This window comes from Brucella sp. IR068 (assembly GCF_049065885.1).
Taxonomy (GTDB): Bacteria; Pseudomonadota; Alphaproteobacteria; order Rhizobiales; family Rhizobiaceae; genus Brucella; species Brucella intermedia.
This window is the reverse complement of the sequence record NZ_JBAKHE010000022.1, coordinates 1-40847: the sequence shown is the minus strand read 5'-3', so window position 1 is coordinate 40847 and position 40847 is coordinate 1. Positions and strand designations below refer to the sequence as shown.

Here is a 40847-nt window from a genome sequence, read left to right as displayed (position 1 = left end):
AAGTTCCGGACGATCAACCAAATGTTGCAATTGCGCTTGAGGTGCTAGTTGCAACATAGCCGCCAACCCAGATGATGGCATAGGGACTTCCACGCTCAGACGACGCTGCTCGGCCGCGTGCTCCTGTGCAATGCGCGATTGCTGGTAATCCACCGCGCTTCCGTAAGCCTCTACTGAAGTGGCCAGCCCTGGCAAACTTGCCTCTGCATTCTGGCGCTCTTGCGATGCGCCTCTGATCCATCCGCCCGTCCCCCAGACAGATCGCCGAATTGACCGGGCTCAGTTCGCAACTCTCGCGAAAGGTCCAAAGCAAGCTGCGGATTGCTGTCTACCCGGAAGGGGCGATGACCATCGAAAGACCGCTTGCCACCAAAACCGGAAGCCGTGGGGTAGGTCCGTGCGGTGATTAGGATGCTATGGCGGACAAAAAGGGTGGTTCGTTCGCCAGCCGAGCCTTGGAGGCAAATGCGCGCGCGTGGATATCAAAATCAGACGCTCGGAAAATGAATAAATCCGCAATTGAGCCGACGTTTCAATGAGGTTCTGGTAATGTAGTTGAGGAAAAGAGCAGCTCCGTCGTAGGTCCGAGGGAACGTTAATGTGACGGAGCTGCAAGCGCTGCGATAATTAGGCAAGAGATCGCCGCGCTGTTTCGATTAAAGCAACCCCGCCGCTGATTCGGTGGGGACAGCGGGGTTGCAAGCGCAGATGGCGTCTCGATTAAAGAACATCTGCACTTTCTCTGAACTGGAGGGTTCAGATTAATGCCATATGCGACCCCGCTGATCGGTTTGGAAGAACCAATATCGGAGTTGCTGGCGCTTCTCCCAAACTACGGCGAAAGAGAGAAGCGCCACCTCTGAGGATGGAGATCAGGAGCGAAACTTGGATGAGTGGACCTCGATCTGCCTCCCCAAAAAGGCCCGCCCCGGCAAACGAGGTTCCATCGCTTTCTCCGTCAGAGGCCGGAAACATGGCAGGCTGTGGTGTGCCTTGCAACTTCTATCGTTCTCAAAATGAATGCTTTTTAGGGGCGTTGCGATCGCAGTTACATTACCGAATTTAGACAGGTGAGCAGTAAGACCAAATGCATTCGAAGAACGAAGAAGCCTTCGCCAACCGAGCACGGAATGACGAGGCTAGCAGGGTTTAAGCGGCTGTCGAACAGTCAAACGGGCGCGCCTACCCTGCTGTCAATCGTAGAACGATCGACGGTGACCTCGCTCACTCATCATCTGTTCAAGATCGCGGTAGCTGATCCCATAGCGCCAGCACCACCGCGCCGCCCATAAAATCACGTCACCCTGAAAACGGCGCCACTTGTAAACGCACGTCGAAAGTTTCGCTGAAGAACTGCCAGCAACTCTTTCGGACATCGACTAAATATTTGCAATAGAGTCCGAAAACGCGCTGTTGCAAACCACGTAGGGGAGAAAAGCAACCCCGCCACTGGTTGGGGAACGTGGGAGACGGGGTTGCAGGCGCTTCCCTCCAACTATGGCAGAAGAGAGAAGCGCCATCTGAACGGTGAGAATCAGGAGCGAACTTGGATGAGTGGAGCCTTGCCCAGGCGACCTGAACCGGACGAGGTCCCATCGCTCTTCTCCGTCAGAGGAGCCACAAATGCCAAGGTATTAGTTCCTTGGCAACTCTTATCGCTTCCAATTTGGAAGCGTGGGCGCAAGCAAATTATCTGCTGGCGGATAAGTCACCGTTCTATTCAAAAAAATTCCCGCCAATCGAAAATGGGAACGATTGGCGGGATATAAGCGCATCTCTTAAAACAGCCAGGTGAGTGCGCCTATCTCCAGAATCAGGAGAAAAGTTGGGTAGGGTTTGAAGAACACTGCCCACCTTGATAGAGGAAACCCTGCCAAGGTGATGTTCACTTCTCACACGCTTGCGAGAATGTCAGGTCGCAAAGTGCCTTGCAATTTCTATCGCTTCCAAATTGAATGATCGGAGTGGTGAAAACAAGAGAGCGCAAACGAGGCTGAGCAGTGAGCGGAGAGGCATCAGGGAGCCGCTCAAAAGCCTCTCAAGCTCATTTTTTAGTCGCTGCCGCGAGAAGGCTCGTGACGTTCGCACGTGATCCTCACCAGCGGCGGTTCATGGAGCCATCAAGGTCAATTTGGGAACAGTTGTCCAGGCTAAGTACCTTGCAAGTCAGCGATAAATTCAAGGATATCAAGCTTGCGGGATATTCCGGAGACGGAAGACTTTTCGACTGAAATAGCGAAATTTCTGGAGTGTTAGACTTCCAACAGGTTCGGTTCGCGCCTAACCTGGGTTAAACGGATTCGTTCATGTAATCGGGACCCGGAGGAGGGATACAATTTCCTTTTTCATCCTTGTGAACAACCTCAATGCACTGCGGATGTCACTAAATACTTTTGTATCGTGACATTTGCTTTTTCATGGCCGCCATCGGCGAACAGCTTAGAACAGTAATTTTGAGAATATTTGATATGTCAAACAGACCGCTTATTCAGAAGGGCATAGTAGAGCTTGAAGCTCTATTCGATCGAGGATCCAGTGACTCAAGCCTTTTGGACGAACTGGTTGCAGAACTTTGCCGGCGAAAGACCGATCGCGCGCAAGAACTGCGACATCGGGTAATGGAAGCCCGCCAAACGATTCCTCATCCATCTGCTTTAAGCATCGGCAGTAGCGAATCCGCCGCGGAAAGGCCGATTATTGCAGCCGCGAAGCCAGGCGAGCGGGCGGATTCAGGCGGCTCGGCTTCATCCACGGCATTCGGAATACATACTACATTGGAGTGGCCTTCGATCAGCAACGATCCGCAAAGCATCCTTTCGGCGTGGACCGCAATGGAGGTGTTGTCCCCTCCGTCGTTTCGCAAGCCCGAGGATTTGGTGGGGGGTGATCGATACCGTATCGCCCAAATCGACAAGGAGACGTTGCCCTGGGAGAACGGCGGCGAGAAAAGCCGCCCCAACCAGAAGCTATACTACCAAATCATTCTTGGCAGTATCAAAATGGAAAACGCCGTTTCCGCGTTGCTGGCCATATACACGGACAGCCGCGCGGAGCGTCCGCAAGTGCGTGGAGAGGCTGTTCTGGCCACGATCATGGTTGACCGGGAGGGCCGGCCTGTAGAGGGAGATTCCGTCTCCATTTCCAGCTTCGGTTGGGGAATTCCCGTTGCACTGGGCGGCAGGCTGTCAGATCTCGGACAATGGTCGGAGGCTGAAAAGTCACTTCTGGCGGGTTTAGCGGCAAAGATCATTGTTGCCGACGAGGATGGAAATCCGCAGCCGCTCACCCGCAAGATGATTCAAAACGCGTATGACTGGCTGGTTCAGGCAATAGGCCTTCCTGCGACCCTCGTCATGCCGCCCTCGTTTGCCATTCGAACGTATCAGTATTTCAAACTGCAAGATCCGCCTGAAGCAGTTTTGCTTAATTCGTTCTTCCTTGATGATCTGGCCGCGGCTCGTGCCCTCGTGGCCGCCGGTAAGATGACGCCCAATCTCAAGCGCTATCTGGGCGTTCTTAAACCTTGCGATCGCCGTAACCTCATGAAAGATAAAGAAGCGCTTTCGGAAGCGCTCGAACCCCTGAAATTTCCCTTGGGATCATGGCCAGGCGACGGCCGTCATCCGCTTGCACTCTTTCAGCAATGTGCCGTCAATCTTGCGCTTAACGACCTGCAAACCGATGGCATTCTTGCGGTGAACGGACCACCGGGTACCGGAAAAACAACCCTTCTTCGCGACGTCATCGCCGCGCTTGTCACCCAGCGGGCGGAAATTCTTAGCACCTATGACGAGCCGGAATGCGCCTTCATCCATTCCGGCCAGAAGCTCAAGAAGGGGAATTCCTTCGTTCATCTTTATCGCCTCGACGATAAGATCACGGGGTATGAGATGATCGTTGCCTCCTCCAACAACAAAGCCGTCGAAAATGTTAGCGCCGAGCTGCCAGCCACTCAGGCGATCGCAGGAGACGCAGGCGGCCTCAGATATTTCAAGACCGTATCTGACACTTTGTTGCAACGAGACACCTGGGGTGCGGTAGCCGCAGTGCTCGGCAACGGGAAGAACAGAAGTGATTTCCGACAGACCTTCTGGTGGGACGACGATGTCGGTCTCCAGAGATATTTGCAACAGGCCAGCGGTAATCCTCAACTGATCACTGAGAAAACGGAGACAGGAACGAAGCAAAGACCACCACATATCATCGTCAGGGAAAACGCACCTGAGGATCATGACCACGCTCTGCGGCGCTGGAGAAAAGCCCGTCAGCATTTTCGCAATGTAACGGCCTCTTCGAAATCCGCATTGGCAGAACTACAAAAAGCCCATGAACTTTTGCGCTCGATCAGGCAAAGACAGAAGAGGGCTGACGAACTCGTCGTCGAAATCGAGGCAATGCAGCCGGTGCTGGCGCAATTAGCGGACAATGCGGAAAAAGCCGGAGCAGCCTTCGACGCCCAAAAGCGCGAGATCGAAGCCTTGGACCTGCGATTGGCCAGCTCATGGAGTGCCCGGCCCGGTTTTCTTAACCGGCTTTTCGGCACCCAAGCGTTTCGCTCATGGCGGGAAGCACATCAAGCCTACTCTGAAAGCCTTTCCGCGGAAAAAACAACGCTTTCGCGCCTGTCGGCAGACGCCGAGACGAAAAAGTCGGAGCTTGTTCGAGCAAATGGTGAGGTTCAGCAGATGCAAGCCTCGCTCGCGGGGCTGATCGAGACAATCAGCTGCGAACGGAATGCTTGCGAAGACCTTGCCCGCCGGCACCCCGGCAAGTTCATTTCGGAAGAGTTTTTCGAACAGCCTCATCAGGATAAACAGAAAAGCGCTCCCTGGCTGGATGCGGCTACCACGCGTTTGCGCAATGATGTTTTCGAGGCAGCGATGGCCTTGCACAAGGCGTTTGTTGACTGCGCGGCGAAGCCGGTCCGTCATAACCTTAATGTTTTGATGGACGGCTTTGGCACGCGCTCGCTGGGAAGTCCGGAAAAAGACGCGCTGATCCCTGATCTCTGGTCGACCCTGTTTCTGCTGGTGCCGGTGATTTCAACCACGTTTGCTTCTGTCTCACGTATGTTTGGTAAAATCGGACCTGAATCGTTTGGCTGGCTGCTGGTGGACGAAGCAGGCCAGGCATTGCCGCAGGCAGCCGTTGGTGCATTAATGCGGACTAAACGAGCAATGGTCGTTGGCGATCCGATCCAGATCGAGCCGGTGGTGGTTCTGCCCGACCAGTTGACGGAAGCGATGTGCCGACAGTTCGGGATCGATCCGCAGATTTACAACGCACCCGCAGCTTCGGTGCAAACACTGGCCGACAGTGCTACGGAATACCACGGAACGTTCGAAACGAAATTGGGGACGCGTGAAGTTGGCGTGCCTCTTCTCGTGCATAGACGCTGTGCCGAGCCGATGTTCAGCATTTCGAATTCCATCGCCTACGAAAACCTCATGGTGCAAGCAAAGGGAGCCAAATCCTCCGCAATCCGTGACGTGCTTGGCCCTTCCCGATGGATCGACGTCGAGGGGCGAGGGCAGGAAAAGTGGTGCCCGCAGGAGGGTGACGCACTGCTCACTCAACTGCGTCATCTGCGAGAGCAAGGATGCGCTCCCGACTTTTATGTCGTAACTCCGTTTGTCGTGGTTCAGGATCGCATGCGCGAGCTGCTGCGTACCAGCGGCTTGCTCGAGGGATGGATCGAAAATCCTTATCAGTGGACGAAGGATCGCGTCGGGACGGTTCATACCGTGCAAGGCCGTGAGGCGGAAGCCGTCTTCTTCATTCTGGGAGCCCCGGACGCACAGCAGCGAGGCGCGCGCGGTTGGGCCGGGGCTCGCCCCAATTTGCTCAATGTCGCAGCGACGAGAGCGAAGGAGGTCCTTTACGTTGTGGGCAACCGGGGCCTTTGGAAAACAGCGGGCGTCTTTCAGTCGCTGGATGACTTCCTCGAATGATCGTGGGAACATGGAAGCGTCTGCTGCCCCTGGATCAAAATGACCTTTATTGGCGCGGCATGACGTATTAAGCAAAGCATGGGCATTAGCCCTTGCTTTGCTTAATACTCACCCGAGCCTGAGACGGGTACGATGATCGCAAGTTAAAGATGAATGCGCTTGCCAGAATTGGACCGCCCGTTGCCGTTTGTGGACGTTCGAGGGCGAAGGGCCTAACCCGCATCGCGTTGTGGTTGCGGCCATGATTGGCCACCTCTTCGGTAATGAGGACGAGGTGGTGCTCGCGGGGGTGACGATGACTGGAGCGAAAGCCGCTTCCAGGCTTATCCCCGCGATCCCGTTGACAAAACAGTTACAAGGAGTTTTTCAACGACAGCTGGAAAATAAGCAGCAGTTCATTTGAGCCTTTAATCCGGCTATTGCATCTCGAAGGTCTGAGCCATATCGCCCGTGTGCATGTCTCGAGATCCGAAGATTGACCGGCAGGTTGCTGTTACCGGACCTGTCGACTTGGCACTTGCAGTAAACTTATATCCAGACACGGTGATCTGGGGTATCGAAGTCCAAGCGAACGTGCATTCCTTGCCTGTAGTAGTACGGTATCGCACCACGCCACCTGCTCCGGCGAGGCACCTGGATTCCAAACGTTGAGCATTAGCCGGTCCAAATGTGGCGTCGGGTGCAGGCTTCGTCACAACGCAAATATTCTCGTAAGTTTTATTGAAGGTGTTTGCGGCAGTGGCCGGGCCGGTGTTGGTATTACGCAGTGTGATGCTGGCTGTACTCGCGAGGGCTGGCGCATTGGCCATCAGGACACCCTGCTGCCATGAATACGCTCATGATTTTCATTGAATAAGACACAGAATACTCCTCCTGAAGGCGGTAACAATTGAATTTGGTAGTGAATGAGCGGTGCCAGAACTTCAGTCCAGACGAGCCACAAAATGAACAAGCATAAGCGGCGCCGGAAGCTATATTGGCAGGCTGCACATTGTCGCCGTGAAGCCGCTCAACCTCCTTCAGCAAACATCCCAGCCGTTCAATAAATCCAGAAATAAAGCAGTCAGGTCGTTGGCGACTGTCGGCCTTTGATGGCTTGTGTAAACTCATTCCTCCTTGGTAATTGCCAACGACCTGCAACGCCCCTTAAAAGGCATCTCACGCCGGCTCGATTATAATAAAGATAAGTTTTCCGTCGCTGTTACGAATTGTATTTTGTGCAAGATTCGCTTAAACTTCAATAAAATATGCCTTCATAATGAATATAGTTATCAATATCACCTTCATTCTGGAAGAATCTTGCTTAAACTGGAAAATGTTTCAAAGTATTATGGGAGTCCGGGCAGGCCGGTTTTGGCTCTCGATTCTGTGTCGCTTGAAATTGCGAAAGGAACCCTTTGTGCCCTGACCGGCGCCTCCGGTTCAGGAAAGACAACGTTGATGAACCTGATCGGTTTGCTGGATCGACCTGCCTCAGGAGATATATTTGTCGCCGGAAAGAGGGTTGGCGAGCTTTCAGAAGATGAGGTTGCAAGACTGCGCAATCGGGAGATCGGTTTCGTCTTTCAGTATTTCCATCTCTTGCCCCGCTACTCCGCACTCGACAACGTTGCTCTTCCGCTGCTCTATCGGGGCATATCAAAAGCAAGGCGGCGCGAAATTGCACAAAAAGCGCTCCAGCTTGTAGGACTAGGGAAACGGGTGATGCGCCGTCCGGATGAACTTTCCGGCGGGCAGCGTCAGCGTGTTGCCATTGCTCGCGCCCTCGTCGGCAATCCAGCGATATTGCTGGCTGATGAACCCACCGGAAACCTCGACAGCCAGTCTGCCGCGGAAACGATGTCGCTATTTGCCAGACTGAACGCGGAATTCGGGCTGACTGTAATAATAGTAACCCACGATCATGCCATTGCATCGCGCTGCCCGCATCGTATCGTCATGCGGGATGGTCAGATTGTGGATGATCAGCAGAGCCGCTCCCTGGGGCTTTGAATACCATGCTACCAACGTGGAACAATCCCGCCCGAGTTATCATTCAGGAAACCCTGATGGATTTTCGGATAGCCAGTACTCGCACTATGCTTGCATTGGCAGGAATAGCAATAGGGACCGCCGCCGTCATTGCAATGCTGCATATCGGGCATAATGCTCGTCTTGCCGCGCTTCGTAGCTTTGAGGGGTTGGGTAGTGATCTCATATCAATACAGCCGCAAATCGCCAGAGCGACGAGACGCCCGCTTTCGATTGCGGATGTGATAGGGATATCAAAAGCGAACGTCGGGCTTATTTCAACGGCAGCAATCATCCAGACCGGAGGACATGTCCGCCACGGGCGCGCTAGGGAACTTGCAATCGTCCTGGCAGCAAGTGACCGGATTTACGACCTGTCAAAAGCTCGTCTGTCTCAGGGGCGCTTTACTTCCGACCTTGATGGTCACGCACCATTTGCGGTGGTCGGCGCCGAAATTGCATCGAAGATACAGGCTGCGACAGGTCTCATGCTTTCAACGGGTGACCAGATTTCATTTGGTAATCAGGTACTGACAGTCGTCGGCTTGTTATGTCCGACACGTCCCAACTATCTTCTTAATATCGATCTTGATAATTCAATCGTGCTTCCTTTCATGACCGCCCGGCGTGTCTCGCAGGATTTGAATATCAGCCGGATAGCCGGACGGCTCAAGCCGGGAAAGGACGATCAAGAGGCCGCCGTGGCGATAGGTAATTATTTTAAGCAACATGTTGCAGGTACACAGGTGCAGGTGACGACTGCGCGGCAAATGATCGCCAGCATTGAGGAACAAATGCACATCTACACCCTGCTTATCGCCGGCATTGGTGGTGTTTCCCTCGTCGTCGGCGGCGTCGGCATCATGAATGTTATGCTGATGAATATCATGGAGCGCAGACAGGAAATCGGCCTCCGGCTGGCTCTGGGCGCGCGGCGAAAAGATATCTGGATGATGTTTCTCACCGAAACGCTGCTTGTCTCATTTGCTGGTTGCACTGCTGGTATCGCAACCGGGTATGTTGCCGGACGTCTATTCGCCAGCAGTTCCGACTGGCAATTTGAGCCTGCTCCCTTCGCGCTTCCTTCGGGAGCAGCAATGGCTGTTATCGTCGGCTTTGTCTTCGGCATTTATCCGGCCATCAAGGCCTCCCGGCTTGATCCAGTTGCAGCTTTGAGGAGTGAATAATGCGTCGGATAATCCGCAATCTGGCGCTATTGTCAGCCCTTGGAGCCACCACCGCTTCGGCAACATCTCATATTCCAGTCCCTCAATCTCGCCCCACTCAGGAACTGGCCGGAAAAGCCGCGGGGCAGCACGCTTCTGCCGGGAATCGCAGCGCTTCTTCCAAAAGGACTATTCTCAAAGGCACCCAAATAACGGTGGCCGATGCGATATTTCTGGGATTGCGTAATAACAGAAACATCAAAAGCGCCTATATTGACCGAATTCAGCAAAAATTCGACCTGTCTGTTACCGAAGGAATACTGGATCCGAAACTTGCCATTGAGGGCGAGATTGCGCGCCAGCGTATCGGCAATGTCAATAGTACAATCCTCAACGTCGTTCCTGCGGTCACGCTCTTGACGCCAGCGGGTGCGACTTTCAGCTTCAGCTGGAACAACCACACCCACTGGTCTGAGGCAGGGCAAGGCCGCCAGACCGCCGCGGAGCTGAACGTCGAACAGCCACTGTTGCGCGGGGCAGGTTCGGAGATAAATCTTGCTCCTATCAGGCAAGCCAGGCTTGGTGAAAAAATCAATAGATTGCGTTTGAAAGCGACCCTATCGGAAACCATCGGTGCTATCATTTTCGCCCATCGCGACCTGCTGCTGGCACAAGAGGAATTGAAACTGGCCGACGATGGCGTTTCGAGAACAGAGAACCTCCTTTCAATCAACAGGTCACTGATCAGCTCCGGCAGAATGGCACAAATGGATGCGGTAGTGACCGAAGCCGATTTGTCAACGCAGCGACTTCGGGTCTTTCAGGCAAAACAAAAGATAGAAGCTGCCCGGCTCGCCCTGTTGAACCTGCTCGATCTTGATCTATCAACACCCGTTATCGCTCGTGAGTCCATTGCTCTGAAAAAGCCGGATATAAAACTGGATAACCTGCTTCGCACAGCAATTGCGCAACGGCCCGACTATCAAGCCCAGTTGTATGTGCTTGAGCAGGAAAAGCTCGGGATTACGGTCGCCAGAAATCAGCAACTGTGGGACGTCTCCCTGTTCGCCAGGGGACGAATTGGACATGAAACGGCAGATGGCGGTCCTTCGCATGACTTTGCCGATATCGGGGGAGGTCTGCGCTTCAAGTTCCCGGTTAACGACCTCTCCCGCAAACAACAGTTGGTGCAGGCAAACACGAGTTACCGCAGTTCCCTGCTACAATTGAGCGATATCCGGGCCGGAATAGAAATTCAAATCCGGCGCAGTGCATCGGAGGTGGACCTTCTGTGGCAGCAATTGGCTGTGGCGGAGCGTGCTCACAACCTTGCCGCCCGGGCTATAGAGATTGAACGAATCAAACTCAATGCGGGCCGTTCAACGAACTTTCAGGTGCGTTCCCTGCAGGACAATCTTCGCTCAAGCGAAAACCAGCTTCTGGCTGCGCGCATCGGCTATCTTAATTCGCTGACCCGTCTTGATATTGAACTGGGAACAGCACTGGACACCTGGAAGATCAATTTGGAAGATTGACATGGGCATCAGTGACCTTACGAAATTCGTGCAAGATGGAGCGTCCAACGCTACTCGGGGCCGGTGCAGGGTAGTGGCCATGGCGGCAGCATCAGCAATTTTCCTGTTGTGCGGATACCTATGGTATTGGAAAGCGAACGCGATCACACCAGCCAATATTGAAGAGAAAACTGGCAGGTTGCAGCGCCTGCGGGAAATCATAGCTACTCCCCAGCCAGTGTCTGCTGAACTGCATATCTCCGGAACCATCGCGGCAGGAAATGTCGTGGCGGTAGGCGCGCCCTTTGATGGGACGATCCGCGAAAAGCGCGTTCAACTCGGCGATTATGTCGAAGCAGGTTCTGTGCTGGCAGTGATGGATACAGCCGACGTTGCGAGCCGTTATCGGGAGGCGAAATCTGTTTATCTCAAAGCGAAGCTGGCATTAGACGGCTTGGAAAACTGGGATAGCGGCCCCGAAATGCAACGTGCAAGGCGTGCACTGGGCGCGGCACAATCGACCTTGGCCCATCTGGAGCAGCAGGTCACCGAACTCAAACGCTTGCTGGATCAAGGGATTATAGCACGAAATGAATATGAGGGTCTGGTTCAGCAGCGAGATGCGCAACGAGTTTTCGTCGCGAGCGCCCAGGATGAACTGGAGGCAACCGCGCAACGTGGAAACACTGCGAACCGAGAGCTTTTGCTACTTGATCTGGAGAATGCGCGTTGGCGTCTTTTCGATCTGGAAAGGCAAATGGCCGGTTCTAACATTGTAGCAGGCGTTAGTGGGATTTTGACACGACCGCCGTCCAGAGCCGGAGATGGCCGAGGGGACGCCTCAACAGAACCGGGTGCCAGTCTCACAAGGGGAACAGCTTTGTTTTCCATAGCAGATGTGACGAGCTTTAAAGCCATCGGCATTGTCGATGAGGTTGATGTCAACGAAATCAGGATCGGCCAATCTGTCGCTATTATCAGCGAAGCATTTCCCGAAAGCACGATATATGGAAAAGTCGTCAGTGTCAGCGCTGAGGCTAGCCGCGAACGCAGCAGTCCCAACGCAGCCGCTTTCGAGGTGCGTGTCTCGTTTACCAGCGAGGACGAGGCTCTGCGCAAGGCTATCCGGATAGGTATGACCGTGCGCATGACCATAAAATCATATTCCAGCCCTGCAGCGATAGTCGTTCCTCCATCCGCGATATTCACGGACGAACGCGGCCCATACATAAATGTCCGTCGGACAGGACAAATCATCCCCGTCCCTGTCGTCTTGGGAGGCACGTTTCCAGCAGGTGTAGAAATAATTTCTGGCCTTGTCCCTGACGACCGCGTCCAGATTCCTGCCAGCCATAGTTAGAAAGTGACGGTTTCTCAGACGTGCTTTTTCGACACCGTCCGTTCGCGGATCCGCATCCTTGTGCCAGTGGAAGCGGAGCTGTTCCGCGACGTCTATTACATGTTCACGCAATTATTGATGATATCGGTTCGAGTGGAAAAGCCTCGACAACCGAGAGAGCGAACAAGCGCAATCGGCGTTCGTTGAGTTTGAACCGCCTTCTTGAGGGCTGCACCGACGTACTCCCGTTCGCTGCGTTCAGCTCAATCGTGTCTGTCTAGTCCCGCGCATCCAGCTTGCCCTTGCAGCTCGCGTCGCCAGAGCCTCGCGCGGCGGTGTGAGCCTTAGCCTTTAACACAAATCACAAAGGCCAGACGCCCAGGCCAGAGATCTATAAGCAGCCCAGCCGGCAAGGCCATAGGATGGCCGATGCCGGCATCGAATCGTCGGAGAAATAAGTTTAAAATTTAGCGCGCAGCTAAGTTTGGTTGTATAAAAAAATAATCTAACCCAAAAGTAGTGAAATAATAATATTATCGTACGCTTCCGTACATAGCTTTCTATTTTTAGTAATTTAAAATTAGAAGCGCAACCAGCAGTTATCCGAAATACAGTATTTATTAGAAAATACTGTATTGAGTTGTAGAAGATTCGATTCTAGTCTCGCCACGTTTGGTGGGGGCAGTAGCATGAATTTTGGGCAGCAATATTTCTGGATCGAATGTGGGCGGTTTAATCGACTTTCCACGTCCCCACCGGAGGCTTTGCGCTTTTGAAAGCTTTGTTCCCCCCATTCTCACCACCGACGCTGGCTTAGCTTGGGCGAGCCAGTCTGCTCGGTCGTGGTCTAACGAAAGCATCAGGCAAAATGAATCGAATCAAAGTGACCAAAGGTTTGCTCGCTTCAACAGCGATTGCATTGACCATGGCAATGGCGGTTTCACCGGCCGTGGCACAACAGATCATCGCCGGAGGAGACCTCAATCCCGCTTATCCGGGCGGTAGCCCGTGGAACGTCGGGGGCGACCTCGCTATTGGCAACACAAGCTACGGATCGCTTACTATCCAGAGCGGAGGGGCGGTTACCTCTCCCGGATATGTGTGGGTTGGTTATCAAGCTGCAGGTGATCTCGTTATCGATAGCGGCACTTTGACGAGTGAAAGGTTGCTCGTCAGCAATCAATCCGGGACCAACAGCTCCGTCGCTGTCACCAACGGTACAATTACCACGACTGGCAATGTCGGAAATGCGGCTGGCATCGCACAGGTGGCTGGCTCTACCGGCAGCGTGACCCTGCGTGATAATTCGGTGTGGAACTCCGTTGGTTCGATCGGCGTAGGGATGGCCGAGGGCACGGAAGGTACGCTAAGTGTTCTTAGCGGCAGCAAAGTGAACATTACAGGCCCTCTAGGTATAGGTGGCTTGTTTGTCGGCAACATCGGGGCGACTTCACAAGGCTCCGTCGTTGTGGACGGTGCCGGATCTGAAATCTACTCGAACGCTGCCGTGTTGATTGGGGCCACTGCGGGTACCGGTACACTCACTATCCAAAACGGTGGCGCGTTGCGCAGTGACAGCTGGATTAATGCAGGCGGCGACACCTGGACGAGCCCAACGGCCAACGGTGCAATCACAGTGACCGGCAGTGATTCAACTATGACCGCGGCACAAGGCATAAATATTGGTGCCATGGGGCAGGGCGTTCTCAACGTTCAGGATGGTGCCGATGTTACTGCTGGCAGTGCTCTGAGCGTCGGAAGCCTCATCACCGGCAACGGCTGGGTTAGTATCGGGGGTAACGGCACCTCCGTTACAGCTGCCACGGTTGCTGTTGGCGATGCGGGATCAGGCGAGCTCACGATCGGCAATGGCGGCGTTCTTAACGCGTCGGGAGGGGTCAACATTGCAGCCCAGACCGGCTCTACGGGCACTTTGAATATTGGCGCCGCTGCTGGAGCGACCTCGAGTGCCCCGGGCATCATCAATGCTCCGTCAGTGAACTTTGGTGACGGAACTGGCAAGCTGGTCTTTAATCACAGCGACGCGACCGGCGGTTACGCGTTTTCTGCTGCGATTACGGGTACGGGCGCGGTCGAAGTGCATGACGGGTTTACCTCGATGACTGGCGCAAGCACATATTCGGGGCCGACGAATGTATTTGGCGGAACTCTTGCCTCCGGTGGTCTGAACACGTTCAGCAGTGCTTCAGACTACAATATTGCCGCTACCGGCACGATGGACCTGGCCGGAAACAGCAACACGGTCGGCTCTTTGGTCAACAGTGGAAATGTCAAGCTTTCCTCAGCCGCCAACACGACGCTGACAACCGTTGGTGACTATGTTGGCAATGGCGGGTTGCTCGAAATTTCCACGGTTCTTGGAGATGATTCCTCTGCGACAGACCGACTGGTTGTCAACGGAAACACAAGCGGCAGCACCAATGTCTCCGTCTACAACGTGAACGGCGCGGGCGCCCCGACCGTTGAAGGCATCAAAGTTATCGACATTGTTGGCGTGTCAGATGGTGTATTTTCGCTCCAGGGCAATTACCAGATGGACGGCAACCAGTACGTAATCGCTGGCGCTTATGCATACGGTCTCTTTAAGAACGGTGTGAGTAATCCAACCGATGGCGATTGGTATCTGCGGTCGCAGCGGATTCAAGATGAGCCAACACCTCCGGGTACCGGTACGCCGCCTGACAATGGCACTCCTCCGGACACTGGCACGCCGCCTGTTGTAAATGTTCCTGAGCCGTCGCCGCTGTACCAGCCAGCCGTTCCGGTTTACGAAGCGTATCCGCAGGTCCTGCTCGGCTTGAATGGATTACCGACTCTGCAACAGCGCGTCGGTAATCGTTACTGGAATGGTGCAGGCAATCGCGTTGTGTCGGAAGGAGCTGATGCCATTGCTCCGATCGCTCCCGCAGAGGAGGCCGGTGCCTTTATCGAAAAGAATGGCGTCTGGGGCCGTGTCGAAGGAGCGCATACAAAAATCGATCCTCGCTTTTCTACTTCGAGCGCGCAGTACGAGCTCGACAGTTTAAAGCTACAGGCAGGCATCGATGGCATGCTTCATGAAGGCGAGAACGGCAGGCTTATCGGCGGTGTCACTGTGCACTATGTCCGAGGTTCGGCCGATGTTTCCTCGCCCTATGACGCCGATAACGGCGGCGGTCGCATTCGAACCGACGGTTATGGCCTTGGCGGCACACTTACCTGGTACGGCGATAACGGGTTCTATCTCGACGCTCAAGGACAAGTCACCTGGTATGACAGCGATCTGAGCTTTGGCGGCGGCGATATCCCACTTGTCGAAGGAAATGACGGGTTCGGATACGCGCTGTCGCTTGAGGGCGGCAAGCGGATCATGCTCAACGATGGCTGGTCCGTCACGCCACAAGCCCAGTTGGTTTACTCGAGCATCGATTTCGATGACTTCAATGATGTCTTTGGCACCGGCGTCTCGCTGGGACAGGGCGACAGCCTACAGGGCCGCCTCGGCGTAACACTCGATCATGAAAGCTCATGGTATAACAGCCGGGGCATGATTGACCGGACGCACGTCTACGGTATCGCCAATCTCTACAACGAGTTCCTTGACGGTACGAAAGTCAACGTTTCCGGAACCAACTTCACTAGCCGTCAGGAACGCCTGTGGGGCGGCATCGGTGTAGGGGGCTCGTATAACTGGAACAACGACAAGTACTCGGTCTACGGCGAAGGCTCGATAAATACGAGCCTGTCCAGCTTCGGTGACAGCTATTCCTACAAGGGAACGCTCGGGTTTCGGGTTTCGTTTTAAGTCAGAAAGCGGCGGGGCAATGCAGGATTGTCCCGCCACCTGAAACCTGGGGTGAGACGGAACGGCCGATTAAACCCCACGCCTGATATTGTTCGCAACTCGTGCTTCAAACATGGACTCAGGAGGAGCGGCGACGATAGAGTGGAGGCGAACAAGAGGACTGCCATCGTCTGTGCTCCAGTGAACTTTAAGAGGGTGGCGTCTATTCCCCGCGGCCCGTCGAATACAATGCTGAACAGCGTGGCATAACAACCGATAACTGCGGGCGCTGTGCAGCAGATTGTCATATCCCCGGTCTCCTTCGGGATGGCATTGCGGGGAGGAGAAAGAGCCACCTTTTTCTTATTTGCGCACCGGCAGACAAACGGACTAAAAAATGCGCTTTTCTTTGTCCCGAGTTGGTATAACGCTGACTGAATAGGGCCAATGCACCGGTACGGATTATTAGACAAGTCTCGGATAGGAGTCTTCTGCAGGCCATCACAAACTCTCCGAAATTGAAATCGTCCTTGCGATGAAATTTGCGAACGGCTTCTCGGGGCCCGTTGCATTTGTTGGGTTTTAAGGAATTACTCGCGGTGGATCCATTGGACCGGGAAGCGCTCCAAGGGTAACAACGTTTAGCCGCCACGAGAAGCAGTTGGCTGAACTGGCCTGGCGCCGCCTCGATCCCGAAGCGCGAGAAAGTTCGCAACAACCACCCGACAGAAACTGAAGTTGTCGACAGGTCTGTTTTGAGTACTCCTTACCGAACGCCTATCGCGCCGATTCCCGATTTTTGCCTGTTGCATGTATGCAAAATATACTTTCAATTTTTTTATAGTCTCTAAATCAATGAATTTAAGAATAAATTTCCAGTGACAAGGAATTAAAATTTTTGTTGCTGACCTCCTAAGTTTGATACAATATATACATACAAAAAATGGAGCCTTTGCTGAGAACTGGAAAGGGTGTATTATGTCTCAACTTCTGCATATTCTAGTTAACCTGCCTGTTTTAGGTGAGCTTTTACAGATGCTTTTGGGATAGGAAATATATCTATCGCGCCAGATTCCCTGAAGACTCCCCGGGGAATCTGGCGCCATTCTCCTTGACAGGGTCGATCGACCTGCGATTTTACAGCCCACATACCAAACCTGGAGTATTCTCCGCAGAGCTGAAGGATGGTTGGCGGTAGCAATGTGAATTGCGATAGAAGCAATCGTTTCTGTCGCAAGATTATTGTGCCTATCCTGCTTTTGCTTGTCGTTCAGTATTGAAGGCGAATTCAAGGAGCTGCCTCCGGCTTTGCATCTCTCAAAGGCCCGATTGGGCGTGTTCGATCCGCAAGGGAGTGGAGCAACGGCATCTGGCACCTTCATTATCGCCGTGATGGCCGGGCAGGCGAGGGAGCGTATCTGACGGCGTGGAGGAACTATGGCCGGAAAGCAGGCAGCAAGACTGAGGCAGCTTGACGCAAAGCGTCAACGATATCGGGCAATTTTGTCGATACTGAAGGGCAGGGCCGTCAGACGGTACTACAACAAGCTGATGGAAAAAAATACCGAAGAGATAATCGCACTTGGCGGAAACCCTCGCGATTTCGACGAGGCGAGAGGAACGGAGGCCACAGCCTGGGTAAAATGGATGGGCAAAACTACGCGGATGCCAGTCCTTGGGCTCAAGGGGTATCCAGCCAAAGGCGATTTGAAAGACGGTGCTCGCAAACGGCAATCGAAGGTTCATGATGCTGATCAAGCCCAGCCGGATAAGGCACGCATCGAGCATGAGGCGTCCACCGGCTTGACGGATGAACCCGGCAAAGGCGGATGAAGCTCAAACGCCCCGCTCAGAGCGGGGCGAAAGGTTGGCATTCGAGCCCTATGGCTATCGCTGGCCCGCGCGTTACTTGCTTATAATCCGAACGGTTGACGGATCACGCTACCGAAAATCGAAGATTTATGTGGGCAATACAATAATACGTCTCGCTAATGTTCCGATTAATTCGAGTTTATGCCGTTGTTATGTATCATCGATTCCTTTTGGTGTGTAATTATTGACAAGAACTTGAAAAATATAAACTTATTGCTATAATAATCATGTAATATCATAAATGTGTAAACTGGAATTCATCGTGAGAGGAGAAGGACATGGGACTAGAGGTTCTTGAAAATATTTTTGCTCTTCTGGAAAACTTATTTGAAACAATTTTCTTGTGATGACTCGTTAACTGAGTCTAAGCATGAAAACACCGGATATCATAAAGACTCCCTATGATATCCGGTGTAATTTTCTTTGCCTTGGATTTCCTTACCAAGACCGAAAAGCTCATTCACCGCCTGGGCAGGGCGTACCGGATTCTATATGCTAACGATGAGATATCTCGACGACTGTGAAGCCCTTCGTAATAGCGTCGCCGATCAGCGTGTTGATGTCTCGCCTGTTTTCTGCATCAAGGTTCGCATCCCATTCGTCAAGCAACAACAGGCTTGGGGGCAAATCGCGCAAGGCAGCCTGAATTTCATCCTTCTTAGCTTGACCGGTCGAACCGCCTCCGGTTTTGCCAGGCAGATCCAGTGCTGACGCAGCCGGAAGATAGAACGCGCCATCCTGTAAGGCATCTTTGACAGTCAACAACATGGAAGTTTTACCCACACCGTTCTCTCCGCGAATTTTTATTCGGGTGGAATTCTGGCAAAGCTCGAAAAACTCATCAAGGTCGGAAACCGATATCAAATCACCATCTGCTTCCACCAAAATAGACGAGAGCTTGACCGAGCCCACCTCTGGCACGTCCCCGAACAGCTCTTCAACAATGCGTAGCTGCCCATACACCGAACTGAATTCGAACACCATAGCCAGAAGCAAACTGGCAAGTGCAAGGATGCTGAACATTCGCGGCATCGTCACAAACAAGGACGCCAGATAATCGTGATCGTTCATGTTCACGTAAATGAGCAAAATGGATATAAAGGCGACAGGCACGACAGAAGCGAGCGACAAAACCAGATTGGATATGTTTCGAATTCCAGCTTCACGTTGGACCGCTTGCACTCTGTGCTCGTGTTGCCGCATCAGGCGATTTGTCCAGGTACGAACGGACAAGCTGTTTCTGAGGATCAGATTAGGCCAAATGCGACGAGATATTGTCGCCAGTTCCACCCGTTCCCTCTCGGCAGTTTCAGATGCTGCCGCCGAAATTGAGTAATATCGGTAAATATATAAGGCGCATATCGCAAGCGTGAAAAAATAGGCGATACCCAAACGCGCATCCACGAAAGCGGCAATTGCCAAAGAACCGCACATCGAATTGAAAACACACTGAGAAAAGTCGTACGCATAATCTGCCAGCTGCTCAAGTCCGCTTGGCACTCCATTCGAGAATATCGAGGTTGTCCTATCTGAGGCTTCGTTGCAAGCGTAGCTTTTTGGGCCACCACTAATATGGTCTATGGCGAATCGATGAAAATCCCGGACGAGCGTTGCCTTCCAAAGGTGCCAGCAATATTGCGCCGCCACGCCGGGTAAATATGGCAACGCCATCGTCAGCAGAAAAAATGAGAACAAACGAACTGCCCTTTCAGCGTCGCCCGATGTCAACGAAGCTGCGGCGTTCGCCAGAAAGAAAACCGATGAGGCAACAATCAATTGCTGGACAAATCCACAAAACAGCATGCCAAAGAAATATCGACCACTCAAGAGCGCCCGATAGATCTGATATCATGTTGGTCGTTCTCTCATCATCAGCTTGCCCGCTAATCCGTAATCCTTGGTGATAGCAATGGGGACTACTCAGGAAGCCATTGAGCTACGCCTCGCCAAAAAGCTCCAATACGCATAGCCGCAGGAAATCAGCCCATCGCAGGAGCTTTCACCAGTTGGCGTGATGGTGGATGAGCGGCGAATTCAGACGGCTCTTTCGTGACGAGACGTCTACTTCAGGCGGATAACGCTGCCAAGAGCACAGCTTCCTTCGCCCTCAGCTCCCCGCCATTCGGCTTAATGACTTTCGCCTGTTGCAGTTCGTCCCATATTTCCAAAAATTGAAATCAGGTCCGCCCTCGTACGTACCTCGCATACCGGTCATCTACTGGCGAGTGCAGATGCTCCCTCAATCGGGAGCAGTGCGGCTGCATAGTTTCTTGTGCTGAGGAACTGGCAAACCATTTGATTGACGAGCTTGTGGGATATTATGACCTTTACGGTTCAAGTGCGCCATTTTGGAATTATACAAGTTTAGCTGGAACAAGGCCCCGGAAAGGTTCCCGGCATTGGCGAGTTGTACAAAATTCCAGAGATGCCGGAGTCCTGAGCCATCCAACGAGAGCTGACCTTCGAGCACACACCAGGTTGTCGAAATGACATTCATGTTCATGCGAAATTGGCGCTCCACATGCGGAATGAATATCCGGGATGCGGCTTGGATAATCTGCTTGAAAAACATGTACGGGTCGACGGCATCAATGCTTTCACTAAAGCTGTTTCTCTCAAGCGGGACTATAGTCGGCCCGCTTTCGGATAGATAATATTCAGCCAGGTGCCTTAACGCATCATGTGCAAATCGCACTTCGTCTGCGTGGATTTGGCGGACCATGAAGCCTTTGTTTCGCTCTCTTACCAGTAAGCCGGTTTCGGACAAACAGAGCAATGCTTCCCGTATTGGAACTATGCTCGTGCCATAGGCTTCTGCCTTCTCCCTTACGTCGATGAATGAACCGGGCGAAATTTCCTTCAACAGCAACTCTCGATGCAGCTCGTCATAAACATCGACAGAACTGACACGTCGTTTGAGACCGGTATCCTTCATTGAACTTCCTCCCAATTTAGATAAAGATGATCTGGCTTCGTCTCTCCGTTAAATAATCACCAGAATATACAAAAGAATATTTCGTTGTCATCGTGAGATATTTTCAATTTGATATTATATAATTGCAATAAAAGATGAACTGGAAACTGATTTCGCGGAATGATCGCTCACCTCACGCGTACTGTGATTTAACACGCTGATGTCCAGTCATGCTTTTAGTGAGCAACACGTGGGCAAGGCAATGGCTGCCTCTGATCCGTTTGCCCCGAAGCGCTGTCCAAGGCACCCTTTACAACGCGGCGGCAACAAGCCGCTATGGCCCAATCGGCGTCCGTCGCGCAACTATGCACCCAAGCGAGAAAGCAAGTTCGCGCAATTGTTCAACCGGAACCGAAACTGCCGGCGCGTCTGTTTGGTCGGTCTTTTGCGATTGCAATTGTTCAGACCCAAGAGAGATGGCTACGCGGCGTTGCTGCAGCCATATAAATTCCGGCTATCCGTGATGAGCATGAGCATTTTGATTATTCTTTGCGTTTCCATTCACGCCGGGAGGAGGGCGATCTGACGGCACGGAGGAACTATGGCCCGAAAGCAGGCAGCAAGACTGAGGCAGCTTGGCGCGAAGCGCCAACTATCATTTGAAGTATACATCGTAGACGTAATCGCATTTCTCGTGATTTCTTACTGACTTTTGGACCACACAGGACGAAAGAGGTATGTATCCGTCCGTGATTTGCACAGAAACATCGGCGCTACCCTTTTGACAGCTCGGCCCATCCGATTCACGGAGCGGGCCAGCTGCTGATGCCCATACCCGGCATGCCCTGCGACCCTCAGTCTCGTGGGAGTAACTGTACCCCAAAGCCATCGAGCGGGAATACGTATCGGGGCTGACGGTCTGCACAATCGTGTGTGTCTGGAAGGGGGGTATACCAATCATGGGACGTTCACACGTTCCCATAGGTTGGCAATAATACAGTGTCCCGTACATTATTTGATTCGTTTCATTATGCCAGTTGATTGTTATTGTATTGTTGGCGAATGCCGAAGTCGAGAACAAGAATGTGGCAACTGCAAAAGTCAAACCGATCATTAATTGCATTCCTGGTAGGTGATTGAGGTCGCGATTAAAGACTGGCCTTTTCCAATGCCAGTTAGCTTTTTTGGGGCCATGTCACATAGTAATCGATCCCGAATACCGATCCCGTAGCAGTAGCCAATCCCGCTTCCTTTTGGGCAGTGAGAAACTCTTTATTATACGGCATGTTAGCGCAGATTCTACCAAAGGCACGGCCTTGAGCATCATAAAGGTCAAAATCTGCCGCCGCCCCGCCCAGCTCGGGGATGTCGCTGGCTCTTTGCACTTTCAACGTTCCATTAGCGAGGGCGGCACGAAAGCTTTCGTCCTGCATGTAGCAGTCTTTCAACCACGCGATGACACCGTTACGAAACACTTCATCGTTCACCTTCGGCGATACATGTGCCAGGACACGATCCGCCGCTCCCACGATGGGGTGATTTTTGATGAATTCAGCGGGCAAGTCCGAAACCTTAGTCCCTTCTCCTTCCGATAGCCTGTCCTTGTTACTCCATGGGACGCTTCCAAAGTCCACAACGGTACCGTCCTTTGTTGTAAAACGGCAGTGAATATAACTTGTCTCCTCGACTGAGCTTTCTGCACGGGCTGAATAGGTTCCATTCTTGCCGCTAACGAGCTCGCTGATCTTTATCAGGGCATCGGAAACGCCTGCGCCTGTGCGGACCCTGGTCAATGGATCAAGAATTGATGAAGATGCCTGCTTAGGTGCGCTTGCTTCTTCAGGCTTGGGCTTCAAAGTCTGGAGCGTTGCCAAGGCTACCCCCGCAGTCGGATTGACAGATACCATGATATTCCTCCTCACAATGGACAGTTAACGCTGAAATAGGAGAACAAACAAAAAGGACTCGCCAGAGCTGCCAGCCCGGGCGTGACAGAGATGGCGTTCTCATGAATACAGGCTACAAATCGCTGACCTGCAAACAATCCTAGCTTACTGTTTCTGTAGCCGAAAACAGATGGTTTCCTTGCCAGGAAACAATAACAATTGCCACAATGAATGTATATCCGGCGAGTATATCTACTTAACCTCGGAAACTGCCAACGCGCGCTTTATTATTCCTTCATTTTGCGTCTAATAGTTCTTTTCTTTATTTTTCTATTGCTTCAATTGGCCAGAGCATATCGAGACATTCAGTAGTGCGCACCGAGTGAGTGGCGACTTGTCAGTTACCAGATTTTTCGGAGGGAAAATGACTTCGATTTCAACAGGCTTCACAACATATTCAGTAAATTCATTCAAAACGGTCGAGACCGGACGAACTGCAACTGTAACTAGCGCAACGACTACCAATGTCGGGAAATCAGCAGGGGCAAAGGCGTCTGGCAACGATTTCAGTAAACCCTTTTCAGAGGTGGCTCTCGACGCGCGATCCGTACTGGATGCCGGTTACAAGGAGCTTTCCAACGACACTGCCGATACCGCTCATGCAACTGGCGCGAAGCGTGACCTTTATTCAATCCTCGATACGCTCGATCGAAGGAGCCTTTATGCGATCGCGAGCAATCACGGCGGATTGTTTTCAGATGACGAAGTCCTCAAAGCAAAATGCACCTTGGGAGAACGGGTTCAAGAAGCTCTCGATCCGTTTTTTGACGATCGGACCAAAGCTGGCGATGTTGCATTTTGTTTGGCCTACATCAAATATCTGGACGAAGCAGGGCCTGAAGAAAGAGCTTCATTGAAATGGGCACACGCGAGGGCGGTTGCAGAATTGGGCTACGAAAGAAACATGAGGGATCAGGGGATCGTCGGAGATAACGTCGATTCCGGCAATCCTGTGGTAGCGCTGATCCGACAGGCCCATGCGGAGTGGACAGATCCTAGCAGGAGGCTCGATGAGATGCCGTCCTGGCTTAAAGCCCTCGACCTTTGCCGCTATCTGAATGACGATCCGGACAAACGGTTTTCGTGGAAAGTTTAAAACAGGGCGGGGTTAACCCGCCCTTATTTTGAGGTGGTCAGTTGATGGTCAGAGTAGCGCTGAAGCGTCCGTTGTCCGGCGTGGCTACAGCATTTATATCATCGACAGATGTTATGAGTCCGCTACACTTGGCACCGCCAGACGGACTCGTGACCTGGGGATGGCCCCATGTTATCTTGCACAATCCTGTGACCAGGCTGCACGACTGGGTCTGCTGGCGCGTCAGGAGAAACGTGCACTTCCTGTAATCCACCTCGTACGTGATTTTGCAAAAGAACAAATTTCCTACCTTTGATAGCGCTTTATGCTTGCGTATCCCGCCAGGTTTCAACTCCTCAAATTCGGGTTTAACTTCTGCAAAACAGTTCGACAAACCGGGATTGTAGGTCGCAACGGCTTGAGATTTATTGTTGATATAAAAATCGGCGTATGGAGCTGCTGATGCAATGTCTGGGCAGATCATAAATGATACTGCTGTGCCGAGCAGGGCGTAAATAGTTTTATTCATGGAAGCTGTCTTTCCGATTATGACCACGCGAAAGCATAACTTCGATATAATTGCTTGAAAGGGGCTCTCGCAACTGAACTATTGCGGCCTTAATCTAGTCGCGCAATTAAAAACGCAATCATTCTGCAAGGTTTATGTTGGCGGGTTCAATGCGCGGTGCCCTGGTCTCACACTCATGAATTTGCCGTTACCTTAAGCAGAAAACGTTCCCGTGTATTTTGCCCGAACATGTGGCAACGCTACTTATCACATAAGTACGCGTGCCAATTGCGCGATCAGGATAATTCTTATGAAAAAGAGGTGTCGCCAATCACGTTCATTATCAGTGAGCCAGTATTAAGATGCCTATCGCTTGCGGCAGTCTTTGCCGTCAAGTCTGGAGCGTTGCCACAACCGCTGTCGCGGACGGAATGATTGATGCCGTAATATTCGTCCTTAAATGTCCGGTTTGCGAGTAACCGGTTAAATGCAAAAAAAGAACCCGTTCGAGCCTTGCGGCCGGAGCGGGTTATGAAAATGACTTCCTCAATACACATGAAGTCGCAAATCACGAACAGACGGGCAACCCCAACTTATTGGAATTTTCTCCACTTTTGTTGTCAAAATCCGCTCACACCAACAAACAGACAGAGTTACAACCTGTTGAGGAAGGCCATCGTCAGGCCTGGCAAACGTCGTTTCAGTAAAGGTACTTTTCAGCCCGATGCGGGAGCATGCTTTGTGCGGCTTTCCGATAAATCGCTTTCATATTGAAACCATTTGCGAAGTAAAGCTTTTGCTTCCCTTGCTGGATTATCCAAATTTCCACGGAAATAACAATAATAAGCTACGTTATTTCTGACGTAAATATTCTTATCCAGACTAAACTACCGGGTCTAGAACCCTCTTTACCGAAAATTAACCAAAATCATCTCAACTGTTAACCAGTTTATTCAATATATTTGCATTCAAATGAAAGGCTGCGCCGAGATGTGGTCCCAGTTTCACCTGCGTGCCAACGCACCAATTTCTTATAGTCGCGAAGCGGGTTCGTGCATAAGCAGGCGTTTTGTTGCTTCGCTTCTGTGCGGGGCCGCACTTGCTTCCGCGCCTTTTCCTGCAGGCCTGCTGATACAGCCAGCGCGGGCACAGTCAGTCACCGCAACGGGCGATGTCCTTCCCTCTGGCCTGACCGGTTCCGAGTGGACCATAAGCAACGAACCTCTTTATGTCGGCCGTACGGGCACGGGCACGCTCACAATCGCAGGCGGCGGCAAGGTTAGCGTCAAGTATACCGGTGGCCTTACCAGTTTAGGTGCTTCTATAGGTGACGAGGCGGGCTCCAGCGGCTCAGTTCTGGTCACAGGCGCAGGATCGCTACTGGATACCTGGGCCTCTCAGGGCATGGTAATAGGGCGCAATGGCACTGGATCCCTGACGATTGAGGATGGCGGACAGGTCAATACAACCGTGCTGGACATTGGCGGACCACTGATCGCAGATCAGGGCAGCGGAACAGTGCTCGTCACCGGAAACGGCTCTGTCCTGAATGCCTACGAATTAGGAGGGTACTTGCCTGGGATAAGGGTTGGATACACGAGCAATGGCTCGCTGACGGTTCAGGACGGCGGAAAGGTCGCAACCACATTTGTTGGGTTAGGGGGAGAAGCAGGAAGCGGCCGTTCGAATAGTACAGGCAGAAGCTCGGTTCTGGTTGAGGGAGAAGGATCCCTGCTGGATGCCTCGAAGCCAACCCCTAGCTTCAGTTCCGGTATTTCTCTGGCATACAACAGTGAAAGCACATTGGCCATCCGGAATGGCGGCAAAGTCCTCGCTTCAGAGCTCAGGCTCGGTGCTTTTGGTAATGGCAATTACTCGACACTCGTCACCGGTGAGGGGTCCGAACTGAATGTTCAGGCCACCGCAATCGGTAGCAGATCCAATTTGAATATTCAGAACGGCGGCAAGGTTTCCAGCGATCTTGTCCTGTTCAACTATGCCCCGAGCGAAAAGGGGACAATTAATATTGGTGGAGCTGTAGGTGAGGCGGCAACAGGGTCCGGTACACTTGAAGCCTCCGTCATTAATTTCACCATGAGTGAAGGAACACTCAACTTCAATCATACTGACAGGAATGATTTCGCGCCGGCTTTAAAGAGCTTGTTTACCGGCACGCATATCCTCAATCACATGGCGGGTTTCACGACGCTGACCGGCGATTCATCGCAGTTTACCGGCACGACCAATGTTTCAGGCGGTACGCTTGTTGTCGGCAACATGCTCGGCGGCAATGCCTCTGTCACAGGCGGCAAGCTCCAGGTCGACGCCCTGTTCTCCGGACCTGTGGCGGTTTCCGGGACAGGCGCCGTTTATGGAGCAGGCGTGATTGACGGGGATGTCACCATCGGGTCCGGCGCTTCGCTTGCTGGAGAACAGGGGCAAACACTGTCTGTTACAGGCAATCTGCAGCTTGCAGCAGATTCCACTGTCGACGTGCTGCTCGGTGCACCCTCCACACAGAGTCTCTTCGACGTCGGTGGCGATCTGACGCTCGACGGCAATCTCAACATCACCGATGCAGGCGGTCTTGGACCGGGGCTTTACCGGCTGTTCAACTACGCCGGCAACCTTACCGACAACACACTTGCAATTGGCAACACGCCGGGCGGCGACCCCAGCCGCTTCTGGATCGATAGCGATACGACTTCCAGACAGATCAACCTGATGAGCGCTTACAATGCCAACCTGAATATCTGGAATGGCGGTTCGGGTACATGGAACCTCGTCGCCGATCACACCAACGATGTGTGGACCGACGACGGAAGCAATATCAAGGGGCCTTTCGATCAGGGATCGTTCGCGGTGTTTCGCGGCACACACGGCATTGTCACCGTCGACAACAGCGAGGGTGACGTAATTGCCGCCGGCATGCAGTTTGCAAGCGACGGCTATGTCATCAAGGGCGATGCAATCAACCTCGACAAGGCAGACGGAGCCACCGTCCAGCCGATTATCCGGGTTGGCGATGGCACTGCTGCAGGCAGGCTGATGTCGGCGACCATTGAAGCTGACCTCACCGGCAGCCAGGGCTTTAACAAGACCGACCGGGGCACCCTGGTGCTGGCAGGGCTGAACAGCAATAGCGGGAACATAATTGTGACACGCGGCACTCTGCAGCAAGGTGCGGCAGGCTCTTTCAACACCGCTTCCTCCGGCTATTTTGTCAAGACAGACGGCACGCTCAACCTTGGCGGCTTCAATACGAGCCTTGCCTCGCTGTCCAATGCAGGTACCATCACCTCGGGCGTGGAAATCGCAGGCACGACACTGACAGTCACCGGCGACTATGTCGGGGAGGGCGGAACTGTCGTCCTCAATACCGAGCTTGGCGGTGACAACTCGAAAACCGACCGGCTGAAGGTGAATGGCAATACATCCGGCTCCACCAATCTGAAGGTGGTCAACCGGGGCGGTCCTGGTGCACAGACGGACAAGGGCATCAAGGTTGTCGAGGTGGCAGGCCAGTCGGACGGCACCTTCACGCTTTTGAGCAACTATGAGACGAAAGACGGCAAGAAGGCCGTCGTTGGCGGCGCCTATGCCTATACGCTGCAGCAAAATCCCGCTACCGGCGAGAGCGATGGCGACTGGTATCTCACCAGCCAGCTGACGAATGGCGGCGGCAAACGCTACAGCGCCGGTGTTCCGGTCTATCAGGGCTATGTGCAGAACATGCAGGCGCTGAACAGGCTGCCGACCTTGCGCGAACGCATGGGCGACCGCTACTGGACCGGCCAGAGTGGGGACGGACGCAACAACGGAGCCATGGTCGATGGCCGCGGTGTCTGGGCGCGTATCGAAGGAGCCCATAATCATCTGGAGCCCAATAGCGCCACAGGCGTGAAGCACGACATCAATACCTTCATCCTGCAGGCCGGTATTGAAAGCCAGCCCTACGAGACCGCAAACGGCATCCTTGTTGGTGGCATCACCGGCCAGTATGGCACCGCCCGTGGCAAGTCAGGTTCCACCTTCGGTTCCGGGACAACCACCACCAATGCCTGGAGCCTCGGTGCAACGACGACATGGTATGGCAATAACGGCTTCTACGTCGATGGTCAGGGCCAGATAAGCTGGTTCGACAACGATCTTTATTCCGATACGGCCAACAACGGTCTGAAGTCGGGAGCAAAGGCACTGGGTTATGCGCTGAGCATCGAGGCTGGCAAACGCATCGCCATTGACGAGAACTGGTTCCTGACGCCGCAGGCCCAGCTGATGTGGGCATCGCTTAATGCCGATGCCTTCCATGATATATGGGGCAGCCGCGTCGATCTGCAGGACGGCTACAGCCTGACCGGGCGGATCGGCCTTGCCGCAAGCTACATGAACAGCTGGAAGGACAATGACGGACTGACAACCACGGCAAGCGTCTACGGCATTGCCAATCTCTACCAGCAGCTTTCCGGCAAATCCCGCATCAATGTGGCGGAAGTCTCGCTGGACACCGATGCTGACAAGACCTGGACCGGCATCGGCGCCGGCGGCTCCTACAGCTGGGGCGATGGCAAATATGCACTCTTCGGCGAGGCATCTGTCGACACCTCACTTGACGATTTTGCCGACAGCTATGCGCTCAAGGCCAATGTCGGTTTCAACACGAAGTGGTAACATGGTCATCTTGAAGAAAGACAAGCGCCCGGGCCTTCGCCCGGGCGCTTCGCATCGTGGCCGGAAAAATGGAAAAACTATCGGCGCTCCCGGGCTTTCTTATCCCCAACCTATAGACATATATCGAGATGTTGCGGCCAGATGGTCCGGGACGGAGCTCCATTTCGTCCCGAATAAAAATCTCCGAAAAACGATAAGGCGCCAGAAGGATTGCCGCGGATCAGTCAGTCACGCTAGGAGCACTCATGTCCCAATTTCAGGAGCAACAACGAAATTTGTCTCTGTAGTTCGAGAAAAGTTTCTGCTGTAGCCACGAAGTGAAGGTCTGTACCTGCTACCGTGGAAACCGATAACATCCCTGAACTCCGGCCTTCTGAAACCTGTCCGGCTCGCACCCCAAAACTAACTGCTGTGAAAGGCCGGAAATGGTGTTCCTGCGTACCTTCATGTGATGCAATCCGGTGTTGGAGTTGTCCCAGGGCAGCCATAAATGAGGTAGTGATCTGACAACCGACCTCCGGACCAAACGCAATAGTTTTCGGCTCCTCCTCTTCCACAACAGATTTACGAGAGCTAATTGTTCTTCACTAGCCAAAGCTATACCGTTGACATCCGTGATTAAAATCGCATCGATATCCGCCATTGCGCTCCCCTCATAAAGTCAATCGTGTACCCGCGATGCTAGAAATCGTATATCCGATACCATCATTACAGGAAATACAAATTCATTCCTTGAATCATTAAACGCAGATCCTATCTCGACTGCAGCCGATTATCGGTTATACTAGATTGACATTTTACCGTATTGAACGCAACTTTTCGTTTTGAGGCAATTATCATGAGCGTACTTAACGTCGACAGCAGCAATTTCCAGGCAAATGTAATGGAAGCTGACAAACACGTAGTTATCGACTTTTGGGCGGAGTGGTGTTCACCTTGCAAGGTTATCGCGCCAGCTCTCGATGAAATTGCAGCGGATATGAAGGAAACGGTAGCCATAGCCAAAGTCAACATAGACGAAAGTCCTGATCTTGCGGCTAAACTCGGTGTTCGCTCCATCCCGACCCTGGTCATGTTGAAAGATGGAAAGATTCTAGACACGCTCGTTGGAGCGGCCCCGAAAAGCAAGCTTGTCACCTGGATTAACCAATATGCCTGATCCCAGCTGGGAACGCGACCAGGCCACAGGTTAATTCCCGTATCTGTCAGGGATAGGCATGTTATGCGTGGTCCATTCTGCCTCTGCCCGTGATGAAACGGGGATAGGGCGTCCCGGCTGCCAATTGTAGGGTTCTGAAGCTTTGACAAGACCGTCTTCAATGCCGGTCTTGTCAAGGCCAAGCGGTGCCTGCGCCAAATTCTTCAACAAAGCTTCAGTTTCCCTGTCATCAACGCATTCACCGCCGATATCGCCGTCAGGCTCATAACCCGAAGACCGCAGATTCAAATCCTGCCCCCGCAACCACCGATTCCGACACTCCCGCGCCAACCCCGCCGGGAGTTTTGTTTTTTGTAACCTTTCCAATGGCCTGCCGTTCCGTCCATTCGAGAATGGTGCGCAGTTCGCCATAAAGCGCCGCGAAAATCTCGCCCCGTTCCGGTCCCGGTGTCAGCACGATCCTGTCGATCAGCATTCGTAAAGCCTCGGCCGCCTGCTGGCGCTCGTCGGGGCGGTTCAGGGCTTCCGTGAGGACCGCGACCTTCTTCACATAGATGGCCGAAGCGCTTGGCAGCAGATCAGGCACCTCTTCGGGAATGTCGGAGAGGAGGGCGGTCAGTTCCACCTTGCGTGCCTCCAGCTTCTCCATTCTCTCTTTCAGCGTCAGGGGAGGGGCCCCGGCGAGAATGGCATCGACCGCCTTCTCCAGGTCCCGCTCGATCTTTTGCAGTTCCATCTTCCAGCCTTCGCCGTTCGAGCGGCGTTCCCGGTTCAGTCGGTTCGTCTCCTCGGCATAGGCACGCATCGCTTCGGCGGCTACTTCCGGTGCCATCATCCGGTCCTTGAGGCCGGCGAGCACGCGGTTCTCCAGTTCTTCGCGCGCGATGGTACGGCTGTTGGTGCAAGCGCCCTTGCTGATGTGGTTCGAGCAGGCGAAGCGGTCAGCGCCGCGAAGCGAGTAGGGGCCTCCGCAGCAGCCACAGAACACCAGTCCCGACAGCAGCGATCTCGGCCGTCGCGCGCCATTCAGCCGGTTCTTCTGGTGATGGGCGCGGACGGCCTCGGCGACATTCGCGAATTTGTCGGCGATCTCGTCCTGACGCGCCCGCACCGCCTGCCAGAGTTCGTCATCGACAATCCGCAGTTCGGGAACATCCGTGACGATCCATTCCGATTCCGGATTGAGCCGCGACACGCGTTTGCCCGTGGACGGGTCCTTGATATAGCGCAGCCGGTTCCAGATCAGCCGGCCGATATAGAGCTCCTTGTTGACGATGCCCGTGCCGCGTTTCACATGGCCACGAATCGTCGTGTCGCTCCAGAGCTTGCCGTTCGGGCCCGGCACGCCTTCATCATTGAGCGTCCTGGCGATAGTGCGCGGGCCGACACCGGCGGCGAACTCGCGGAAGATGCGCCGTACGATATTGGCCTCGGCCTCATTAATCTCGCGATCGCCGCGAATGGGGTCACCGCGCGAGTCCAGCTTCTTCACCACCTTGTAGCCGTAGCAAAGGCCGCCGCCCGATTTGCCTTCTTCCACACGACCGCGCAGCCCGCGATGCGTCTTGGCCGCAAGGTCCTTAAGGAACAAGGCGTTCATCGTTCCCTTCAGCCCGACATGCAGTTCGCTGATCTCTCCTTCGGCCAGCGTTATGATCGGCACGCCGGCGAACTTCAGATGCTTGTAGAGCGTGGCGATATCGGCCTGATCGCGGCTGATGCGATCCAGCGCCTCGGCCAGAACGACATCGAACTGCCCGGCCTGAGCATCCTGCAGCAGCATCTGGATGCCGGGCCGCAGGATCATGCTCGACCCGGAAATCCCTGCGTCTTTATACGTGCCGATGACCTGACACCCCCTCGCGCTTCGCCTGTTCACGGCAGATGCGGAACTGGTCTTCGATCGAGGCGTCCCGCTGACTGTCGGAGGAATAGCGGGCATAAAGGGCAACGCGGGTCATGATCGGGCTCCTTCGGACAACTCCATGATTAGCGGCGCACCGCGCCGCTCTTCTTCGCTCTGGCCAATTCAAGGAACCTGGCCTTGATCTTTGCGAACAGCCCCGGCGGGATAAAGCCATAACTGAACTCTCCCGGTTTGCCGGATATCGGCGACAATCCACCGTTCGGCCATTCGTCGATATTGTGCTCCGATACGAGCACCCAGCTCGGCTCGTCGTCAAGACCGATTGCCTGCTTCACCTTTGCCGGGATCTCGATACCGACCGTATCGCCAGAGGGCGGCATGTGTGTGATCGGCAGGAGCACCACATAGCGCGGGCGCACGAGGGCCTCGGTCGCGGCAACGAGACAGGTCGGGCGGTCCTTGCCCTGATCCTGGCCGGCCGCAGCCTCATGCGTCCAGAGATAGTCGTATCGGATGACGAGGCCGGGCTTTGGTTCAGGGATCGCCACGGTGTCTGCCCTACTTCATCAGGTCGTCGAGGTGCGCGTGCTCCGGATCCATCTCCGTGCGCTCTACCGCATCGATCACCACATCGGCGGCCTCTGTCGTGCGATGGGTCCGCTGCGCGGCGGCGCGGAGCCAGTCGTAATGATCGGCTGACATCAGCACGAACTCACGGCGACCGTGGCGGGTAATCTCCACCGGCTCGCGTTGCGCCTGGTGCTGAAACTCGCCGAACTTGCGCTGGAATTCGAGGGAACCGACTGTCGGCATAATAGGCATCCTCTGAAACTGAATGCCTGAATTATACGTGTAATTTGTCTTTATTCAAGAACCAAGTCGTGCATCTCCGGCCAGTCTATGCTACTTTCGCCCTCTGCGTTCCAGTGCAACCCTCTGCTCGAATTGCTCACGGGCGATCTGGCGGCCAATCAAACGGGCGAGGATCAGGATCGCTTCGCCGGCGCAGTCAGCATCGTTCCGCGCCGTTTCCAGCTGGGCCGAAGGTGCGAAGACCTCGATTTTGATCTTGCTTCGTTTGAGCGCCATGGTTTCCAAAGATTCATCGCCTAAAAGGGGCTGGCACCATCAAAAACAGCATAGCTCCGAAAGAAAAAGCCTTCAGGCATGGCCATGCGGTGATTAGGAAACCATAGCGTACGAAAAGGATTGCTTGGCTTGGGGCACGCGAGTGGCCGGCAAGGGAGTGAGGACCCTTTGGAGCCCTCAGTTTTGCCGACCGCCTGGCTCGAAGGGTGAAGCCGTGATTTTACCTTCGTTTCTTCCGCTCCTTTCTTCGTGTGCCGTGTGCTGGTGAATGTCCGCCTCCTCCTCTGGTCCTGTTGGTCCGCATCTGTCGGGTGACATCTTCAATCTCACGCGTCGCGGCTGCAATTTCTGCCGCGGGAAGAAAATGGCCAGCGATCCATCTATCGATGTACTGACGCACGGCGGCATTACTGCCACGCTTGAGGAGTGCCAAAAGTAGCGACCAATCCTTGGGCCGAAAGCGAATAAGCCGATCCAGAAGCACCCCAGTTGCCTGCATACAATGCAGATCAAATTGTCCGAGTTCTTGCCAGAGCCGGTTGAGAAACTCCTTGGATACCTCGAGGTGTGATCGGAGATCGGCGTTTCGCGTTCCGATGAAATTTGCAACAGCCCTGAAATTTCCCGAGCCATCTTCCCGGTCCTCGCGGACAACCGTGAGCATGGTGTCGGCGGTGAGAGCCAGGTGACCGTGGCGCCGCCAGGCGAGCTTGATTAGGAGATCGACATAGCGGCGATGGTTGATCAGTCCCTTTTCATACGCGAACGAGAAAATCGCTTGTAACCATATGCCCTTTGCGGCGCACGCGGCTTCGGCGAACTGGCGATAGTACATGTCCTCGGAGAGGAGCAGATGTTCCACACCCGCCAGATTTGCGGCATCCAGAACACGGCTGGCGAACGACTGGGTGATCAAAATGGCTAAGTCAGTTGGATTGTCCGGGGCGACCACGGGACGAACCTCGCAGGCGGCCTCGATCCGCGTGAGTTGCTCTACGATGTAGTCGCGCTGCGTGGCAATCTCCTGCGCCGTGTACTCGTGCCGTATGTACTGGCCATTGTGCCAAGTCACCGTCATTGAGCGCGGCGCGGTGGTTTCCTGCTCGTCCCGAAGCGTCTTGATCTCATCGATGACAGTCTGCGGCACGATCGGCCGACCGAAGAGCGATTCAAGCACGTCGAAGGCGTCCATAGTAGACACAGTCCAGGCAGCGTAGGCGTCGAGCACGACACCGTCTTTCCGGTGAGCCTCGATCAAAGCACGGGCGACCATCCGTTCGGGCTCCGTGCCAAGGCAGGTCCGAATGTCGAAATCGAGGAAACGGATGTACTCGACGAAACGGATCGAATCGCGCTCGCCCTTGGCCGTGACGAAGCTGATAGGGCAATTGTGCTTCAGATAGAGATCGGCGCGATTGCGATTGCTTTCGGCAACGCGGCGAACCTGCTCCAGCGCCGGCTGGATATCACTGTCCTGCATGGTGATCGTATAGAAGCCCTCGGCGTCCGGAAACCGGTTCTCGAAGTTCTCCATGACATCGTGAAGGGCATGGAGATACTTGTGCTTGATCTCGGCGACACGCCACCGCCGCGTCCCGCCTAACGCCACAGGCAACTCGAATTCATCGCCTACCCGAAGTCCGAGAGCAGCCGCGGCCATCGGATGGGTCGGGCTGACGACGTCATCCGCCGGACGATCCGTACCCTCCTCGATGAGAAAGGCGTGACGTTGATGCCGGTCGCCCTCGAGCCGCACCCAGGTATCGGTGGCGACGGTCTCCGTGGGCGGGATCAAATCCGCGTCGGGATCCATCATGATCAGCCCGAAATAGCGCAGGACGGCCTTTTGATCGTTGCGAGCCGATTGAAGGACCTTATAGGCGTATTGGAGCGCCTTCGGCCCCTGACCGACCTTTCGAATCACCTGGGCCAGAAACATTTTCTGAGCCGGCGATCCCTTCACGATCGCCAGATCGAGGCCATCGACGAGCGCCTTCACCTCGTCGCCGCGATCAAGGCGATGCAGGACGGAAAACAGGGTGATGTAGTTGTCGAGATTGGGCTCAGCTTCGGTCGCCTTTCGCAGTGCAGCCTCAGCTTCGTTCAATGCTCCCCGATTGAAGTGCAGCAGGCCTTCCGCGTGAAGATAATAGGGAAGTTCCCGCACCGCTCGCGGCAGACGAGCGAAGAAGGCGAGAGCACGCTGGCGGATCGGGCTGTCGTTGACAAAGGCCCGGGCGAGCATCCGAAGTTCGTTGCTGTCGTGGTCTTCGGCGACTCTTCCATCCAGCAAATCGACGACGATCGCGGCATCGCCGCGGCGATTGGCATGATGGGCGACCATCAGTCGGTCGGCCGCATGGCTGCCGTCGTCGATCTGCTTAACGGCGGCCTCGAATGCAGCGTCGGCGATGTCCTCCAGATATTCGCCTCGGGCGAAGTCGGCGACGACGATGCCGGCGCGTGGATCGCGCACAGCGTCCGTGGCCACGAGCGCGATCTGCCGCCGACGTTCTTCGGGATCATCGACGCCGATCCTGATCGCCGCCAGCCTCGCGGTGGTCGTGATGATCGGTTCCTCGGTCGAGGGGATCAACGAGGCATTGTTCTCGAGCAGCGCAACGACTTCCGGCCAGTCGGCTCGCGCCGCGTGATAGCGGAATTTGAGCACGACGCTGTGCGGGGTCGCCGGAAGCTTCGGAAGGAGCTCGCCTGCAAATATATCCTCACCGGCCTCGATCGCGACCATGGTCGCTCGAACCAGAATATCATGGTCGTCCGGAGCAAGAGCGAGGCCTTGTCGCGCGACCTCAAGAGCTTTGGCAAACTCGTCGAGTGCCGCCAGGCCCACCACGACGTTGCCGCATAGCGCCGCGTCTTCCGGCCGTAAGGGGCCGTCCTTTTCACGCTCGCGATCCCATTGAGAGTTTAATGTAGCCATCGCTGCCACCAGTTTTCGCCGTTCCGGCAACGACAGAACGCGCATGCGTTGGAAGCTTTGGCTGGTGAGGATTTCGTCGAGATCTGCCTCCGCCGCGAACTGAACGGCATGTGTCTCGGTAGGATGCATGGCAAGGGCCGCTCGTGCCGGCTCCCACCATTCTCCGGGCTTGCCGCGGTGCCTAACGAAATCGACCCAGCTGAGTTGCACGGCAGCGGTTCGATGCAATTGTTCAGGAACCAGTTCAAGCGGATTGGACACAAACATGTCAAACCGGGCGGCTTGGACGAGGTAGCCAGCAAGCGATTCGTTTGCGGGGTCGATCTCGAGCTGCGTTCTTCCGAACGCGAGAAGCTCTTCCCACTTGCCTTGGAGCAGAAGGCCGAAGGCCTTGTTCGTGATCGCCTTCGGTTCGCCAGGCGCATGGTCGAATGATGCGAGCAGCATAGCGGCCGCTTCATCGTCCTTGCCGAGCGCGAGAAGGCAATGCCCGATATTCGCCTTGATACGAAACAGGATGCGATCGGAGGCCGAGGCGCCGACGCGCGCCAGCAGCTTTTCCAGCAGAGGCATGGCAGTAAGCGTCTTGCCACTATTGTTGAGCTCGCGATATTCGTCGATTTCGGCATCGAGATGCGCTTCGACGGCGTTTACCTCAACGGTGCTGTCGCCGGGTGGACTGGCAAGCCTGCCGGTCATCTCGGCAAGCATCGACTCCATACGGGCGAACCCAGCGGTGAGATCCTCGCGCGTCGCGCTCTGACCCGTCGTAATCGATCTGGTCTCGGCGAGAATCTCCTCACTGAAGAGCGTGTAAGTCGGATCGAAAGCCTTGCGTGCTGCCGTATCCTCGCTGATCCGCTCCTCAAGCGTGTTCCAACCCCATGCGAAGACACGCATCACGTTGCCAGCCTCCGCGAGCTCCTTGGTGATCTCCCGCGCGAGCTCCTGCATCGCCACATCGTCCGGCGCAGTGGTGATAATGTAATATTCCTTGAGCGGCGGCTTGAAGGTCAGCGCCTTCGTGACCTCGCCTCGAACCTCGTCTTCCGAGAGGGCGTGCCCTTCGCTCTTCAATTTGCACTGGATGCCAACATGCCAGTCCGCATCGCCGTCACGAATGCCGAAAAGGTCGACGCCATTCTGGCGCTGGCCTCGCCGGCCATTCCGCTGGACTGAGGGATCATTGAGCAGACCGCGCCATAAGACGACAGACGCCCGCTCGAACGCTTGTTCATCGGCGGGTTTGGGTATCTGGGTAGCGGCGAGCAGCGACATCGGCGACCGTTAGAACAAGAGGCTAGCATCGTCGGGCGACGGTGCTCAGCGCGTTTGCAGGTTTGGATGATTGAGACAGAACCCGGGCTGTGTTGTTCGGCTCCGACAGGTGGGGAGGATATGCGGTGTATAGGACTCGTCGATCAGGTTAACAAAGCGAAACCAGTCAGACTCACGACCATCCGTTCATGCTTTCCGGTTAGCAATCAAAGCCTCAGTAGCCGCATGTCGCCGATGAAGGATTCCAAGGTTTGCAGATGCGGCTGAACGGATGTGGGAAATTTCTCGATTATTGGTTTGGGCACAACCAGCGTGACCTTTGCATCCACCATTTCTTTGAATTGAGTTTCCGAGATCCCTTCCTGCAGCGTCAACAGATGCTTATGTTCTACTCGATTGGCCTCGTTTAGAATTTGACGCCAGCGATCCTTCATGGTCGTCTTCACCGCCAGCATCCTTAGTTTTTCTGACGGGAAATGCGTGTCCTTATATGCTGCTTCGGACGGGAAAAGAAAGTCAGGCGATTTCCCCGGTTCGGATTCGGGCTGGTGAGAGAAGTCAGTCCCCTCCACGAGCTTCTCTTCTACGAAAATCTCGCGGGCATGGAGTTCGAGTGACCTGCCAGCGCGGGCTTTCCGCCGCTGGAGGATAGTCTGTGCTCGGGAAATGAAACTATCAATATCGGTAAAGCCTGCCTTGATACGCGGCAGTTCAACCGCTTCTTCAACACTACGGAATATCTCATATTCGCAGGCACGCCGCTTCATGAGCCGCAGATCCGGCATCAGACTGCCGTGAGACTGAAGCTCGGCAGCCTTGGCGATGATCTCCGCACCGCTGGGGAATTTCGCCAGCCATGCGGCCGGAATCTCGGTCGGCGTCAGCCAGCAACTGGCACGGACGGTTGCGGTTGTTGTGAAAAGGCTGGGCTGGATCATCCCACCTACTGGCTGGATTATGGACTTGCCCGGTTCGACGGGGCCTATGCGGTCCTCGACGAGGTCTTCCTCTGTTTCGTGTCGACAAACCCAGACATGGCATTCTGGCGTGACATCGGGTCCAACTGCAAAAGCGAATATCGTTAATGCGCCGGTGCTTTCGGGATCCAGAAGTGCGGACTCACTTCCTCCCCAATTTGTCAGCCGTGTTTCATCCCGACCGTTGCGCTGATTCCGACGGCGTTTGCTGTTGTAGTAAACTGCCCGTATCTGGCGGGCGTCAGCATGACTATCGATATAAACATTGAACCATACATCGGGATTCTCGATATCAGTGCGTGCGATGGCCGGCAGCACTTTGAATAGCACCTCCTTCGGAATGTATGGACCGGCCTGGTGCGTCTTATTCGCCAGCGTGTCGTTACCGCTCAGGCGTTTGACGTACCATGTGTAATTCGGCCCGCTGTACTCATTAAGCCAGTCCCCCAGTTCCATCATTTACCGCGTCCCCCGTATTTCGCCTCTGACCTCCTCTCCGCGAAGCCAGACAGCTGTCCGCGCAAGAGTCTCTTCCATTCCGATACGCCCTGGGCCCCGAAAAGCACATTCCCAGATATCCAGCCGACGTATACCGGACTCAAATAGCAGTCTGTTGACGCGCGCGTCTCGGTTGCGATTCGAGTCTATTTTAGCTTTCCAGAAATCTTGCCTGGTCCCAGGCATTTTGAAAAGTGAGCAGTTGTGCCCGTGCCAGAAACAGCCGTTAATGAAGATGGCCGCCTTGTACTTAGGCAGCCATAAATCTGGTTTGCCGGGAATCTCATTCGCATGCAGCCGATAGCGGAAACCGAGCCCGTGGAGGCCAACTCGCACGGCCAGTTCAGGCTTGGTATTTTTGCCCTTGATACCGGACATCATCCGGCTACGGGTTGCGGCATCGACGACGTCAACCATGTCGACCCACCTGAAAGGCCTGAAGCCTGTTCTTTATGTAAAGGTCGACCCGAGCGGAATAACGTTGGTCAACTCCGCCGGGCTCCTGCCCGACGCGGTTGGAGGTATGCACAAAGGTGCCCCACTGAAGAAAATCAGCCATCAGGCGCTCAACTTCATAGGCTCCCTGGCTGCAACCAGTGCCTGCTCAATGAAAGGCAGCATATGGCTGGCTACAGCTTTCACAACTGGCACGACCACGCTGTTCCCGAACTGACGGTATGCCTGTGTATCGCTCACGGGGATCACGAACTCTGCTTTACCCGGCTCATCGAAGCCCATGAGGCGCGCGCATTCCCTGGGCGTGAGCCGACGCGGATTATTTCCGGGACCGCGATCGATAAGAATTTCGGAGCCGTCCTTGAAATAGCGCGCTGAAAGGGTACGCGCGACGTCGTTCGGGCCGACGAGGCCATAGCCAAACCCGTTGCCCGCAGCGGCATGCTTCGCGGCATAGTCGCGCAAATATTTCCACAGATGGTCGGTCAGGATATAGCGTTCGGACACCCTGCCAATGTTGCCAGCCGTATAATGCTTGTCTGGCCCCTCCGACCCGTCCTCGGGATGTAAAATCGTGTTGAGCTTCGGCCCCGTGTGCGGATCCGGCACATCGAAATCTTTGAAAGAGAATTGGACATCCAGATCCTTGCGGAAGCCGACAATGAAAATCCGTTCACGGTGTTGAGGAACATAGCCTTTCGCATCAATGACGCGGGCCTCTACGTCGTAATTGAGCTTTTCCTTCAATGTTTTCATTATGACCGCGAACGTGCGGCCCTTGTCGTGGTTGACGAGGTTTTTTACGTTTTCGAGCAGAAAAGCTTTAGGTTGGTGATATTTGATGATGCGGGCAACATCAAAGAAGAGGGTCCCCTGCGTTTCGTCCGCGAAACCGTGGGCGCGTCCCAGAGCGTTTTTCTTGCTTACGCCAGCAATGCTGAACGGTTGGCACGGGAAACCAGCCAGCAGAATGTCGTGTGGCGGAATATCGGCGGCATCGACTTTGGTGATGTCACCCACTACGTCATGATCGTCGCAGCGATAATTCGCCTTATAGGTCGCCTGCGAATATTTGTCCCATTCCGATGTGAAAACACACTTTCCGCCGATATGGTCGAATCCGCGACGCAGGCCGCCAATACCGGCAAACAGGTCAATGAAGGTAAAGGCTGGATTTTCATTGACGATCTGGGCGCGGGCGTTCAGGAGTCCGTGCAGGACAACCATCGCAGCGTGCCGCGGCTCCTGTTGACCCCGTTCCCAGCGATACAATGTGGAGAGGCTGAAGCCCACAATGGGAGCCAGCTCTTCAAGACTGATGCCGACCTGCTGGCGCAGTCTCGAAAAGTCGGTGATCGAATCGGCCATGTTGTCCTCGCTGGGTATTTTTTTGTCAACTTGCCAGGATTTGCCCTCGGACGCAAGAACAGACCGTGGACAAAATTAGTTATTTTTGACTCAAGTTGCTGCCAACCGGCGGCGAAACCGACGGCACGGCGTGCTTGGAGAAGCCTGAGCATGTAGAATTGACCGTTACGTGCGGCGCGAGCACTGCACTTTTAGCCGACGGGCGGTGCTTGTCATCCGTATTGGCCATCAGGCGAGGACGCGGGACCTCTTAGGCAGGGAAGGGCTACTTCAGCCGTTCGACAGCGACGGCGGAAGCCGATCCGGGTGCTGGTAATGCGGCCCGTGGGGAAGCAGTCCCTTGATGGCGCCGCGGCCGGTATAAGGATTGTAAATACCGTAGCGCTGGATCACCAGCCGCCAGGCCTCATAGAAGGTCGTTTGATTATAAGATGCATCCTTGCTTGTGGTCTTCACCGTCTTAA

At 54.3% G+C, this 40847-nt stretch carries 24 protein-coding genes and 2 pseudogenes; 12 read left to right on the top strand and 14 right to left on the bottom strand.

What is annotated here, in order from left to right; all coding sequences use genetic code 11:
* The first annotated feature begins 2417 nt into the window (after nucleotides 1-2417).
* From ACOWVS_RS22005 to ACOWVS_RS21970, 8 genes are all read left to right on the top strand, one after another.
* Nucleotides 2418-5951, top strand: coding sequence for a DEAD/DEAH box helicase (locus ACOWVS_RS22005; protein ID WP_139309299.1), 3534 nt, complete (start codon nucleotides 2418-2420; stop codon nucleotides 5949-5951).
* A 241-nt stretch (nucleotides 5952-6192) separates the two neighbouring features.
* A complete protein-coding gene (locus ACOWVS_RS22000; RefSeq protein WP_170873281.1) occupies nucleotides 6193-6354 on the top strand; it encodes a hypothetical protein in 162 nt (53 codons plus the stop codon).
* Nucleotides 6355-7067: 713 nt separating this feature from the next.
* Nucleotides 7068-7943, top strand: coding sequence for an ABC transporter ATP-binding protein (locus ACOWVS_RS21995; protein WP_345568948.1), 876 nt, complete (start codon nucleotides 7068-7070; stop codon nucleotides 7941-7943).
* A gap of 56 nt (nucleotides 7944-7999) precedes the next feature.
* Nucleotides 8000-9148, top strand: coding sequence for an ABC transporter permease (locus ACOWVS_RS21990; protein WP_170873280.1), 1149 nt, complete (start codon nucleotides 8000-8002; stop codon nucleotides 9146-9148).
* Complete coding sequence (locus tag ACOWVS_RS21985; protein ID WP_081375286.1) at nucleotides 9148-10662, top strand: TolC family protein; 1515 nt, start codon at nucleotides 9148-9150, stop codon at nucleotides 10660-10662. The genes ACOWVS_RS21990 and ACOWVS_RS21985 overlap by 1 nt, the downstream gene beginning before the upstream one ends.
* 79 nt (nucleotides 10663-10741) lie before the next feature.
* Complete coding sequence (locus tag ACOWVS_RS21980) at nucleotides 10742-12001, top strand: efflux RND transporter periplasmic adaptor subunit (RefSeq protein ID WP_170873279.1); 1260 nt, start codon at nucleotides 10742-10744, stop codon at nucleotides 11999-12001.
* 847 nt (nucleotides 12002-12848) lie between these two features.
* Nucleotides 12849-15785, top strand: a complete 2937-nt coding sequence (locus ACOWVS_RS21975; protein ID WP_139309298.1) for an autotransporter outer membrane beta-barrel domain-containing protein — start codon at nucleotides 12849-12851, stop codon at nucleotides 15783-15785.
* A 1416-nt stretch (nucleotides 15786-17201) separates the two neighbouring features.
* A complete protein-coding gene (locus ACOWVS_RS21970) occupies nucleotides 17202-17597 on the top strand; it encodes a hypothetical protein (protein ID WP_075042293.1) in 396 nt (131 codons plus the stop codon).
* 534 nt (nucleotides 17598-18131) lie between these two features.
* Here the strand turns inward: ACOWVS_RS21970 and ACOWVS_RS21965 are convergent.
* From ACOWVS_RS21965 to ACOWVS_RS21955, 3 genes are all read right to left on the bottom strand, one after another.
* A complete protein-coding gene (locus tag ACOWVS_RS21965) occupies nucleotides 18132-19463 on the bottom strand; it encodes a hypothetical protein (RefSeq protein WP_139309297.1) in 1332 nt (443 codons plus the stop codon).
* A 412-nt stretch (nucleotides 19464-19875) separates the two neighbouring features.
* Entirely contained in the window at nucleotides 19876-20571 is a 696-nt protein-coding gene (locus ACOWVS_RS21960) for a GntR family transcriptional regulator (RefSeq protein WP_075042291.1), read from the bottom strand.
* A 1154-nt stretch (nucleotides 20572-21725) separates the two neighbouring features.
* Entirely contained in the window at nucleotides 21726-22457 is a 732-nt protein-coding gene (locus tag ACOWVS_RS21955; RefSeq protein WP_075042290.1) for a hypothetical protein, read from the bottom strand.
* A gap of 403 nt (nucleotides 22458-22860) precedes the next feature.
* On the opposite strand from ACOWVS_RS21955, the gene ACOWVS_RS21950 reads away from it, so the two are divergent.
* On the top strand, nucleotides 22861-23592 hold the full coding sequence (locus tag ACOWVS_RS21950) for a hypothetical protein (protein ID WP_139309296.1): 732 nt from the start codon (nucleotides 22861-22863) through the stop codon (nucleotides 23590-23592).
* Nucleotides 23593-23629: 37 nt separating this feature from the next.
* Here ACOWVS_RS21950 and ACOWVS_RS21945 read toward each other — a convergent pair whose 3' ends face one another.
* Nucleotides 23630-24100, bottom strand: coding sequence for a hypothetical protein (locus ACOWVS_RS21945; protein ID WP_075042288.1), 471 nt, complete (start codon nucleotides 24098-24100; stop codon nucleotides 23630-23632).
* Between the two features lie 951 nt (nucleotides 24101-25051).
* Here ACOWVS_RS21945 and ACOWVS_RS21940 point away from each other — a divergent pair.
* The 3 genes and pseudogenes from ACOWVS_RS21940 to trxA form a co-directional block, all read left to right on the top strand.
* Nucleotides 25052-25708, top strand: a pseudogene (locus tag ACOWVS_RS21940) (hypothetical protein); the annotation flags it as partial.
* Between the two features lie 315 nt (nucleotides 25709-26023).
* On the top strand, nucleotides 26024-28750 hold the full coding sequence (locus ACOWVS_RS21935; protein ID WP_247644458.1) for an autotransporter outer membrane beta-barrel domain-containing protein: 2727 nt from the start codon (nucleotides 26024-26026) through the stop codon (nucleotides 28748-28750).
* 838 nt (nucleotides 28751-29588) lie between these two features.
* Entirely contained in the window at nucleotides 29589-29909 is a 321-nt protein-coding gene (gene trxA, locus ACOWVS_RS21930; protein WP_075042286.1) for a thioredoxin, read from the top strand.
* Between the two features lie 262 nt (nucleotides 29910-30171).
* Here trxA and ACOWVS_RS21925 read toward each other — a convergent pair whose 3' ends face one another.
* The 10 genes and pseudogenes from ACOWVS_RS21925 to ACOWVS_RS21880 all read right to left on the bottom strand — a co-directional run.
* Nucleotides 30172-31716, bottom strand: a complete 1545-nt coding sequence (locus ACOWVS_RS21925) for a recombinase family protein (RefSeq protein ID WP_247644457.1) — start codon at nucleotides 31714-31716, stop codon at nucleotides 30172-30174.
* A gap of 25 nt (nucleotides 31717-31741) precedes the next feature.
* Complete coding sequence (locus ACOWVS_RS21920) at nucleotides 31742-31870, bottom strand: recombinase family protein (protein WP_247644456.1); 129 nt, start codon at nucleotides 31868-31870, stop codon at nucleotides 31742-31744.
* 28 nt (nucleotides 31871-31898) lie between these two features.
* The gene (locus ACOWVS_RS21915) at nucleotides 31899-32324 is read right to left on the bottom strand and encodes a hypothetical protein (protein ID WP_075042285.1); all 426 of its coding nucleotides are present in this window, start codon (nucleotides 32322-32324) and stop codon (nucleotides 31899-31901) included.
* A 10-nt stretch (nucleotides 32325-32334) separates the two neighbouring features.
* Nucleotides 32335-32589: a type II toxin-antitoxin system prevent-host-death family antitoxin gene (locus ACOWVS_RS21910; protein WP_075042284.1), complete on the bottom strand. Its 255-nt coding sequence runs from the start codon at nucleotides 32587-32589 to the stop codon at nucleotides 32335-32337.
* Between the two features lie 90 nt (nucleotides 32590-32679).
* Nucleotides 32680-32874: a hypothetical protein gene (locus ACOWVS_RS21905; protein WP_139309295.1), complete on the bottom strand. Its 195-nt coding sequence runs from the start codon at nucleotides 32872-32874 to the stop codon at nucleotides 32680-32682.
* 211 nt (nucleotides 32875-33085) lie between these two features.
* A complete protein-coding gene (locus ACOWVS_RS21900) occupies nucleotides 33086-37084 on the bottom strand; it encodes a PIN domain-containing protein (RefSeq protein WP_075042282.1) in 3999 nt (1332 codons plus the stop codon).
* 206 nt (nucleotides 37085-37290) lie between these two features.
* A complete protein-coding gene (locus ACOWVS_RS21895) occupies nucleotides 37291-38520 on the bottom strand; it encodes a type II restriction endonuclease (protein WP_075042281.1) in 1230 nt (409 codons plus the stop codon).
* The gene (locus tag ACOWVS_RS21890) at nucleotides 38521-38976 is read right to left on the bottom strand and encodes a very short patch repair endonuclease (protein ID WP_075042280.1); all 456 of its coding nucleotides are present in this window, start codon (nucleotides 38974-38976) and stop codon (nucleotides 38521-38523) included.
* A gap of 141 nt (nucleotides 38977-39117) precedes the next feature.
* Nucleotides 39118-40383: a DNA (cytosine-5-)-methyltransferase gene (gene dcm / locus ACOWVS_RS21885; RefSeq protein ID WP_075042279.1), complete on the bottom strand. Its 1266-nt coding sequence runs from the start codon at nucleotides 40381-40383 to the stop codon at nucleotides 39118-39120.
* A gap of 270 nt (nucleotides 40384-40653) precedes the next feature.
* A pseudogene (locus tag ACOWVS_RS21880) lies at nucleotides 40654-40847 on the bottom strand (hypothetical protein); the annotation flags it as partial.

What these genes read in the sequence shown, in the direction of transcription:
- ACOWVS_RS22005 (WP_139309299.1), top strand. Translation starts at nt 2,418, where the DNA reads ATGGCCGCCATCGGCGAACAGCTTAGAACAGTAATTTTGAGAATATTT.
- ACOWVS_RS21945 (WP_075042288.1), bottom strand. Translation starts at nt 24,100, where the DNA reads ATGAATAAAACTATTTACGCCCTGCTCGGCACAGCAGTATCATTTATG.
- trxA (WP_075042286.1), top strand. Translation starts at nt 29,589, where the DNA reads ATGAGCGTACTTAACGTCGACAGCAGCAATTTCCAGGCAAATGTAATG.
- ACOWVS_RS21900 (WP_075042282.1), bottom strand. Translation starts at nt 37,084, where the DNA reads ATGTCGCTGCTCGCCGCTACCCAGATACCCAAACCCGCCGATGAACAA.
- ACOWVS_RS21895 (WP_075042281.1), bottom strand. Translation starts at nt 38,520, where the DNA reads ATGATGGAACTGGGGGACTGGCTTAATGAGTACAGCGGGCCGAATTAC.
- ACOWVS_RS21920 (WP_247644456.1), bottom strand. Translation starts at nt 31,870, where the DNA reads ATGACCCGCGTTGCCCTTTATGCCCGCTATTCCTCCGACAGTCAGCGG.
- ACOWVS_RS21950 (WP_139309296.1), top strand. Translation starts at nt 22,861, where the DNA reads ATGACTTCGATTTCAACAGGCTTCACAACATATTCAGTAAATTCATTC.
- ACOWVS_RS21890 (WP_075042280.1), bottom strand. Translation starts at nt 38,976, where the DNA reads ATGGTTGACGTCGTCGATGCCGCAACCCGTAGCCGGATGATGTCCGGT.
- ACOWVS_RS21910 (WP_075042284.1), bottom strand. Translation starts at nt 32,589, where the DNA reads ATGCCGACAGTCGGTTCCCTCGAATTCCAGCGCAAGTTCGGCGAGTTT.
- ACOWVS_RS21985 (WP_081375286.1), top strand. Translation starts at nt 9,148, where the DNA reads ATGCGTCGGATAATCCGCAATCTGGCGCTATTGTCAGCCCTTGGAGCC.
- ACOWVS_RS21960 (WP_075042291.1), bottom strand. Translation starts at nt 20,571, where the DNA reads ATGAAGGATACCGGTCTCAAACGACGTGTCAGTTCTGTCGATGTTTAT.
- ACOWVS_RS22000 (WP_170873281.1), top strand. Translation starts at nt 6,193, where the DNA reads ATGATTGGCCACCTCTTCGGTAATGAGGACGAGGTGGTGCTCGCGGGG.
- ACOWVS_RS21970 (WP_075042293.1), top strand. Translation starts at nt 17,202, where the DNA reads ATGGCCGGAAAGCAGGCAGCAAGACTGAGGCAGCTTGACGCAAAGCGT.
- ACOWVS_RS21955 (WP_075042290.1), bottom strand. Translation starts at nt 22,457, where the DNA reads ATGGTATCTGTCAATCCGACTGCGGGGGTAGCCTTGGCAACGCTCCAG.
- ACOWVS_RS21975 (WP_139309298.1), top strand. Translation starts at nt 12,849, where the DNA reads ATGAATCGAATCAAAGTGACCAAAGGTTTGCTCGCTTCAACAGCGATT.
- ACOWVS_RS21925 (WP_247644457.1), bottom strand. Translation starts at nt 31,716, where the DNA reads ATGATCCTGCGGCCCGGCATCCAGATGCTGCTGCAGGATGCTCAGGCC.
- ACOWVS_RS21990 (WP_170873280.1), top strand. Translation starts at nt 8,000, where the DNA reads ATGGATTTTCGGATAGCCAGTACTCGCACTATGCTTGCATTGGCAGGA.
- dcm (WP_075042279.1), bottom strand. Translation starts at nt 40,383, where the DNA reads ATGGCCGATTCGATCACCGACTTTTCGAGACTGCGCCAGCAGGTCGGC.
- ACOWVS_RS21980 (WP_170873279.1), top strand. Translation starts at nt 10,742, where the DNA reads ATGGCGGCAGCATCAGCAATTTTCCTGTTGTGCGGATACCTATGGTAT.